This window comes from Aeromicrobium stalagmiti (assembly GCF_013283745.1).
Classification (GTDB): domain Bacteria; phylum Actinomycetota; class Actinomycetes; order Propionibacteriales; family Nocardioidaceae; genus Aeromicrobium; species Aeromicrobium stalagmiti.
Genome location: NZ_JABSTZ010000007.1, coordinates 1 through 41,872 on the forward strand (window position 1 = coordinate 1; position 41,872 = coordinate 41,872).

The window sequence follows — 41,872 nt, forward strand, 5'->3', positions numbered from 1 at the left end:
ACGTCTTCAAGCAATGGCGCGGACTCGCGACCCGCTACGACAAACTCGCCCTGACCTACCGAGGCGGAGCTGTCCTCCGCGCCATCACCATCTGGCTACGCCAATAAGGAGACGTGCCCTAGGCCGGTGCCCCACCCCGAGGTCTCCCCCGACGAGGTCGCCGACCGCATCTCGGCCTACGTCTACGGCAACATCCTGACCCTCGCGGCGCTCGTGGTGCTGCACACCGACGAGGTCGAGAACGGCGCGGGCCTGGCGATCGTCGTCGGCACGGCCCTGTCGACGTTCGTCGCGCACGCGTATGCCGAGAGCCTCGGCGGAGCGGCCCGAGGGCACGCCTCCTCGTTCGGCGTCGTGCTGCGCGACAGCCTGCCGATCATGTCGGCCGCGGCCGTCCCGGCCTTGCTGATGCTCGCCGGCGCGCTCGAGTGGTTCTCGCCGACGGTGTGCCTGCGGATCGCCGAGACGTGGGTCGTCGTGCGACTCGCCCTGACCGGCTTCATCGTCGGCCGGCTGCGCGGCATGCCGGTCACGTTCCACACGTGGGTCGCCTCGATCGGCCTGGCCGCGGTGGCCCTCGCGATCGTGGCCGTCAAGGTCGTCCTCACGCACTGACGGCGGCCGACAGCTCCTCCACGGTCGTGACGGGGCGCTGGCAGACGAACCCGCGGCAGACGTACGCCGCGGCCCGGCCGTCGACCAGTCCCCGCTGCTCGAACAGCGGCACCGCCAGGCCGACGTCACCCGCGACCACGACGGCGCCCGGAGACGCGAGGTGCAGCGCGGCCCGGTGGAGCTCGCCCCGCTCCGCGGCGTCGCCGACAACCGCGATCTCGAGCGGACCGGCGAGGAGCGCCTCGGCGGCGGCGAGCGTCCAGCCCGCGAACCGCGGCACCTGGGCGGCGATCGAGGCGGCCGCGGCGATGCCCGACTCGGCAGCGGCGCGATAACGGTGCTCGCCGGTGATCGCGGCGAAGGCGATCAGCGCGTGCACGGCCGACGACGTCCCCGACGGATAGGCGTTGTCGGACGCGTCCTGGGGGCGGACGACCAGGGCCTCCGCGTCGTCGGCAGTGTCGAAGAAGCCGCCTGCGGGGTCGGCGAAGTGGTCGACGACCCGGTCGAGCAGCAGCCTCGCCCGGTCGAGCCACACGGCGTCACCGGTGACCCCGAGCACCGACAGGAAGCCCTCGGCGACCGAGCCGTGGTCCTCGAGCACGGCCGCGTTGGCACCGGCCACGCCGTCGCGGGAGGTGCGCCGGAACCCGCCGGCCAGGTGCACGTCGCTGAGCAGCTCGGCCGCGGCGACCGCTGCGGCGGTGAAGTCGGGCTCGTCGAGCAGCACCCCGGCCTCGGCGAGCGCCGAGACGGCCAGGCCGTTCCACGACGCCACGACCTTGTCGTCACGCGCCGGACGGGTGCGCTCGGCGCGGGCGGTGACGAGGCGCTCGCGGACGCCCTGCCAGCGAGCGTCGTCGTCGGGGTCCTGCAGCAGCTGCAGCGTCGAGAAGCCTCGCTCGAACGTCCCGGGCCCCGTCACCGAGAGCAGCTGGGCCGCCCAGGCGCCGTCGGACGCGCCGAGCGTCCGCATCAGCTGGTTGGGGTTGAAGACGTAGAACGTGCCCTCGTGCCCGTCGCTGTCGGCGTCGAGGGCCGAGGCGAAACCGCCCTCCGGGGTGCGCAGCTCGTCGAGCAGGAACCGACCGGTCTCGCGGACGACCCGCTCGGCCAGTGGCGACCCGGTCTGGCGCCACCAGTGCAGGTAGACCCGCATCAGCAACGCGTTGTCGTAGAGCATCTTCTCAAAGTGCGGCACCCGCCAGAAGCGGTCGACGCTGTAGCGCGCGAAGCCGCCGGTCAGCTGGTCGTACATGCCGCCGCGCGCCATCGCCTCGCACGTGCCGGCGACCAGGTCGAGCGACTGCTGCGACCCGGTCCGGGCCGCGTGGCGCAGCAGGAACTCCAGCACCATCGACGGCGGGAACTTGGGGCTGGTGCCGAAGCCGCCGGCCTCCTGGTCGTACGACCGCGCGAGCTCGGTGACGGCGGCGTCGAGCTCGTCGGCACCGAGCGCCCCGCCCACCGGGTCGATCGTTGACTGCAGGTGCGCCATGACGTCCTTGCTGACCGTGAGGACCTCGTCGCGACGGTCGGTCCACGCCTCGGCGAGCGCCTGCAGCACCTGCGTGAAGGCCGGGGTGCCCTGGCGCGGCTCCGGCGGGAAGTAGGTGCCGGCGAAGAAGGGCTCACCCTGGGGCGTGAGGATGCAGGTCATCGGCCAGCCGCCGTGGCCGGTCATCGCCTGCGTGGCGCGCATGTAGACCGCGTCGATGTCGGGGCGTTCCTCGCGGTCGACCTTGATGTTGACGAAGTGGTCGTTCATGTACGCCGCGGTCGCCGCGTCCTCGAAGGACTCGTGCGCCATGACGTGGCACCAGTGGCAGGCCGCGTAGCCGACGCTGAGCAGGATCGGCCGGTCCAGCGTCCGGGCGACCTCGAGCGCCTCGGGGCTCCACTCCCACCAGTCGACGGGGTTGTCGGCGTGCTGCTGCAGGTAGGGGGACGTCGCGTCGGCGAGTCGGTTCGGCATGGGGCCAGCCTAGGCGCCCCGCCCCGACCTACCTGCGGTCGTGCGGGGTGGTGCGGCGGACGCCCGGATCGGCGTCCTCGCCCTCCCACGGCTTCTGCGCCTTGCGGGCGTGAGCGAGGAACGAGCGGCACAGGAAGAACGTGGCGATGATCAGCAGGACCACGATGCCCAGGGCGACCCAGCCCGGCTTGACGTCGTTGGGGTCGAGCGGCTTGTCGCGCGTCGTGCTGGCGGCGATATCGGCCAAAAAGGCATACGTGCGCATGCCCCCAGTCTACGCGCCGCCTCGCTGGTACGCGGCTGGAGGCGTCCCGACCACCGCCGTGAAGGCCCGGATCAGGTGCGGCTGGTCGGTGAAGCCCAGCTCGACCGCCAGCGCGGCCCAGTCCGTCCGCTCCCCCGCGTGCGCCGCCGCGGCCGCATCGAGCAGGCGGAACCGTTGGACGACCCACTTGGGGCCGATGCCGAGGTAGGCGGTGAGCTGGCGCTGCAAAGTCCGCAGCCCCACCCCGGCCCGGTCGGCGAGCTCGTCGGCGCGGGTGATGGACCGGTCGACCTCCGCCGCGCGCACCCACGCGTTGATCTCGTCGGCCAGCGGGTCGGGGCTCGCGCCGATCGAGTCGAGGTGCGCCTCGAGGCCCGCCACCATCTCGTCGTCCGTCGCGTCCGCACGCAGCAGGTCGGCGGCGGTCGCCGCGTCGTCAGGACCCACGACGTCGCCGATCGGCACGACCCGTCCGGCCACCAGGCCCAGGTCGGCACCCAGCACGGCCCGGAAGCTGGCTGGCCGGAACGTCGCACCGATCACGTGCCCGGATCCCTCGAGGGTCCGGACGAACGGCTCGCGCGTGATGCCGTTGACCAGCAGGCGAGGCGTCCCCTCCCACCGCTCGGCGGTCACGTGCACGCACGGCTGCGGGATGACCTGCTGGGCGAACGGCTCCGGGCACTCCCACCGGACGATCCAGTAGTACTCCACGAACGGCTGCCACCGGGCCGACGGGGCGACCCGCGTGACCTCGATGTGCTCCGCGGCAGCACCCGGACGCAGGATCGCGGCGTCACCCCGGCCGCGCGGATCGGTCATGGCACCAGTGTCGCGTTTGTCCAAGACCGGGGCCAGCCCCGGCTCGTAGCGTGCGGAGCATGACACGCGCACACACCACCACCGCCAGGTTCACGGTCGCCGGATGGGACGAGAAGGTCGTCGTCGACATCGACGGTGACGGCCGGGAGATCAACGGCGTGACCTACCCGACGCGGGGCTTCTCCCGCGCGGACGTCCGCTACGCCTACTCGGGCGCCATCGAGGGCTCGAGCGTCCTCGCCTACCTCATCTCGTACCGTCCGGGCGTCGCTCCGGTGACCGGCTTCGAGCAGTTCACCGGGTCGATCGACGGGCACGACGGCTCGCTGGTCCTGCAGCACGTCGGCGAGCACGACGCCGAGGCCGTGCGGGCGACGCTCCACGTCGTCGAGGGCCTGGGCACCGGCGGCCTCGAGGGCCTGCGCGGCGAGGCGACGATCAACCTCGCCGGGCACAGCGACGACGGCTACGAGATCACGCTGTCGTACGACCTCTAGTCGAGCTCGGCGTCGGGCGGCGATCCCGGCCGCGACACCGTCAGGACGGCCTCGACGACAGCGTCATCCTCCTCGAGCCGGTGCTCCAGCGCGCGCAGGCGATCGGCGACGCTCGACTCGACCTCGTCGCCCACCAGGTCGATGCTCGCGACGATGTAGACCCGGTGCGGCCCGACGAACTCGACGTGCAGGTAGCCGACGCTCGACACCCCGTCCATCGCCGCGAGCCGATCCATGACGTAGTCGCGGATCGGCTGGGCGACCTCCATGCCGACCAGGAAGCGCCGGTTGCGGTCGATCAGCACGAACGCCACCACCGCCAGCAGCACGCCGACGAGGATCGAGCCGATCGCGTCGTAGACCGGTGAGCCGGTCGCCTGGTGCAGGCCGATGCCGGTGGCCGCGATGAGGATGCCGACCAGCGCCGCGGAGTCCTCGGCGAACACCGCGCGCAGCGTCGGGTCGGAGGTGTCGAGCGCGTGCTGCAGCACCGTGTGGTCGACACGGCGGGCCTGGCCACGCACCTGCCGGAAGGCCTGCAGGAACGAGATGCCCTCGAGCACGAACGCCACGCCCAGCACGACGTAGGCGATCGTGTAGTTCTCGGCCGCCTCCTCGGCGGTGAGCTGCTGCACGCCGTGGGTGATCGAGACGACGGCACCGGCGACGAACAGCCCGACCGCCGCGAACATCGACCACACGTAGGCCTCGCGGCCATAGCCGAGCGGATGGGTCTGGTCGGGACGCCGCTTGGAGCGCCGGTCGGCCACGAGCAGGAACACCTCGTTGCCTGTGTCGGCCCACGAGTGCGCCGCCTCGGCGACCATCGAGGCCGAGCCGGTGAGCACCGCCGCCGCCGACTTGGCCAGCGCCACGAGGGCGTTGGCCACGAAGGCCAGGACGACGGTGACGTTCACGCTCTCAGCGCAGTCCGGCGAACAGATCCGTCTCGGGGAGGGTGCTCTCGACCTTGGAGTCGACGAGCTGGTAGTCCTCCGTGGGCCAGGCCTCGGCCTGCACCTCGTGGGGAATCGCGAAGAACCAGCCATCGGGGTCGATCTGCGTGGCGTGCGCCAGCAGCGCGGCGTCACGGACCGGGAAGTACTCCGCGCACTCGACCTGCGTCGTCAGCCGGGCCTCGTCCTCAGGCTTGCGCTCCCACTTCTCGAACCGCTCGGCGTAGGGGTTCTCCAGACCGTGGCGCTCGCACGCCTCGGCGATCGCCTCCATCCTCTTCCAGCTCCAGCCCAGGTGGTAGTAGAGCTTGGAGACCTGCCAGGGCTCACCGGCGTCGGGGTACTGCGTGGGATCGGCGGCGGCCTCGTAGGCGTGGACGCTGATCAGGTGGCACATGATGTGGTCGGGGTGCGGGTAGCCGCCGTTCTCGTCGTACGTCGTCAGGACGTGCGGCTTGAACGAGCGGATGAGGCGCACGAGCGGCTCGGCGGCCTCCTCGACCGGGACCAGGCCGAAGCATCCCTCGGGCAGCGGCGGCTTGGGGTCGCCCTCGGGCCAGCCGGAGTCGACGAAGCCCAACCAGTCCTGCCGGATGCCGAGGATCTCGCGGGCGCGGTCCATCTCCTCGCGGCGGATCTCGGTGATGAGCTCGGGGTTCTCCTCGATCGCCGGGTGCTTGAACTGCGGGTTGAGGATCGAGCCGCGCTCGCCGCCGGTGCAGGTCGCGACGTGGACGTCGACTCCCTCGGCGACGTACTTGGCGGTCGACGCAGCCCCCTTGCTCGACTCGTCGTCGGGGTGGGCGTGCACGTGCATCAGGCGGAGCTTCTCGGCCACGGTTCTCCTTCGAAGGCGTTCACAAATCCTCGCACCTGCAGCAACACCGTCGGGCCGGTGGGTGTTCCTGGGATTTCGGAGCACCTGAGACAATGGGTGGCGTGACCGACCTCAGCTCCCGTTACGGGACCAGCAAGCGCCCCCGCTGGTTCTGGCCCGCCGTCGCAGCCGTGGGCATCACCCTCGGCGTCGCCTTCGCCGCGTGGGTCGGCTTCCAGAAGGATCCCGTGACGGGTCGCCTCTGGGGCTACGAGGTGCTCGACGACAACCTGGTCGCCGTCAAGCTCGACGTCATCCGTCCCGACCCGCTGGCCGTGCAGTGCACCGTCTACGCACAGTCCGAGGACCACTCGATCGTCGGCGAGAAGACCGTCGACATCCCGGCATCCCCGCGTGAAAAGGTCCGCGTCGAGATCGACATCGAGACCCAGAGCCGGGCCGTCAATGGTGTCCTGAGAACGTGTGTGCCCGCTGATTGAGTGCTAACCTCGACGTTCACCCCGGGCGTTGGCCCGGGGTGCAGCACGTAAAGGAGCACTCGCATGACTCAGCCGACAGAGACCGACACCATCTGGGTGACCCAGGAGGCGTACGACCGTCTGCAGCAGGAGCTCGAGCACCTCAAGGGCGACGTCTGGGCCGACATCACGTCCAAGATCGCCGCCGCGCGCGACGAAGGTGACCTCAAGGAGAACGGCGGCTACCACGCCGCCCGCGAGGAGCAGGGCAAGACCAAGGCCCGCATCGACCAGCTCGAGAGCATGCTGCGCCGTGCCGAGGTCGGTGAGAAGGCAGCCGACGACGGCACCCTCGACGCCGGCATGATCGTCACGATCCGCTTCGCCGGCGACTCCGACACCGAGCAGTTCCTGCTCGGCTCCCGCGAGCTGCTGAGCATGGACTCCAGCGTCGAGCTCGACGTCTACTCCCCCACCTCGCCGCTCGGCGCCGCCCTGCTGGGCAAGAAGGTCGGCGACACGGTCTCCTACGAGACCCCCAACGGCAAGAGCCTGTCGGTCGAGATCGTCGCCGCCAAGCCGTTCTGACCAACCGTTCCGATCCGCCCGTCCTGACCCGTCCGTCCTGACCCGTCAGACCAGCTCGTAGCCGAGCTCGGTCAGGCGGGTGCCGACCTCGGCCCGGTGCTGCGCTCCTCGCGTGGCGACCTGGATGTCGACGTCGACCTGACGGACGCGCAGCGACTCGGACGCGCGGTCGTGGTTGACGTTGAGCACGTTGACCTGCATGTGGGCGAGGTCGCTGAGCAGCCGCATGAGCTCGCCCGGGCGGTCGCCGATGCGCACCCGGAAGTTGAGGAAGCGCCCGGCGGCGGCCAGGCCGTGACGGATCACGTCGAGCAGCACGAGGGCGTCGATGTTGCCGCCCGACAGGACAGCCACGACGGGCCCCTCGAAGTCGTCGGGGCGCTCGAGGACCGCGGCGACCGCAGCAGCCCCGGCGGGCTCGACCAGCAGCTTGGCCCGCTCGAGGAGCGACAGCAGTGCGCGGCTCAGCGACTCCTCGCTGACCGTGCGGACCTCGTCGAGCAGTGACGCGAGGATCTCGAACGGGATGTCGCCGGGCTGGGCGACCGAGATGCCGTCGGCCATCGTGACGCCCATGGCGGTCGCAACCGGGTGGCCGGCGGCGATCGAGGCCGGATAGGCCGCGGCGTCCTCGGCCTGCACGCCGATGATCCGCAGGTCGGGCCGCTCGCTGCGCAGGAGCGCGACGCCGGCCGCGAGACCGCCACCGCCGAGCGGGACGAGGATCGTCCTGACGTCGGGGCACTGCTCCAGCACCTCGAGACCGAGCGTGCCCTGACCGGCGATGATGTCCTCGTGGTCGAAGGGGTGGATCAGCACCGCACCGGTCCGCTCCGCGAACTCCCGCGCGGGCACGAGCGCCTCGGTGACGCCGCTGCCGTGGAACCGGATGTCGGCGCCATAGCTCTCGGTCGCCGCGACCTTGGGCAGCGCGGCTCCCACCGGCATGAAGATCGTCGACCTGATGCCGAGCAGCGACGCCGCCAGGGCGACTCCCTGGGCATGGTTGCCGGCGCTCGCCGCGACCACGCCGCGCGCCCGCTCCTGCGCACTGAGCCGGGCGATGCGGACGTACGCCCCGCGGATCTTGAACGACCCGGTGCGCTGGAGGTTCTCGGCCTTGAGGAAGACGTCCTGGCCGGTGCGGGAGCTCAGCCACCGCGAGTGCGCCATGGGCGTCGTCTCGGTCACGCCCTCGAGCAGCTCGCGGGCCGCCCTCACGTCATTCAGGTCCACGTCCTCAACGTAGTCGCTGACCGGGCCCGAAGGTACTCTCGACCTCTCACCCGACTGCCCGAGAGGCCCTTCATGGTCACCGACGACGACCTGCGCCACCTGCGCCGCTGCCTGGAGCTGGCCGCCGAGGCGATGGAGACCGACGACGAGCCGTTCGGCTCGGTCCTGGTCGGTGGCGACGGCGCGGTGCTGGCCGAGGACCGCAACCGCGAGATCTCGCTCGGCGACAGCACCTGCCACCCCGAGTTCGAGCTCGCCCGGTGGGCAGCGCGCCACCTCGACGCCGATCAGCGCGCGGCCGCGACGGTCTACACCTCGGGTGAGCACTGCTCGATGTGCGCGTCGGCGCACGGCTGGGTGGGTCTCGGCCGGATCGTGTACGCCAGCTCGTCGGCGCAGCTCGGCGGCTGGATGACCGATCTCGGGATCACCGACTTCCCGGTCGCTGCCATCCCCATCCAGCAGGTCGCCCCGCACGTGATCGTCGAGGGACCCGTCGCGGGTCTCGACGAGGAGGTCCATGCCCTCATCCGGCAGCGCCACGCGAGCCGGACGGGCGACGTCACACCCTGACATCTGGTTGCACACCGCAACCTGATATATGCTTGCGTCATGCAACAAAATGCACCGGTCGTCGACGCCGCCACGACGGAGGATGCCGTCGTGCAGCTCGTCATGGCGATCGGCCGCCGCTTCCGCTCGCGCATCGAGGGCGACGTGGTGGAGCCGTCCCAGGCCGCCCTGCTCTACACCCTGAAGTGCCAGGGCGCCATGCGCCTGGGAGACATCGCCGAGGCCATGAAGCTCGACGCGTCCACGGTCAGCCGGCACGTCCACCAGCTGGGTGAGCGGGGCTTCCTCGACCGCGAGCCCGACCCCGACGACGGCCGCGCGCGCATCATCGCGATCTCCGACAGCGGGCGCGCGAGCCTGCGCCACACGTTCGACCAGCGCCGCGCGATCATCACCGCCGCCCTCACCGACTGGGACGACGCCGATCGAGACCGTCTTCGCCACGACCTCGCCCGTCTCACCGCGACGCTCGGAGACCTCGCGTGACGGAGTTCTCCCACCGGCAGATCATGGTGATCCTCGGTGGGCTCATGACCGGCATGTTCCTGGCGTCGCTCGACCAGAGCATCGTGGGCACCGCGCTCCCCCGCATCACCTCCGACCTGCAGGGGCTCGACAAGCTCAGCTGGGTCGTGACGGCCTACCTCGTCAGCTCGACTGCGGCGACCCCGCTGTGGGGAAAGATCTCCGACCTCTACGGGCGGCGCATCATCTTCCAGGCCGCGATCGTGACGTTCCTGATCGGCTCGCTGCTGTGCGGCTTCTCGCGCAACATCGAGGAGCTCATCGCGTTCCGAGCCCTCCAGGGGATCGGCGGAGGCGGCCTCATCGCCCTGGCGCTCGCCACGCTCGGCGACGTCATCCCACCTCGTGAGCGCGGCAAGTACATGGGCTACATGGGCGCGGTCTTCGGGACGTCCAGCGTCCTCGGCCCCGTGCTCGGCGGATGGCTGGCCGACGGCCCCGGCTGGGAGTGGATCTTCTGGCTCAACGTCCCGATCGGCGGCGTCGCGCTCGTCGTCACGTCCTACGCGCTCAAGCTCCCGCACGTCCGTCGCGAGCACACGATCGACTGGTGGGGCGCGGGCGTGCTCGTCGCAGCCGTGTCGTCGTTCCTGCTCTACGTCTCGTGGGCCGGGCCCGACCACGGCTGGCTCTCCGCCGGCCCGCTCGGCCTGCTCGGTGGCGCCGTCGCGACGACCGCCCTGTTCATCGCCATCGAGCTGCGCGCGACCGAGCCGATCATCCCGATGGACCTGTTCCGCAACTCGATCTTCGCCACGACCAATGCTCTCGCCGTCGTCATCGGCGTCGCCCTGTTCGGCGCGATCATCTTCGTGCCGCTCTACCTGCAGATCGTCATGGGCATGTCGCCGACGAAGTCCGGCCTCGGCATGCTGCCGATGGTCGTCGGACTCTTCTCGTCGTCGATCCCGTCGGGCAGCTGGGTCTCGCGCTCGGGCCACTACCGGCCCCTGCCCACCGTCAGCGTGGTCATCGTCTTCGGCGCCCTGCTGCTGCTCTCGACGCTCGACGCCCAGAGCGCCTACTGGCAGGTCGGCGTCTACATGTACGTCTTCGGGTTCGGCCTCGGCCTGACGATGCAGCTGCTGACCGTCATCGTGCAGAACTCGGTCGACGTCCGCCACATGGGCATCGCGACCAGCACGGTGACGTTCTTCCGCTCGCTCGGCGGCGCCTTCGGCGCGTCGGTCTTCGGGGCCGTCCTCAACACGCGGCTCGCGCATCATCTCGGCGAGAACCTCGGCTCCGGAGCCGGAGGGCAGGTCAACACCAACGACACGTCGGCCATCCAGAGCCTGCCGGAGCCGATCCGTTCGACCGTCATCGACGCGTTCAGCAGCTCCCTGCACGACGTCTTCGTGACAGCCCTGCCGGTCGTGGCCATCGCCTTCACGATCTCGCTGTTCATCAAGGAGATCCCGCTACGCGGTCGCAGCACGCCGGTGCCGGCCGAGGCGACCGAGCTCTAGGGCCGGTCCCGCGCGGGCAGCTTGTCGACGATCAGGTCGTACGAGTCCTCGATCAGCTCCTCCAGCAGGCCAGGCGGCAGGCTGTCGTCGAGCTGCACGGTGACCCAGTGTTTCTTGCTCATGTGGAACCCCCGCTCGATCGCGTCATAGGTCTCGACCAGTCCGGTCACGTCGGGCGGCTCGGCCTTGAGGTTGATGCTGGTCGGCTCGTCCGCCCCGGTCAGGGCGAAGATCTTGCCCCCGACCTTGTAGACCGCGGTGTCCTCGCCGAACGGGAAGGTCAGCACGGCCCCCGGCAGTGCTGCGCAGAAGGCGTGGACGTCGGTCACGACGGCTCTGGCTCAGGCTCCAGCTCGAGCGGCACGTCGGGCTCCGGGTCGTCCTGGTAGGCCTGAGCGGTCGACACCAGGTGCCGGACCACGCCGTTGAGGCAGGCCGCAAGGGGCACCGCGATGAGCGCGCCGACGATGCCGGCGACTGTCACGCCCGCCGCGATCGCGAAGATGATCGCCAGCGGGTGGACGCGCACGAGCCGGCCCATGAGGAACGGCTGCAGCACGTGCGACTCGATCTGCTGGATGGCGATCACCACGATCAGCATGAACAGCGCCGTCCACGGCCCCTGGGCCACCAGCGCCACGAGCACGGCGACCATGCCCGACAGCAGTGCACCGATGATGGGGATGAACGCGCCGAGGAAGACCAGCACGCCGATCGCGAACGACAGCGGAACACCCAGCAGCCACGCCCCCAGGGCGATGCCCACCGCGTCGGTGAAGGCCACCAGCACCGTCGCGCGGACGAACGCCGTCAGCGACGCCCACGCGGTGTGGCCCGACGAGTCGACCCGGGAGCGGGCAGCGCGCGGGAACAGCGCGACGACCCACGACCAGATGCGGTCGCCCTCGTAGAGGAAGAAGAACGCCGAGAACAGGGCGATGAAGAATCCGGCGAGCACGTGCGTCAGCGTGGTGCCGACCTCGCTGACCCGGGTGATGATCGAGGTGTCGCTCGAGGAGATCGTCTCCTTGGCGGTGTCGATCCAGTCCTGGATCTGCGCGTCGGTCAGGTTGAGCGGCCCCGTCTTGGCCCAGTCCTGCACCTGCGTGATGCCCTGCACCACGTTGGAGCGCAGGTCGGTGACCTGGGTCGCGAGCTGCTGCCCCACGAGGGCGAGCATCCCGAAGAACGCGACGAGCATGAAGATCACGACGACGAACGTCGAGGCCAGGCGCGGCAGGCCCTTGGACTGCAGCCAGTCGACCGCGTCGATCGTCAGCGCCGTGCCGAGGACGGCGATCGCGACCGGCACGGTGATCTCGGAGAAGTAGCGCAGGAGCCACACCCCGGCGAACCCCGCCGTCGCGATGACGATGATGCGCCACGCCCACTGGGTGGCGATCTCCACCCCCGGCGGGACCTGATATCTCTCGCTCACACGCTCACGCTCCTCCCGCGTCACACTATCCGGCGAGGAACCTGCAGCCCTCCCGAGGAGTTGTAGTCACTGTGAAGTCGATGCGTCTCCTGGTCCCGCTGGCCGCCGTGGCCGTGCTCGCCGCGTGCTCGTCCGGGGATGGTGCCAGCCCAGCCGGATCCACTCCGTCCGCCGCGACGACACCGTCCCCCGTCGCGACAACGCCCACCAACCCGTACGCCGACCTGTCCGCCTCACGGCTGTCGCAGCAGCTGTTGTCGGCCGCGAGCACCGGCAACGCCGACAAGGTCGAGCTGCTGCTCGCTGCCGGGGCCGAGCTCGAGAGCCGCGACTCCCGCGACCGCACTCCCCTGCTGCTCGCCGTCACCCGTGACCGGGTGGAGGCGGCGCGCGTGCTCGTCGACGCCGGTGCCGACCCCGACGCCCTCGACGACCGGCACGACACGCCGTGGCTCGTCACGGGGGTGACCGGCAGCGTTGCCATGGCCAAGGTCGTGCTCGAGGCCGATCCCGATCTCACGATCCGCAACCGGTTCGGCGGCATCTCCCACATCCCGGCGAGCGAGCGCGGGCACGCCGACTACGTCGCGTACGTCCTCGACACCACCGACATCGCGGTCGACCACGTCAACGACCTCGGCTGGACCGCGCTGCTCGAGGCGGTCATCCTCGGGCAGGGAACAGAACCGTGGCAGCAGATTGTTGAGTCCCTTGTCAGGCACGGTGCAGACGTGTCGATCGCCGACCGCAACGGGATCACTCCACTGCAGCATGCACGCCGACTCGGGTTCACCGAGATCGCTCGCATCCTCGAACGTGCCTGAGATACCTACGCTTGCCTTGAGAGGTGGATCCATGATGTTCGGTCGCAACAAGTCAGAGCTCCCCACGCCCGAGACGGCCCTGCCTGGCCGCGAGGGCCGTCAGTTCCAGGTCGGGGGCACGCACCTGGTGCTGGGCACCCCCGTCGAGACCCAGGTCCCCGAGGGCTACGAGGCCGCCGTGTTCGGCCTCGGCTGCTTCTGGGGCGAGGAGAAGACGTTCTGGGAGGTCCCGGGCGTCTGGTCGACCTCGGTCGGCTACGCGGGTGGTCAGACAGCCCATCCGACCTACGAGGAGGTCTGCTCGGGTCGGACGGGTCACGCCGAGGTCGTGCGTGTCATCTGGGACCCGGCCAAGCTCAGCTTCGCCGATCTGCTCAAGACGTTCTGGGAGAACCACGACCCGACGCAGGGCATGCGCCAGGGCAACGACCGCGGCACGCAGTACCGCTCGGTCATCCTCACCACGACGCCCGAGCAGCAGGCCGAGGCCGAGGCCTCGCGGGAGCAGTACCAGAAGCGCATGACGGCCGCCGGCTACGGCGAGATCACCACGTCGATCCTGCCGCTGGAGAGGTACTTCTACGCCGAGGACTACCACCAGCAGTACCTGGTCAAGAACCCCTTCGGCTACTGCCCGCTGCACGCGACGGGCGTCACCTACGCCTGACCTCCTCCCTGGGAGGTGGATCCTCCACCTCTGAGGGCACCTTCAGCGATGTGCCGGTGGATCCTCACCCTCATCTCACCCGATGACGTTGAGGATCCACCTCCCGCATGGTGGTGAGGTTGCGGATCCACCTCCCGAGGGGGTCCGCCTACGCTGGACGCCGTGAGACGCGACGAGCTCGAGACCTTCGCCGGCCGGACGATCCCCGACCTCGTCCCCGACGACCTGCGCCTGCTGTTCGTCGGCATCAACCCGGGTCTGGTCAGCGCCGCCACCGGGATGCACTTTGCTCGCCCGGGCAACCGGTTCTATCCCGCGCTGCGCCTCGCCGGGCTCCTGCCCGCCGACGCCCTGACGCCTGAGCAGGCCGCCCCGGAGCTGCTCGCCCGCGGCGTCGGCATCACCAACATCGTGGCCCGGGCCTCCGCGCGGGCCGACGAGCTCGACGACGCCGAGCTGGTCGAAGGACGCGAGCGCCTCGAGTCGTTCGTGGCCGATCACCGGCCCCGCGTGGTCGCCGTCGCGGGCATCACGTCGTACCGCATCGCCTTCGCCGAGCGGAAGGCGTCGGCGGGGCGGCAGGAGCGGACGATCGCCGGCGCCGAGGTGTGGGTCGTTCCCAACCCCAGCGGCCTGAACGCCCACGAGACCGTCGACACCCTCGCCGCTGCCTACCGCGCAGCTGCCGAGGCGGCAGGCCTGCTCTGACCCGGTCCTACGGGGTCCAGCCCGGATCGCGGCCCGCCAGGCCGACGACCCGGTCAAACAGCGGGGCGTCGGACGGCACCGAGACCTCCGGACCGAACAGCTCAGCCGGAACCGGACCCTTGCGGCTCTCGACCAGGAATGCGTGCGCTGCTGCGAGCGCCTCCTCGCCGGGGTCGAAGTCCTGCCCGGTCGCCTGGGCCAGGTCCCAGCCGTGGACGACGATCTCGTCGGCGGCGACGAGGCCGGCGACCTCACCGGGCAGGTCCACGCCGCCGGCCGCGGTCATGCCGGTCCACGCCACCGGATCGCGCCAGGCCGTCGCCAGCCCGTCGAGGTGCCCGGGTGCCGTCTCCCGCCAGTCGTCAGGGAGCAGCGCCACACCGTCGCTCGGCGGCGTGGACGTGAGCGGACCGAGGTCCTTGGCAGCTGCGGCGGCGAATGCCTGGGTGAGCCCGTGGACGTGGGCGACGAGATCACCGACCGTCAGCGCCGGGCATGGTGTCGGACCGCCGAGCTGGTCGTCACGCACGCCGGCGAGCAGGTCGGCCATCGCGGCGGCGGCACGGGTCAGGTCGGGGTTCGGCATCGTGACTCCTCGGGTTATTCCTACTAGGAAGATAGTCGAGAACCCGTCCGACCGCGAGACCCCGGGGCCCCGCCGGACGTCATGGGGCGCGCAACGGAAGACGGCGGTGCTCCTCCTGGTGACGGCCGGGGACACCTCCGACGGGCGAATGGTCCGAGGCCGGACGCCGTCCGCCGGCCTGCTTCTCGTCAGGCGGTCTCGCGGGCCCGCATGACGTCGGGCATCACGCCGTAGAGCGAGACGATCAACGTTCGCACTCCCTCGGCCACCTGCTGACCGGACGGGGTCAGCGCGTAGTCGACGTGGGGCGGAAGGGTCGACTGCACACGGCGGTCGACCAGGCCGTCGGCCTCGAGGGCCTTGAGGGTCTGGGACAGCATCTTCTCGCTGATGCCGTCGATGCTGCGCCGCAGCTCGCCGAACCGCGCCGGCTCCGTCGAGAGCACCGCGAGCGTCAGCACGCCCCAGCGACTCGTGACGTGCTCGAGCACCTCGCGTGACGGGCACATCGTGCTGAAGACGTCGAACGGGATCGGGTCGTGGGCCACGGCGGAACCTCCTGTCATCTCATGCTATCACTCGGTTAGTGCTAACTCACAGTTTGTACTTTCGATTTGTTAGTGTACGGTCGAGATGTCACCCGGAACGACCGCGGTGCACCACGAAAGGACTCCCCCATGACCATCGCCGTCACCGCCGCCACCGGCCAGCTGGGCTCGCTCGTCATCGACTCGCTCCTGACCAAGGTCCCCGCCGCCGAGGTCGTCGCCGTCGTCCGCGACGCCGCCAAGGCCCAGCCGATCGCCGACCGCGGGGTCGAGGTCCGCGTCGCGAGCTACGACGACCCCATCGCCCTCAAGCAGGCCCTCTCCGGCGTCGACAAGCTGCTGCTGATCTCCGGCAACGAGATGGGCCAGCGCACCCAGCAGCACGCCAACGTCATCGACGCCGCCGTCGACCAGGGCGTCTCGCTCCTCGCCTACACGAGCGCTCCTGCCGCCGACACCTCCACGCTGCCCGTCGCGCCCGAGCACGTCGCGACCGAGGAGTACCTCGCGAAGACCGACCTGGACGTCGTCCTGCTGCGCAACGGCTGGTACCACGAGAACTACGCGCCCTCGATCGATGCGGCCCGCCACACCGGCACGGTGCTCACGACCGCCGGCGACGGCAAGGTCGCCAGCGCGTCCCGCGCCGACTTCGCCGAGGCCGCAGCCGTCGTCCTGACGACCGACCAGCCGCTCAAGCCCGTCTACGAGCTCGGCGGCGACGTCGCCTGGTCGCAGGCCGACCTCGCCGCGACGCTCAGCGACCTGATCGACGCCCCCGTCGCCGTCGCCGACGTGACGCCCGAGGAGCAGGCCACGATCCTCACCGAGGCCGGCGTGCCCGCGATGTGGGTCGACTTCACCGTCGCCACGGACGCCTCGATCAAGAAGGGCGAGCTCGAGGTCACCGGCGGCGACCTGAGCGCGCTGATCGGGCGTCCGACCACCCCGCTCGCCGACACGCTGCGCGCAGCGCTCTGACGGAGCGAGTCCTCGGCGCTGGTGTGCGCGGGCACCGAGCGCGAGCTCGAAGCCCGCGGGCACCAGCGTGAGCCGCTCGGCGATCTCGAGCCCGTAGCGGTGCCCGCCGCAGATCGACCTGCCGCGCGGCCCAGCACCCAGCACGCAGCACCTAGCGCTTGTCGCGCTGTCCCTCGACCATCGACGCGGCGACCTTGTCGGCGCCTCCGGCCTTCTGCAGCACGGCTGACAGGGTCGGGAAGATCCCGCCGATCGCCGTGCCGATGCGCAGCCCCACAGGCGCCACGACGACCTCGGCCCGGTCGCGTCGGATGGCCAAGACCACCTGCCGGGCGACCTGCTCCGGGCTCACGGTCCGTACGCCCGTGGGGAGCGTGCCGCCCGACTCGACGAACATGCCGGCCTCGCGCACGAACCCGGGCTCGACCAACGACAGGCCCACCCCCAACGGCGCGAGGTCCTGGCGGAACGCCAGCGAGAACCCCCGCAGGCCGAACTTGGTGCTGTTGTACATCGCGGCGTTGCCGGAGGCGACCTTGCCCGAGACCGAGCCGATCATGACGATGTGCCCGCGGCCGCGGCGGGCCATCGCAGCGGCGGTGTCTCGCGCCATGAGGATGGGCGCCTCGAGGTTGACGGTGAGATTGCGATGGATCTGCTCGGGCGTGTAGTCCAGCACCGGGCCCGATCCCGGCAGAGCCGCGTTGGCGACCAGCACGTCGAGGTCGCCGGCCTCGGCGACCAGGCGGCGCACGTCGCCGAGGTCGGACAGGTCGGCAGCGATCGCCGTGGCGCCGAGCTCAACGGCCAGCTGCTCGAGCACGTCGACCCGGCGCCCGCTCAGCACGAGCTCGCAGCCCTCGGCGGCGAGCGACCGCGCAATGGCCTGGCCGATGCCGCCGGTCGCGCCGGTGACGAGTGCGCGGGCGCCGGTGAGCTCGAACCCCATGGTGATCCTCTCGTCGATCCTTCGCCGGTCAGCCTAGGACCACACCCCCCGGCCTGCCCGTCCAACGCGGACCGGCTCGGCCGGACGGGCTACGGCGCCGGTGTCCGCGGGGTGAGCGCGAGCTCGAAGCCCACCGGCATCAGCGTGAGCCGCTCCGCGATCGCGAGATCGTACGCCGGATCGTGCTCGAGGTCGTAGCGGTGCAGCATGCGCGCCAGCACCAGGATCGCCTCGTGCAGGGCGAACTGGCGACCGATGCACGATCGCTCGCCCGTCCCGAAGGGCTTGTAGGTGTGGGGCGCGCGTCCACGTGATCGATCCGGCAGGAACCGGTCGGGGTCGAACGTGTCGGCGTCGTCGCCCCACACCGCGGGATCGCGGTGCACCATCGGCAGCACGACGATCGCCCAGTCCTGTGGACGCATTACGTGGCCCGTGCTGAGCGTCGTCGTCTCCCGCGGGCTGCGGGTGAACGCCGGTGCTGTGGGCCACAGCCGCAGGCCCTCGTCGAGCACCCGGCGCAGGTAGCGGAACTTCGCGACCTGCTCGAACGTCGGCTCGGCGTCGCGGTCGGGTCCGAGGATCCGGTCGACCTCCGCCTGGGCCTCGGCCAGCGCCTCCGGGTCACGGGTGAGGTAGTACAGCGCGAACGACAGCGCGCCCGACGTCGTCTCGTGGCCCGCGACGAGGAACGTCAGGATCTGGTGACGGATGTTGAGGTCGTCGAGGCGCTCTCCCGTCTCGGGGTGCGGCGTGTGCAGCATGATGCCGAGCAGGTCCGACTCGACGTCGGGCTGCACGTCTGCGGCGTCGGCGGCCCGCCGCGCGGCGATGATGTCGTCGAGCAGCCCGTCGACGTACGCCTGGTGGTGGGCGTTGCGCTTGTCGATGCGTTTGGCCATCAGCGCCGAGCCGGGCATCGAGTCGAGCGTGCCCTTGCGCTGGCCCGCCTTGAGCGCCGCGATCATCGCCGGGATGAACGGGTGGGGCTCGTCGCGCGTGAACGAGCCGAAGTCCTGGCTGAAGGCCGTCCGGCTGATGGTCTCCATCGTCAGGCGGGTCATGTCGGCCGAGACGTCGACCGGCGTCGTCCGCGCGTCCCAGACGTCGAAGAGCTCCTGCGCTGCCGAGAGCATCACCGGGTGGTAGCGGCGCATCGCGTCCCGGGTGAACGCGGGGCGCAGCAGGTCGTGCGCCAGCGCCCAGTTGGTGTCGTCGTTGTAGGCCGTGAACAGCCCCTCGCCGGCGAACTCGCGCAGCGCGACGAGCGCCGGCGACAACGCCTTCTCGAACCGTGCCTCGTCGGCCAGCTCGGCGGCGAGCTCGGCACCCGACACGAAGACGAACTTCTGGTCGAAGATCTTCAGCTCGAAGATCGGGCCCAGGTCAGCGGCCCGCCGCATCGTGCTCTGCAGCGGGGCGCCCGGGTCGGCGCCGAGCACGTCGCCGACGATCGGCCGGCGACCGGGCGGGTGCGCGAACGTCTGTCCGGACCAGTCGTTGCGCACACTGCCTCCTGGGTCTGACGTTCAGTGGACCACGACCCGTGGGTCAGAGACCGTTGCGCTTGCCGAACGTCCGGATGAGTCCCTGATAGCCCGAGCCCGTGATGCGGACGAACTTGTCGAGCACCCACGCATCGGCACCGATCAGCACCCGCGCCTTGTTCTTCTCGACGCCCTTGAGGATGACGTTCGCGGCCTTGGCCGGTGACGTGCGGGCGAGCTTGTCGAACGACGTCGCCAGGTCGTCGTGGTCGAGCCCCTCGACCTGCTCGCCGTTGCGGGCGATGTTGGTCTTGATGCCGCCGGGGTGCACGCAGGTCACCTTGACCGGACGGTCGCCGTTGATCATCTCCTGGCGCAGCGCCTCGGTGAAGCCGCGGACGGCGAACTTCGCGGCGTTGTAGGCGCTCTGCGACGGCACGGCGAACAGGCCGAACACGCTCGAGATGTTGACGACGTGACCGTCACCGGAGGCCACCAGGTGGGGCAGGAAGGCCTTGGTGCCGTTGACGACGCCCCAAAAATCGACGTCCATGACCCGGTCGATGTCCTTGAAGGTCATCTTCTCGACGCTGCCGGTGAAGGCGATGCCGGCGTTGTTGAAGACCAGGTGCACGGCGCCGAAGTGCTCGGCGACGGTGTCGGCGTAGGCGACGACCAGCTCGCGCTGCGACACGTCGAGGGAGTCCGCGCGGACCTCGGCTCCTGCGGCCTTCACCAGGGCCTCGGTCTCCACGAGGCCGACCTGGTCGACGTCGGAGATCGCGAGGCGGGCGCCACGACGGGCGAGCTCGACGGACAGCGCACGGCCGATGCCCGAGCCTGCGCCGGTGACGACGGCGACCTTGCCGGTGAAGTGGGTCATGGGGATTCCTCTCGATTCCAGATACTCGGAGTATCCGAAAGTGACGCTACCAGATAATCCCGTTAGGTGACAGTGCGTCGACGCGGCGTCAGGCGGACCTCGGGCAGCGGAGGTGCCGGGATGACCTGGGTGCCGTGACCGTCGACGTGTCCGAAGCGCTCTGCGCCGGCCTGCCAGTCGTCGCGGGCCTCGGCGATGTCGTCGTGGGAGCGGCCGATGAAGTTCCACCACATGACGAGCTCCTCCTCGAAGGGCTCCCCACCGATGAGCAGCAGCGTCGTCTCGGCCGCCAGCTGCAGACCGACCTCGGTGCGTCCCGGCGCGAGGTAGCGCAGCTCGCGGTGCGCGACGTCGGCCCCGTCGACCACGGCCGGGCCGTCGACCGCCAGGATCGCGTGCTCGAAGCCTTCCTGCAGGGGGATCGTGGTGAACCCCGGACGCACGCGCAGCTCGGCGCCGACGATCGGGGTGTAGGTCGTGGCGGGCGAGACCGCGCCCGCGACCTCGCCGAGCAGCACCTTGGCCGTCCACCCGTCACCCTCGGCGACCGGCAGGTCGGGGTGGTGCTCGAAGCCGGCGGCACCCCGGCGGGCGTGGTCGGGCAGCGCGACCCACAGCTGGAGACCGTGCATCGGGGCGTCCGGGTCACCGACGGAGAACTCGGAGTGGGAGACGCCGTCACCCGACGTCATCAGGTTGAGCTCGCCGGGCTTGAGGACGACGTCGCTGCCGAGGCTGTCGCGGTGCCGGATCTCGCCGGCCAACGGCCACGTCACGGTCTGCAGACCGGTGTGCGGGTGAGGCAGGACGGCCATGGAGTCGCTGGTCGGCCCGAAGTGGTCGACGAAGCACCAGGCTCCGACCGTGGGGAACCCACGCTGCGGCAGGGTGCGGTGCACGGAGAGCCCGCGGACGCCGCCCAGCGGCACCTCCCGCGCGCCGAGGGTGATGTCGGAGGTCATGTCAGGAGCGTACGACGCAGCTGGTCGAGCTGGTCGCGAGTTCCGCCGATCTCCAGGAACCAGCCCTCGACTCCCTCGGGGTGGTCGTCCCAGACGTCGAGGACGGCGTGGATCGCCTCGGGCGAGACGCCGAAGAACGAGGCCGGGAGCGTGCTGCGGTGCCGGTGGCCGGCGCTCTTGGCGAGGCGCCGCACGATGGCCTGCTCGGCGTCGGCCGTGGCCAGGTAGTCGTCGACGACCGCGTCGCGCGGCACCCCGACGAGCCGCAGCAGCAGGGCGACCGAGACGCCCGTGCGATCCTTGCCGGCGGCGCAGTGGATCAGGGTCGCGCCCGGCGCCAGGCTCACCTCGCGGACGAGCTCGATGAAGTACATCGACGCCTGGTCGAGCATCAGCAGGTAGAGGCCGTGCAGGCTCTCGACCGGCTGGGCGCCGGGACGCAGCGCGCTGAGCAGGGGCAGGTTGACCACCCGCACACCCGTCCGGGCCAGCGGGTGGACGGGCTCGGACTCACCGGCAGACCGCAGGTCGATCACCAGTCGCGGAGGCCAGGTGATGCCCTGGAGACCGACGTCCTTGGCCGAGGGGACGGCGCTGCGCAGGACCCGGTCGGGCGCCACGGTGCGCCCGTCGGCGGCCGGAAGACCTCCCACGTCGCGCAGGTTGGGGGTCGTCTCGGTCACGCCCCAACCCTAGGGGTAGTGAACGCCACACTGCCGCAGGCGGTTCGCGTCAGGGTGACACCGTAAAATCGATCTGTGCCTCGTCCCCGCAGAATCGCCACCACAGCCCTGATCGGCGGCGGAGCGACGATCTCGGGGTTCTACGGCTTCCTGATCGGCGAGGCCCTGCTGGCCCGCAAGGCCATCGGCACCTCCGACGAACGTCCGCCCTCGCCCGACGGCATCTACGGCGACGACCTCCCGGGCACCCCGATCCGCCTGCTCGTGATCGGCGACTCCGCAGCTGTCGGCTACGGCATGACCCGCGCTGACGCGACGCCCTCGGCAATGCTCGGCATCGGGCTCGCCCACGTCATGGACGCCCCCGTCGAGATCAGGTGCATGGCCGTCGTCGGCGCGCAGACGTCCGACCTCATGGGTCAGATCGACGAGGTCGAGGGCTGGGACCCGCACGTGGCCGTCATCGTGGTCGGCACCAACGACGTCACCCACCAGGTGCCGCCGCGTACGTCCGCCCGCCTGCTCGCCGACGTCGTGCGGCGCCTGGTCGCCGCCGACTGCGAGGTCGTCGTCGGCACAACTCCCGACCTGGGCAGCGTCCGCCCCATCATGCAGCCGCTGCGGGCCGTCGCCCGGCAGTGGAGCCGCAACCTCGCCCGCCGCCAGACGATCGCCCTGGTCGAGGCGGGCGGCCGCGCGGTGTCGCTCGGCGGGCTGCTCGGCACCTTGTTCACCGAGAAGCGCGACATCATGTTCGGCGTCGACCGCTTCCACCCGTCCGAGACCGGCTACGCCAACATGGTCTCGGTGCTCATCCCCGCCGTCGCGGCGTCGCTGCGCCAGAAGGCCCGTACCTCGGCCTACGCCGGGTTCACCCCGTCGCAGACCCCGCGCGACCTCATGTCGGTGCGCGAGGCTGCCGCCGAGGCCGCCCAGCACGCCGGCACCCAGGTCGTCCAGGACGAGGGCCACGGCGGCGGCCGATGGGCCACCGTGCTGCGCCGCCGCCGCGCCGGCTGATCCAGCGACTCCCCTGCCCCCGGCGCGGTGGATCCTCCACCGTCTCGAGGCGAGTTCGGCGTCATTCGGTGCAGGATGCACCGCGCCCCGGGTGGGGCGTGGGGCGGGCGTGGTGCTGGAACAGACCGATGGCCGGCCCCCGGAGGGACCGGCCATCGTCAGTGGTGCTGCTGGTGATCAGTCGCCACGCAGGATCGCGAGGATGCGCAGGATCTCGATGTAGAGCCAGATGACCGTGACGGTCAGGCCGAAGGCCGCCCGCCAGGACTCGCGCTCCGGGATGCCGGCAGCGACGCCCTGCTCGACGTAGTCGAAGTCCATGATCAGCATGAAGACGGCCAGGACGACCATCGCGCAGGAGACCACAAGACCCAGCGTGTTGAAGCCGCGCAGGCCGCCGTTGTCGAGGACACCTGTGATGCTCAGCAGGAAGTTGGCCAGCATGACGCCGAAGACGCTGAACATGGCGATCGTGACGATCTTGCGGAACCGGTCGGTCACCTGGATGTTGAAGAACTTGTAGGCCGCCAAGGTGCCGCCGAAGGCGATGAACGTGCCGAGGACCGCCTGGAAGACGATCGTCGCGTCGCCGACGTAGCTGGCGATGACCTTGGAGAACGCACCGACGAAGACGCCCTCGAAGAGCGCGTAGGCCAGCACGAGGGCCGGGCTGACGACCTTCTTGAAGGAGTTGACCAACGACAGGCCCAGGCCGATGATCGCGCCGCCGCCGGCGAGCATCGCCGCAGTGCCGAACGCCGCGTCAGCCTCGCTGGGGACCGGGTTGTCGAGGTCGGGGATCAAGAACCACGTCACGGCAGAGGCCACGACCAGCAGGCCCAGCGTGATGGCGGTCTTCTCGACGACCGAGTCGATCGTCATACGACCCGAGCCGCGCTCGGTGTGCGTGGGCGAGCCGTTGAGGTCGACCTGCCACTGGGACGGGTCGGTGGCTACCGCGCCGCTGCGGCCGTTGAACTCGGCGCTGCGGGCGAAGACAGGGTTGCTGCTCTTCATGGTTTCCCTCCGTGGGATGGCTCCGAAGATGGAGTCGTTGGTTCTACTGTATCCAACGCGCGAGACAAGGTGTTTGCTCCCGTTTCAGTCGTTGGGCTTTGCAACCTTCTCCGTCGTGACCAGCGCGGGAACCCGCTTGTACGGAGACACCCGATCCTGCGGCTCCGCCCCCGGGACCGCCCGCAGCCCACCGTTGACGTCCATCTCGTCCTCGACCATCCGCATCGGGAAGACGTTCCACGCGACAGTGCCGTTGCGGAGCGCCGACGGCACCCAGAGACCTGTCTTCTCGCAGTCCGCGTCGAGGCACCCGTCGGCCCCCGACACGGCCGTCGCGAGCGGGTTGCCGTCCTGGTCGAAGAGCTGGACCTCCCGCAGCGGCTTGCCGTCGGCGTCGAAGCCGAAGATGTTCGTGACGGGCACCCCGTTGAGGTAGACCCCGGTCAGGTCCGGCTCGCCGTACCCACCCTCGACGTAGACGGTGTCGGTCGACCTGGCGTCGACGGCGGAGAGCACCGGCACGAGCGCCGCGACCGCGACGACGTTGCCGACCACGAGGACCGCGCGGAGCCCCGGGAAGCTCCACCGACCACGACCCCACTGAGCGCTGACCACGACGAGCCCCACGAGGACCAACCACCAGACGCCCTCGAACCAGTAGCCGTCCTCCATGCCGAAGAAGGCCGCGAGCAGCCAGGTCGCGAGCCAGGCCCGGACGATCCACCACACCGGCCGTAGCGATCCGGCGAGGTCGACGGCTCCCGCAAGGACCGGCGTGCGGCGCACAGCGATGTCGACCGCCTCACGCGTCTGCTGCCAGGCATCCGGGAGCCCCCTGAGCAAGCCTCGCTTCGTGGAGGGTGCGCGGGCCGGCAGGCCCGCGGCGAGCCGGAGCTCGGCGGCGTACGCGACAGGATCCGGCAACGTACGACGCAGGTCCTCGGCCAGCGACTCGGCGAGGTCTGCCTCGAGCCCCTCGGTGAGGTCGTCGACCTCCTCGGCCGGCAGGTCGGCGAGGGCTGCGCGCACCCCCTCGGCGAATCGAACGATCTGCGGTGCGACGGTGGACGTGGTCATGCTGCCTCCCCTGGCTGCGACGAGCTGCTGAGCAGTGCGTTCATGGTGGCGGAGAACTCCGCCCAGACCTTGCGCTGGAGCTCGAGCGTCGCCCGCCCCTGGGCGTTGATGCCGTAGTACTTGCGATGCGGCCCCTCCTCGGACGGGACGACGTACGACGTCAACGCCCCGGCGGAGTAGAGACGGCGCAGCGTCCCGTAGACCGAGGCATCGCCGACCTCCTCGAGACCGGCGGCGCGCAGCCTGCGCACGACGTCGTAGCCATAACCGTCCTCGTCCTCGACGACCGCGAGCACCGCGACGTCCAGCACGCCCTTGAGCAGCTGAGTGGCATCCATGGATCGGACAGTACCACGCAATGCGCACTACTGTGCAGAGCAACAGGGCGCGTCGGCGTGGCGTGGACTCAGCCCCGGACGTCGTGGAGGTGGTGGACGACGTCGTGCAGGTAGTACTGCGCGAGGGTCTCGACCGTGAAGAACGACCCGTTGCTGCGACGGCCGGTCCGACCGAGCGACTCGGGCGGCACGGCGTCGAGCAGGTCGGCGAAGTCGCGGGCGGCAGCGACCAGCGCAGGTGCGACGTCGGCGGCCGCCTGCGAGGCGTAGTCGTCGGCGATCGCCGTCTCGTCCTGGTCCCAGTTGTCGAACGCAGGGTCGTCCTCGGCGAGCATCAGTCGCATCCGCTCGGCGAAGACGCGGTGGACGTCGCGCACGTGGCAGGCGTACTCGACCGGCGACCACGAGCCGGGCGACGACCGCTCCCCCGCGTCGGGACGCCCGAGCACGGCCTCCCACCGCGGCAGGTCGGCGCGGACCCGCGAGCCGATCTCGGTCACTGCGACGTCGGCGGCCACGAAGCCGCACTCCGGGCACCGCTGCTGCAGCACCCAGGTCCAGTCCTTGGTGTCGGGCTCGATCTCCACGCAACTACGCTATCGCGGGTGGAACCGTCGCCCTTTCGCACCGAGCCCGTCTCGTTCACCCGCCGCGGTGGACGCCTGAGCGAACGCCAGCAGGCCGGGTGGGACGCCATGGCCGATGACTACGTCATCGAGGTGCCGCGCCACGGCCCCAGCACGTCGGTCGACCCGGCGTACGTGCTCGACGCGCCGTCGGTCTTCGGACGCGTCGCGCCCCTCGTCGTCGAGATCGGCAGCGGACGCGGCGAGGCGATCGTGCACGCCGCCCAGCAGCACCCGGAGCTCGACTTCCTCGGCCTCGAGGTCTACGTGCCCGGCGTCGCGCAGACCCTCGTCACGATGCGCCACGAGGGCGTGACCAACGTGCGCCTCGCCGTCGTCAACGCCGCCGAGGCACTGACCACGATGATCCCGGCGGGCTCGGTGCACGAGCTGCGCATCTGGTTCCCCGACCCGTGGCACAAGAAGCGCCACAACAAGCGCCGGCTCGTCACGCCGCAGTTCGCAGCGCTGGCGGCGCGGGTGCTCGAGCCCGGCGGCGTGTGGCGCCTGGCGACGGACTGGCAGGACTACGCCGACCAGATGCTCGAGGTGCTGTCGGGGACGGCCGACTTCGACTTCGCCGGCGACTGGTCCGAGCGCTTCGAGGGACGTCCCCTCACCCGCTTCGAGGGCAAGGGCCTGCGGGTGGAGCGCGAGATTCGCGATCTCCGGGCGGTCCGCCGCACGGCCTAGGATGGCCAGATGACCGAGACGACCAACGCCGAGAAGCTCCGGATCTCCGACGGGTTCGTGGTCTGGATCGTGGGCACGACCGTCGAGGAGACGTCCCTGCTCGACCCCATGCCCGAGGGCGCCGAGATGATCGAGGTGCGCGACGAGGACGAGCCCGAGCAGGTCGACGCGGCGATCCTGTTCGCCGACGACCGCGTCGTCCTGGCCGACAGCTTCGACGAGGTGCTGCCGCAGCTCGGGTCGATCCCCCTGGTCTGGATCTCCTACCCGGTCAGCAGCACCGCCAACATCGGCGAGGACTCGATCCAGGAGCTCGTGGCCGACTACGGCTGGTACGCCGTGGAGTCCGTCGTGCTCGACGAGACGTGGGCGGCCTTGCGGATCGAGCAGTCCTAGGCGCCCGGCTACGCGCCGAGCCGGAACCGGGTGACCCAGATGCCGGGCGGCACCTGCTCGTCGGCCTCCCGCGCGAAGCCGAGCTTGGCGTAGAGCGACACGGCGGGCGCGTTGTCTCTCCCGGTGGCGACGACGACCTGGCGTCCGGCGGACGCCTCGAGCACGCGGCCGAGCAGGGCACTCGCGATGCCGCGCCGCATCGCGGCGGGGCTGACCATGACCTTCGCGACGTCGACGTGGTCGCCGTGGTCGGACCACGCGACGGCTCCCACGAGGTCGACGCCGTCCCACGCGGTGATCCATCGCCCGCGCCAGGCGCTCAGCTCGCCCTGCCCCTCGTGCAGGGGCGGGATCCGGTCGTCGCCGATCAGCTCGGCCTCCAGCGCATACGACGACCGCTGCAGCGTCAGGAGCGTGTCCGCGAAGTACGGGTCGCTCGCCGGGTCGGGCGAGGAGAAGATCATCGTCGCCCCCCTCTGGTCGGTGGCGCCAGCGTAGTGCAGCGGGCGTCCGTCAGGCGGAGATTCCGGCCACGGTGCGCGCGGTCTCCACGAACGACGGGACGACGACGTCGGGGCCGTCGAGGTAGGACCCGACGAGCGCGGCGTCACGCAGCAGCACCAACGAGTGCGCGACGCTCTCGGGGGCGGCGATGCCGGCCGCCTTGACGACCTCGACGAGCGTCGCCTCGAACCAGTCACGGTGGGTGCGAACGGCGACCCGGACCGGGTGGGCGGCGTCGGGGAACTCAGCCGCGGCGTTGATGAACGGGCAGCCGCGGGTGTGGTGCTGCGAGACGTCGGCGGCGATCCCCTGGAGCACGAGCTCGAGCAGCTCGGCCGGATCGTCCACGGCGGCGCCGGCCGACGCGAACAACTCTCGCAGCGCGACGTCCTCACTCTCGAGATAGGCCCGCACGAGCTCGTCCTTGCTCGGGAAGTAGCGGTAGAACGTCGCTCTGGTGACACCTGCCTCGGACACCAGGCGGTCGACGCCGACGGCGTGGATGCCCTCGCGGTAGAAGATGTCGCCGGCCGTCGCGAGCAGTCGCTCGCGGGCGGTGGACTCCTTCGGCATGACACGACTCCTCTCGTATGACCACGGTCACAGAATGATCATTCTACTTTTCCCTTGACGCCTGCGCTCGGCGGGGTCTAGGTTCAGGACCAGAACGATCATTCTACTTCAACCTCACAGGAGCACAGCATGACCGAGAACACCACCCCCTCCACCAGCAAGGGCACCATCGTCCTCGTCCACGGACTGTGGATGACGCCGAAGAGCTGGAACGGCTGGAAGACCCGCTTCGAGCAGGCCGGCTACACCGTCGTCGTCCCCGCCTGGCCGGGCGTCAGCGACGACATCATCGGACTCCGCCGGGACTCCTCGGCCCTCGACGGCCTGAGGATCAGCACCGTCGTCGACCACCTCGCCACCGTCGTCGACGGCATCGTCGCCGAGACCGGCGAGCAGCCCATCATCATGGGGCACTCCTTCGGTGGCCTGATGACCCAGCTGCTGCTCGACCGCGGCTACGGCAGGGCCGGCATCGCGATCGACTCGGCCCAGTCGGCCGGCGTCCCCGTCCTGCCCCCGAGCGTCGTCAAGGCCGGCATGCCCGTCCTCGGCAAGCCGTGGACCGTCAACAAGACGGTGCTGCTGAGCGCCAAGCAGTTCCACTACGCGTTCACCAACAGCCTCTCGATGGAGGAGTCGGAGAAGGTCCGCGAGGAGCTGCAGATCCCCGCACCGGGCAAGCCGCTGTGGCAGGCCGCGCTGCACCTGGCGATGAACACCGGCGACTCGAAGATCGACTACAAGAAGACCGACCGCGCGCCCCTGCTGTTCGTCGCCGGCACCGCCGACCACATCGTCCCGCCGAAGGTCAACCACAAGAATGCCAAGGCGTACAAGGCCGGCGTCGTCGAGGTCAAGGAGTTCGAGGGACGCACGCACTACATCGTCGGTCAGGACGGCTGGGAAGAGGTCGCCGACTACTCGTTGGCCTGGGCCGAGAGCCACTGAACCGGTCAGCGCACGCGCGAGTACTCCACGAGCAGCACCCCGGCGTCGAACGCCCGGGTGCTCTCGTGATGCCAGGCCCGTGGCTGGAACGGACCCTCGAACAGCCGCACGCCCGAGCCCGCCGTGACCGGGTTGATCTTGAGGACGAGCCGGTCGACCTCGTCGGCCAGCGCCGCCGCCAGGGAGCCTCCCCCGCAGAGCCAGATCGCTCCGCCGTCACGGAACTTGAGGTCACGGACGAACGCGGCCGGGTCGGTCGCCACGATCGTGACGCCCCGATGGTCCTGCGGCGCCAACGTCGTGGAGAAGACGTAGGTGTCCAGGTGGGCGTACGGATCGGGGATGCCCGCCTCGATCGCGGGCTCGAAGGTCGTCCGTCCCATGACGGCCGTGTCCCAGCGCGACAGCGACGGCGACGTGCCGAACGCAGCATGGGCGGCAGTCGGCATCCCGTCACCCCAGTCGGCGCACAGCTGCGCCAGGTAGCCCGGGTCCATCGTGAAGAGGTCGACCTCGTGGTCGGGCCCTGCCACGAACCCGTCCAGCGTCGTCGCGATGAAGTAGACCAGATCTCGCACGGCTGCCCCCTGGGTGTCGACTCGTGGACCTGCAGCAAACTACTACACCTGTAGTGAATGGTCTAGCCTTGCTGCATGGTCGCCAATCCCTCGCGCCGCACCCACCTCGCAGACGCCGGGCTGCTGGTGCTCGCCGCTGACGGCGCTCGGGGACTGACCCATCGCCAGGTCGACCGGGTCGCCGACGTGCCGGCGGGCACGACCTCGAACTACTTCCGCACCCGCGACACCTTGCTGGCGGCGCTCGCAGATCGCATCTTCGAGCGGCTTCAGCCGACGGCCGAGCGGCTCGCCGAGCTCGCGACCCTCACCCCTGACGTCGAGGCGTACGCCGACCACATGGACGACGTCGTCGCACGCGTCACCAGCGAGCCGGGCCTGTGGCTGGCGCTGCTCGAGCTGCGCCTCGAGGCGACCCGCCGACCCGACCTGCACGAGAGCCTCGGCCGGACCCTCGCCGCCGGTTACGCCGCCGACCTCACCTATCACCGCGACTCCGGCCTGCCCGGCGGCGACGAGTCGGTCGCACTGCTGCACCACGCGATCGACGGGCTGCTGCTCGACGTCCTCACCCCGTCGATCGCCCCGGGCCGCGACACCGCGTCGACGGTGCGAACCCTCGTCAGACGACTCGTGGGGTGAGGATCAGCGGTTCCTCCACTGCGGGGTGCGCTTCTCGGCGAACGCCATGACGCCCTCGAGCGTGTCCTCGCTGATGAGCAGCTGGTCCATCGCGTCGGTCTCCAGGCGTGCAGCCTCGACCGGGTCGGCAAGACCGCGGGTCTGCTCCATCGCCTCGAGCGACAGACGCACCGACGTCGGCGAGACGGCCACGATCTCGGCGGCGAGCTCTCGCGCGGCCTCCAGCGCCCCGCCCTTCGGGACGACGCGGGACACCAGCCCCAGCCGCAGCGCCTCGTCGGCCGGGATCGACCGACCGGTGAGGATCAGCTCGTGGGCGATCTTCTCGGGAACGGCACGCGGGAGGCGGACCACTCCACCGGCGGCCGCGAAGAGCCCGACCTTGACCTCCGGGAGGGCGAACCTCGCCGACTCGTCAGCCACCGCGAGGTGACAGGCGAGGACGATCTCGAACCCACCGCCCATCGCCACTCCGTTGACGGCCGCGATGACGGGCTTGTGCATCTCGCGACGCGACGTGATGCCACCGAATCCGCTGTCGGGGAACCACGGGAACCCGCCGCCGGTGGTCGAGGTCGCGGTCAGGTCGTTGCCGGCGCAGAAGGCGTCTTCGCCGGCACCGGTGATGATCGCGGCCCAGAGGTCCGGATCGGCGAAGTAGGCGTCCAGGACCTGCTCCAGCTCGACGTGCGACTCCGCGTGCAGGGCGTTGCGGACGGCGGGGCGGTCGAGCGTGATCTCCAGGACGCGACCGTCGCGGCGGACGGAGACGTGCTCGTAGTCGTCGCGCAGGACAGGGGTCGGCCGCGGGAGCAGCTCGTCGGCACGCTCCTGCGTCAGCGTGACCCGGTTGCCGTAGCCGAACGAGCGCACGAACACCCGTGACCCGAGGGGCTCGGCGTCGCCGGTCAACAGCCCCACGACGTCGTCGTCACCCGGCACCGTCGACGCGAGGAACCGCGCGCCGTCAGGCTCCAGCCGTCCGACCACGATGCCCGTCATCCCGTGGCGCTCGTGCTTGACGGTGTAGGTCTCGATCGTCGCCCAGCCGTCGGGGGTCGAGGTCGTGGCAGCGGGCGCGACGGCGTCGAGGCGGGCCTGCAGGGCTGCGGCGTCGGAGGAGGGCCAGGGCCGGGGCGTCGTCGCGTAGACCCCGGCGGAGTACTTCGACAGGATGCCGCCGTTGGCCCCGACCAGGCCGTACGAGCCGGGGGTCGCACGGACACGGTCGACGATCTCGGCGATCGCGTGCATCGAGTAGTTGTTGCCGGCTCCGCCGAAGAAGGGCAGACCACCGGTGACCGTGAGCCCCCGCGGGTCGTCCGCCGCGAGGCCCAGGCCGTCGCAGGCCGCCGAGACCGCGATCGGGTAGCAGCTGTAGAGGTCGAGGTGAGCGAGGTCGTCGCTCGTGATGCCGGCGACCTCGAGTGCGTGCTGCAGCGCGAGGGTCGCTGCGGGGCTCGCACCGAGATCGGGGCGGTCGATGATCGAGCGCTCGGCGGCGTCGGCGCGACCGTGCACGAAGACCCAGCGGTCCTCCGGCACGCCGAGCCGCTGCGCGGCGGCCACCGACATCAGCAGCACCGCGGCGGCCTGGTTGACCTGGTCGCGGGCGATCAGGAACTTCGGGAACGGATCGGCGACCATCCGGTTGCGGTCGGTGACGGTGACCAGCTCGTCGGGCGTCCGCTCGGTCGGCGCGGCCGACAGCGGGTTGGCGGCGGCCACCTGCGTGAACGGGCCGAACAGCTCGCCCATCGAGCGGGCGTACGCCGCGCGGTCGAGCCCGAGCCTGGCACGGCGCGCGTGCTCCAGCAGGGCGTACTGACTCGTCGCGTCGACGAGGCCGTGGCGGACCTGCGGCAGGGTGACGATGCCCCGCAGGCCGTAGCCGCGGTCCTCGACCGTGCCGCCCGGGTCGTCGCTGAAGTCGGGCTTGTCGTCGGCTCCGGCGAAGTGGCGTGCGGTCGAGATCGCCTCCGACCCGACCAGGAGAACGACCTCGGCCTCACCTCGCGCGATCGTGTCGCCCAGCTCGGACACGAGGTGCTGGGGCCCCTGCCCCCCGGTCACGTTGAGGATGGCGCGCGCGGGGTCGGCCCCGATGTCGCGGGCGATCGACCGGGCGACGTTGGTCGACCGGCCGAGCGGCGCGAAGCCGATCGGGGTCGAGATCTCGAACTGCCGGATCGCGGCGATGGTGTCGATCGCGGCGGAGACCCCCGTCCCACCGGAGTCGCCCAGGGCACGCCGGGCGGCCTCGGCCGCCAGTCCGACCGCCGACAGGCCGCGGTAGTCCGGGTCGTCGACCCGTTCGGCGTGCTGGCCGACACCGACCAGGACGGGCGTGCGGGGGTCCACGGAGGTGCTCATGGCTCCACTATACTGACGGTCACCGTTCAGTAATAGGGAGACGAGCATGACGACACGCGCTCCGGGCCGCCCCCGCGACCCCGAGATGGAGCGACGGGTGCGCGTCGCAGCGTGCCGGGTCTATGGCCGGCACGGCTGGTCGGGCTTCAGCATCGACGCGGTCGCCCGGGAGGCCGGGGTCGGCAAGGCATCGATCTACCTGCGGTGGAGCCACCGGACGACCCTGCTCGTCGACTCGCTCGTCAGCACGCTCGTCAACGTCGAGGACGTCGACACCGGCTCGCTGCGCGGCGACCTGCGCGCCCTGGCCGTCCACCACCTCGGCTACTACCTCGGCGACCTCAAGGACGCAGCACTCCGGATGACGACCGAGGCGTCGCTGACACCCGAGCTGCGCGAGACGTGGGAGAGCTGGCGGGAGTCGCAGGTGCTCGCGGCGCGCGCGACGGCACGCCGCGGCATCGAGCGCGGCGAGCTGTCGTCCGACGCGTCGGTGACCCTCCTGCTCGACACCCTGCTCGGCGGGGCGCTGATGCACGCCCTTGTCACCCCGGAGTCGATGGACGCCGGCGCGATCGAGCGGTTCGCCGACGCCCTCGTGGACTTCGTGCTCGCGGCGGCACGCTGACCTACCAGCGCGGGTGCACCGCGTCGCGGAGCAGGCGGTCGTAGATGTCGTGGACCGACGCGTCGAACCCGTCGGGCAGGGCGACCTGCGCGGCCTGGGAGTTGGACCGCGCCTGGGTGACGTTGCGGGCTCCCGGGATCGCGGCCGTGACGCCGTCCTGCGCCAGGATCCAGGCGATCGCAGCCTGCGCCGGGGACGCATCGCCGGGCACGAGCGCCGCGAACTCCTGCGCTGCGAGCACACCGGTCTCGAAGTCGACGCCCGAGAACGTCTCGCCCACGTCGAACGCCTCGCCGGAGCGGTTGTAGGTGCGGTGGTCGTCGGCGGCGAAGGTCGTCTCGGCGGTGTAGCGACCCGAGAGCAGGCCTGACGCCAGCGGGACCCGCGCGATGATGCCGACGCCGGCCTCGCGCGCCGCCGGCAGGACCTCGTCGAGCGGCTTGAGGCGGAAGGCGTTGAGGATGATCTGGACCGATGCGACGCCGGGACGGGCGATCGCGGTGAGGGCCTCGTCGACCGTCTCGACGCTGACGCCGTAGGCCGCCATCACCTTCTCCTCGACCAGCGTGTCGAGGTCGTCGAAGACGCGGTCGTCGGAGAACACCGCGGTCGGCGGGCAGTGCAGCTGGACCAGGTCGAGGGTCTCGACCCCGAGGTTGCCCCGCGAGCGCTCGGTCCACGACCGGAACGCGTCCATCGTGAAGCTCGACGGGTCCTGCTCGGCGCGACGGCCCATCTTGGTCGCGACGAAGATGTCAGCGTCGGGCCGCGCGCGGAGGTACTCGCCGATCAGCTGCTCGCTGCGGCCGTCGCCGTAGACGTCGGCGGTGTCGAAGAACGTCACGCCGTCGGCAACCGCCGCATCGAGCACCGCGAGGGCCTCGTCATGGTCGACGTCGCCCCAGTCGGCGCCCAGCTGCCAGGTGCCGAGCCCGACGACCGAGACGTCCCGTCCCGTGCGGCCGAGTGTGCGTGACTCCATGGCGATGCTCCTTCGAAGACGGTGGGGTGCCCGTCCAGCCTAGGCTGACGCCATGACGTCACGCGCGGCCAGACCCACCTTGGCGGAGATCCGCCGCGCATTGCCGGGCGACGAGCTCGTCCCCGATGCCGACGTCGTGATGGACCGGGCGTTCACGCTCGCCGCGACCCCGGCCGAGGTGTGGCCGTGGTTCGTCCAGCTCGGCAACCAGCGGGCCGGCTGGTACCTCCCCGGATGGGTCGAGCGGCTCGTCCCGCGCGACCGGCGCGCGTACCGCACCATCGAGCCCGGCCTGCAGGAGCTCGCCGTCGGCGACGTCATCCCCGACTGGGGCGGAGCCGACGCAACGTTCCACGTCGCGGCGCTCGATGCACCGTCCGCCCTCGTGCACACCAGCACCCGCGGGCGGATCCGGCTGTCCTGGGCGATCACCCTGACCGGTGGCGCGTCGACACGCGTCCACCTGAGGCTGCGACTGGGTGGCGTCCGTCGCAAGCGACTCGCCTCCGTCGCGGGAGGGTTCTTCGACTGGCTGACGATCGTGGGACTGGCGGCCGGCCTCCGCGAGCGCGTTCGCTAGCCGACGATCAGCGGCTTCAGGGGGTGGATCGCCGGCGGCGCGGCGAGCTCGGTGCCGAGCACCGCGAGGGCCGACTGGATGTGCGGGGTCTGCATGTGGGCGTCGAGGTCGGAGGGGTCGTTCCACTCCTCGACGGTGATGAAGGTGCCCGCCGCGGCGACGGACTCCGACAGGTCGTAGGCGATGCAGCCGCTCTCGGCCCGGGTCGGGGCCACGAGCCCCTGCATGGCCTCGCGCACCGCGTCTTCCGAGCCCGGCTTGGCGGTGATGACGGCGACGACGTGGATGCTCATGATTCCTCCGGACGTAGGGGTGTTCCGCCACGGTAGGACGGGATCGGGCCGTGCGCCCGTTCAGCGTCCCGGCGCGACCGCCAGCCCGGGGCTGACGTGGATCGTCGCGGCGTCGAGCTGGGGCACCGCGGACTGCAGGCGGGCCTCGGCGCGGTGCGCGATCTCGTGGGCGGCCCCCAGGGCCAGCGCCGCGTCGACCTCGACGCTCGTCTCGACGTGCAGACGGTGCCCGATCCACCGGACCTGCAGGAGCTCGACCCCTGTGACGCCGGGCACCGCGAGCAGCTCTGACTCGACCCGGTCGACGAGGCCGGGGTCGACGCCGTCCAGCAGACGCCTGAACACCTCGGTCGCAGCGCCCTTGAGCACCACGAGGATCGCGACCGTGATCGCGATGCCGATGATCGGGTCGGCCAGCGGAACCCCTGCGAGGACCCCGAGGGCGCTGACCGCGACGGCCAGCGACGTGAGCCCGTCCGTCCGGGCGTGCAGGCCGTCGGCGACGAGCGCGGCCGAGCCGATCCGGCGGCCGACCCGGATGCGATAGATCGCGACGAGCTCGTTGCCCGCGAACCCGATGACACCCGCGAGCAGGACGACCCAGGCATGGGTCACCTCGCGGGGATCGATGATGCGGCGGACGGACTCGACTCCCGCGACGACCGCCGAGAGAGCGATCATCAGCACGATGAACAGACCGGCCACGTCCTCGACCCGGCCGAGACCATAGGTGAACCGGCGGCTGGCCGGCCGACGCGCGAGGACGAAGGCGATCCACAGAGGAACGGCCGTCAGGGCGTCCGAGAAGTTGTGGATCGTGTCGGCGAGCAGGGCGACGGACCCGGTCAGCACGACGACGACCGCCTGGGCCACCGCCGTCAGCAGCAGGACGACCAGGCTGATCTTGAGGGCGCGGATGCCCTCACGGCTCGACTCGAGGGCCGAGTCGATCGAGTCGGACGGATCGTGGCTGTGGGGCCTGAAGACCGCCTCCAGCGCACCCTTGAGCCCGGTGGCGTGCTGGCGGTCGTGGTCGTGGCTGTGACCATGCTCGTGCGGGTAGTCGTGGTGGTGGTCGTGATCGGTCATCGTTGGCCGCCCTCGGACGCGTCGAGTCGACGCACCGCGTCGCCGCGGTGGTGAGCGGGCACCCCGGAGCCCTGGTGCTCGGCATGGTGGACCCCGTCGAGCACCAGCTGTCGAGCATGGTCGCTGTCGAGGCGGTAGAAGATCGTGTTGCCGTCGCGCCGGGTCTGCACCAGCCGGGCGAGCCGCAGCTTGGCCAGGTGCTGCGACACCGACGTCGGCGACCGGTCCACCGCATCAGCGAGCTGCCCCACCGACATCTCGGTGTCCAGCAGGCACCACAGCAGTGCCAGCCGCGTGCCGTCGGCCAGCATGCGGAACACCTCGATGGCGAGGTCGATCTCGTCGGCCGAGGGCAGCTCGACCGATCTATCTGCACTCATGCGCAGATACTAACACTCACGCGTCCCGACGCCGGGTGCTCCCGGTGGGGTTCGAACCCTGTTCGATCAGTGGCCCGACCTGCACCGATACCGCAGGAGACGACCTGCAGAGCACGTCCGAATCGGAATACCGGCGTCGTTGTTCCTACTTGGATGCATTGAATCGGAACAGTGTTGCTCTATCTCCGACTTACGGAGGTGCCCGGTGGGCCCGAACAACGATCAGACCACCCCCGATGCTGACTGGCCTGCTCATAGCCGCGAGACTCGGGCCTGGTCGCAAGCTCAGCGTCAGGGCCCACGCGAGGACCGAATGTTCCATTCGGTCGACGTGTGGCTCCCGCCCCAGATCGCAGGCCTTTCTCCCACGTTCCCTTCCACCCTGGTGACAGTCATGGATGACGCCTCACGCGCCATCACGATGCTCGACCACGGCGTGCATGCCAACGCGCTCCACCGGGAACACCCCAACCCGCAACATCACACAGATGCGTCTGAATGGTGCTCAAACCGACCGCGACCACCAAGAAGAGGCCCGGCCCTCCCTGCAGTTGCAGGAAGGACCGGGCTGTGCTCCCGATGGGGGTCGAACCCTAAGCAGTCAACTCTCTGACCTGCGGAGATGCTTTCGAAGGCTGCAATTTCAGCCTGAACCGCGTCACACACACTCCTTGGGATAGCGACCGATCACGAGCAATTGTGCTCATTCTGTGCTCAACGCACTCTCAGTCATTGGCGGGAGAATGTCCCTGCAATCACGATCACCCGCCTGCGCCACAACAAACACAAGCGTGTGGCATCCAACTGTCGATATCATGCCAAAATGCGCCGCACCATAAACAGATGTGACGTAGCGCAAGTCTGCTCTAGCTGGGCAAGGAAGAAGATGTCCTGCTCAGCACTATGGTCAATCGAGAGCACACTCCCTTGAATGGACCATACGAACCCATAGGGCACGCGAGCTCGGTAGCTTCTGCTGACGTCGAGATCAGTTTTGGTGAACTGAGAGATCACGCGCCGGCGACGCCCGTCGTCCCCGTCAAAGGTCAGCCGCTGCTTCCGCTGGCTGGGCTGGAGCCTGAGGTGCTCGAACGCCTTTGCGCGGAGGTGGTCGCATACAATTCGCGCAACCAAGTTCATTTCTATGGCCGCCGCGGACAGAAGCAGTATGGGCTAGACATTGTCGAGCATCTACCTCGGAGCGCCAGCAGGTCAGGAACTCGCAACACCACCGTCTACCAGGTCAAGCGCTTCACGACTCTGACCGAAAAAGAGCTGGACGACGCAGTGCGTACATACGCAGCGTCGCAGCGGTTCACCGCAAACCGTTTTGTGCTCATGACATCCGCCCCGTTCGACCACGACACCAACATGGTCGATGCGCTTGCGGGCCTCGTTCACGAGTTCGATGGCGTGCTCGAGGTAGACGTGTGGGGCATCGAGACCATGTCCCAGAAGCTTCGGACCATGCCCAACACCGTCCACGCGATCTTCGGGTCCGCGATGGCACAAGAGTTCTGTGGCACGGCTGGCACTCCCCCGGCCGTTGAGCTGTACCGCCTGCCCGAACCGAACTCCCACGAGCGCACTCTGATGAATGCGATGCGTCAAGATTACAAGCGCGACGACCTAATCCGATTCGAAGAAGCCGAGCTCGTGGGGCCACGAGTTGACGACATGTTCGTCGATGTACCAATTCTCGCCGGAGCCGACACGTCCGCCGGAACGCGACTTGCGCTCATCAACCCCGATGGTGGCCAGCTGGCTCTCGTAGGCACTCAGTCAGGACTCACCGAACGCGGACACACGCACCGGTCGTTGCCGTCCGGCTTGTCCGACCCCGACGCGCCCCACGCCTCGATGGTTTCGGCCGGAGGAGCTCAAGCCCTTCTTCATCCATCGTGGTCGGTCTCGACCGTATTGATGGCGGGCCCCGGCCAAGGGAAGTCCACGCTCCTCCAGTACGTCTGCCAGTTCAACAGAGCACGACACCTCAACTTCTCAGAGTACGAGGCCGATGCGCACGAACTGACGTCGGTTGCGAGCATGCCAAGAGTTCCGTTCAGCGTCGATTTGCGCCGGTACGCCACATGGCGCCGCAAAATTCTCCTTCGTCACGAACAGCGAGACACCGGCCCCAAAGGAAGCAAGCGAAAGGGCGGCTGGCATCGGCACCAGCAGAAGCCGTCTCGTATCAACGACCCGAAATGGTTGGCGGACCTACCGCCCAAAGTTCGCGCGTCCATCATGGTCGAGGCCTACGTGGCCGAAGATGTCTCAGCGTCCGCAGGCGGAGCGTCGTTCGATGTCACGGATCTCGTTGAGGTCACCAGCAGATGGCCCGTAGTGTTCGCGCTGGACGGCCTCGACGAAGTCTCACCGCTGGATGACCGGACCGCCGTAGCTGACCAAATCCGAAATATGTTCGACCGCCAGGCCAGCCCCGACAGCGGCCTTGACACCATCATCTTGGTTGCGTCCCGACCAGGCGCTGTCGAACGGCCACTGTGGGAGGATCCTCGGTTCGCTGCCGTCGAGCTCGGCAACCTGGTCCCGGCCCTGAAGATGAAGTACCTCCTGCGCTGGTCCGCAGGTCTGAACCTGCCCGAAGAGCGCCGAAAAAACCTGATGAGCGTGTTCGAGGCCGAGCACCACAAACCGCACGTCGCTGAAGTGTCATCAAGTCCGATGCAGTTGGCCATTCTGGCGCACCTCATCGATACCCACTCGGTCATTCCCGCGAAACGAACGAGCCTGTACGACGAGTACATCAAGATCTTCTTCAACCGCGAGTGCGAGAAGAACCAAGCACTTAAGAAGCACCGCCCAACCCTCATGAAGATCCACGCAGTCATCGGCTGGTGGATCCACTCCGAGACCGAACGTGGAACCACAGACGGAACCATTGACCTAGAGACGCTTCGCACACTGCTGTTCGACTACTTGCGCAAGACAGACAAGTCCGCGGACGTCGTTGACGAACTGTTCAACGAGATGAAGACACGAATGATCTGCCTCGTGCAGCGCCGTCAGTCCGAAGGCCGTTACGAGTTCGATGTGCAGTCCATTCGCGAGTACTTCGCCGCTCACTTCCTCATCAAGGAACTGTCCACCGGGGCCGCAGGCACCCGTGACGCCCGCCTGGCCGAGATCATTCGCAGACCGTTCTGGGGCAATGTTGTGCGCTTCAGCGCCGGCATGTTCGACGACGGCGAGCTGCCGTCAATCGCCCATGCCCTGCGTGAGCTGAAGAAGGGCGACCTCGCCAATCACCCCATGGTCGGGGCCACCGCCAAGCAGCTACTCGACGACCAGGTATTCGAGACCGCACGCGCCAGTGTCGTGCACGACATCGTTGAGAAAGTGATACTTCAAGGCTCCGGCGTGCTCCTGGCGCAGGATGGCCTGCTGCGGTCGGGCACGAACCCGTTCGCGTTCCATTCCGGAGCCGGTGACCTGCGAGCCATCGACGTGCTAAAAGAGCGTCTGGTGTCGGAGCCGGATGACATCGCTCGACGTGGCGCCGCGGTCCTGTTGCACCGTCAAGTCACACGACTACCCGAGCCAGAGGTCGAACTAGGAACTGACGCAAGTCCAGCCGAGTCGGGCGCGGTAAACCTAGACACCAACCTGTGGGACTACTGGTGGTCCCACGCAGAAGGAACAAACTCCCTCGCCGACCGCAACCCCGCTGCCTGGCTGGACGTGGCCGCAGCTCTTCACGTGATGGGAGAGCTCACCGATGCCGAGGACGACCGTCTTCATCAACTCCTCCTGCTCACTCCCGACATGAGCCCAGTTTCGACGCTCACCCAAGGTGGCAGATGGGCTCCCGGCGCTGGACTGAGTGACCTGTGCGTCAAAGATGTCGCCAATGGAGCAGCCGACCTGAACCTGCCCCCGTGGCCCACGTCTACCAACGAGCGCACGGCCATCGCATCCGACGACGCAAGATCGGATACCGAGCCGCCCGGCGAGGACCACTCTGAGCCCGACAACGAGTTCGACCGTCGAGGCGCGCTCCTCATCAGCGGCCCACTCGGCCAGTTCATGCGCGCCAGCGACCCGCATCGCTTCTTCGCCGTTCATTCGCTTCGAGATCTCGACCGTGCCGGACGGGCAAGCGCTGACGAGAGCGTGTCGACTGGTCAGGTCACACACCGCCGCCGGATTCGAGGCAAAGGACTGACGCTGAAGCTGACCACTCATGCTCTAGATGCCGCGTTCGATGCCTTTGAGCACGCGCGCACTGCGGAGTCTTGGGGAACGGTCCTGAACGCGCTGAGCCAAGCCTTTGGTGACTCCTGGCTGGTCGAGCAGGCTGTCTTGACAACCCCGGTCAATGTTCTTCAAGACCTGCTTCGTCCCGGTGCCGCAGCGGCGCCAGCTGACGAATTCGGGCAGCGATGGCGAAAATCTGCCCAGTGGAGCGTCGACGCGCACAACAACCGGGACGACGCAGAGTGGTGGCGCGCACAAATAACGGCCGCCACGAACGGTCAGCTTGACGGCCGGACATGCCTGCTCGGGTCCATCTCAGTTGCGCACTCCAACGTCGTCGTGGCCGTCGGCGAAGACCTGAATGGCCTGGCGGAGACCTTGACACTGCGCGAACTAGGGACAACAGTCGCGGCCATCGCACGCAGTTATCTGGCGACCAAGCGCGCGAACCGCCTATCGGCGGCCCTTCGCGGCAAGAAGATGTCACCGTCGCCTCGTTTGGCACTGCTGCTGTGGCCGGGAGCGGACGAAGGCACTCAGGCCGAACTGCCAAAGCTTGTCCTCCCAGGCATGCAAGAACTCTGGGGCTCGTCGCCAGCTGGAGACGACGTCCTAAGCGCAGTTCTAGGACGCGCCTCGCAAAAGATTCAGCTCACTCACCTCAAGGGCGCCCGTCGCCAGCTTGCTCGTGGTCGCGTGACCTGGCTACCGGTCCTGGACAAGCTGTCGCTCGGACAGTGTGCTGACGCCCTTGCACGCCCTCAAGACTGGCCATCGGATGTCGTTCGGGCAGCATCGAACCGACTTGAAGCGCGTATCGGGACGAGTACCCCATTTCTTGCTGACGTCGCTGAACAGAACAATTGGGACGGGTAGGTCGCGTTACCCCTTCGTCATGCGACAAACGTCCAGCGGGGTCACCCGATCCAACGCTTCGACCGGTCAAGATGACGCAGCCCGCGACTACGGTGACTGCATGAACAAGACCCAACGCCTGCGTAACACTGCCGATGGTTTCATGGCCGCACTGGTGGCCAATGGTTTTCGGGGGCCGTGGCGCTGGAGCCATCTGGATTGGGAGCTGCCGTTTTATCAAGCATGGGACACCTGGCCGCCTCAGCGACGCAACCCGAACGACTTCCCGACCATCAAGCTCGGTGGAAGCGGGTCATCGTCCCAAGGGCGCGAGCTGCTGTGGCAGCTGAAGCGGACGTCACCATTCCACGCGTACGCGGATGAACCGCTGACCGAGCACCCTCTAGGTGTGATGTCCAGGGAGGTTGTCCCGTTTTGCGGGGCGAGTCGATCTGACGGGTGAAGGCCTCCTGTTGTGGAGTGGAGCTATCTAGGAACCGCTTCACGACCAGGAGGCCTTCATGTC

The 41,872-nt window shown here is 69.5% G+C and carries 47 protein-coding genes; 20 read left to right on the forward strand and 27 right to left on the reverse strand.

Annotated elements, in window-relative coordinates:
- Positions 1–126: 126 nt before the first annotated feature.
- Entirely contained in the window at positions 127–615 is a 489-nt protein-coding gene (locus HQK15_RS17745) for a hypothetical protein (RefSeq protein WP_173492846.1), read from the forward strand.
- Here HQK15_RS17745 and HQK15_RS17750 read toward each other — a convergent pair.
- The 3 genes from HQK15_RS17750 to HQK15_RS17760 are packed head-to-tail and all read right to left on the reverse strand — an operon-like array spanning position 605 to position 3,677.
- Positions 605–2,590 (reverse strand): thioredoxin domain-containing protein, encoded by a 1,986-nt coding sequence (locus HQK15_RS17750; protein ID WP_173492847.1) that lies wholly within the window; start codon positions 2,588–2,590, stop codon positions 605–607. The two genes, HQK15_RS17745 and HQK15_RS17750, sit on opposite strands and share 11 nt — an antisense overlap.
- A 28-nt stretch (positions 2,591–2,618) precedes the next feature.
- The gene (locus HQK15_RS17755) at positions 2,619–2,855 is read right to left on the reverse strand and encodes a hypothetical protein (RefSeq protein WP_173492848.1); all 237 of its coding nucleotides are present in this window, start codon (positions 2,853–2,855) and stop codon (positions 2,619–2,621) included.
- Positions 2,856–2,864: 9 nt separating this feature from the next.
- Positions 2,865–3,677, reverse strand: coding sequence for a helix-turn-helix domain-containing protein (locus HQK15_RS17760; protein ID WP_173492849.1), 813 nt, complete (start codon positions 3,675–3,677; stop codon positions 2,865–2,867).
- A 59-nt stretch (positions 3,678–3,736) separates the two neighbouring features.
- Between HQK15_RS17760 and HQK15_RS17765 the strand changes: the two genes are divergently transcribed.
- On the forward strand, positions 3,737–4,174 hold the full coding sequence (locus tag HQK15_RS17765) for a DUF3224 domain-containing protein (protein ID WP_173492850.1): 438 nt from the start codon (positions 3,737–3,739) through the stop codon (positions 4,172–4,174).
- Here HQK15_RS17765 and HQK15_RS17770 read toward each other — a convergent pair.
- Together HQK15_RS17770 and mca are read right to left on the reverse strand one after the other, a co-directional pair.
- Positions 4,171–5,091 carry a cation diffusion facilitator family transporter gene (locus HQK15_RS17770; RefSeq protein ID WP_367649241.1) on the reverse strand — a complete coding sequence of 307 codons (921 nt, stop codon included), beginning with the start codon at positions 5,089–5,091 and terminating at the stop codon, positions 4,171–4,173. The two genes, HQK15_RS17765 and HQK15_RS17770, sit on opposite strands and share 4 nt — an antisense overlap.
- A gap of 4 nt (positions 5,092–5,095) precedes the next feature.
- Positions 5,096–5,968 (reverse strand): mycothiol conjugate amidase Mca, encoded by an 873-nt coding sequence (gene mca / locus HQK15_RS18335; RefSeq protein ID WP_367649242.1) that lies wholly within the window; start codon positions 5,966–5,968, stop codon positions 5,096–5,098.
- 101 nt (positions 5,969–6,069) lie between these two features.
- On the opposite strand from mca, the gene HQK15_RS17775 reads away from it, so the two are divergent.
- Together HQK15_RS17775 and greA are read left to right on the forward strand one after the other, a co-directional pair.
- Entirely contained in the window at positions 6,070–6,447 is a 378-nt protein-coding gene (locus HQK15_RS17775; RefSeq protein ID WP_173492852.1) for a DUF4307 domain-containing protein, read from the forward strand.
- Positions 6,448–6,510: 63 nt separating this feature from the next.
- Positions 6,511–7,014, forward strand: a complete 504-nt coding sequence (greA, locus tag HQK15_RS17780; protein ID WP_173492853.1) for a transcription elongation factor GreA — start codon at positions 6,511–6,513, stop codon at positions 7,012–7,014.
- Between the two features lie 45 nt (positions 7,015–7,059).
- Here the strand turns inward: greA and ilvA are convergent, their stop codons facing one another.
- Positions 7,060–8,250, reverse strand: a complete 1,191-nt coding sequence (gene ilvA / locus HQK15_RS17785) for a threonine ammonia-lyase (protein ID WP_367649243.1) — start codon at positions 8,248–8,250, stop codon at positions 7,060–7,062.
- 72 nt (positions 8,251–8,322) lie between these two features.
- On the opposite strand from ilvA, the gene HQK15_RS18340 reads away from it, so the two are divergent.
- From HQK15_RS18340 to HQK15_RS17795, 3 genes are read left to right on the forward strand one after another with little or no spacing between them, the layout of a single operon-like run.
- Entirely contained in the window at positions 8,323–8,823 is a 501-nt protein-coding gene (locus tag HQK15_RS18340) for a nucleoside deaminase (protein ID WP_217361836.1), read from the forward strand.
- Between the two features lie 39 nt (positions 8,824–8,862).
- On the forward strand, positions 8,863–9,309 hold the full coding sequence (locus HQK15_RS17790) for a MarR family winged helix-turn-helix transcriptional regulator (RefSeq protein ID WP_173492855.1): 447 nt from the start codon (positions 8,863–8,865) through the stop codon (positions 9,307–9,309).
- Positions 9,306–10,817, forward strand: coding sequence for an MDR family MFS transporter (locus HQK15_RS17795; protein ID WP_367649244.1), 1,512 nt, complete (start codon positions 9,306–9,308; stop codon positions 10,815–10,817). Before HQK15_RS17790 ends, HQK15_RS17795 begins: the two co-directional genes overlap by 4 nt.
- Here HQK15_RS17795 and HQK15_RS17800 read toward each other — a convergent pair.
- Positions 10,814–11,146, reverse strand: a complete 333-nt coding sequence (locus HQK15_RS17800) for an MmcQ/YjbR family DNA-binding protein (RefSeq protein WP_173492856.1) — start codon at positions 11,144–11,146, stop codon at positions 10,814–10,816. The two genes, HQK15_RS17795 and HQK15_RS17800, sit on opposite strands and share 4 nt — an antisense overlap.
- Positions 11,143–12,255, reverse strand: coding sequence for an AI-2E family transporter (locus tag HQK15_RS17805; protein ID WP_173492857.1), 1,113 nt, complete (start codon positions 12,253–12,255; stop codon positions 11,143–11,145). The genes HQK15_RS17800 and HQK15_RS17805 overlap by 4 nt, the downstream gene beginning before the upstream one ends.
- Before the next feature lie 80 nt (positions 12,256–12,335).
- Between HQK15_RS17805 and HQK15_RS17810 the strand changes: the two genes are divergently transcribed.
- The 3 genes from HQK15_RS17810 to HQK15_RS17820 all read left to right on the forward strand — a co-directional run bounded on the left by HQK15_RS17810 (position 12,336) and on the right by HQK15_RS17820 (position 14,454).
- Entirely contained in the window at positions 12,336–13,079 is a 744-nt protein-coding gene (locus tag HQK15_RS17810; RefSeq protein WP_173492858.1) for an ankyrin repeat domain-containing protein, read from the forward strand.
- A gap of 31 nt (positions 13,080–13,110) precedes the next feature.
- Entirely contained in the window at positions 13,111–13,746 is a 636-nt protein-coding gene (gene msrA, locus HQK15_RS17815) for a peptide-methionine (S)-S-oxide reductase MsrA (RefSeq protein WP_173492859.1), read from the forward strand.
- Positions 13,747–13,908: 162 nt separating this feature from the next.
- Positions 13,909–14,454 (forward strand): mismatch-specific DNA-glycosylase, encoded by a 546-nt coding sequence (locus tag HQK15_RS17820; RefSeq protein ID WP_173492860.1) that lies wholly within the window; start codon positions 13,909–13,911, stop codon positions 14,452–14,454.
- 7 nt (positions 14,455–14,461) lie between these two features.
- Here HQK15_RS17820 and HQK15_RS17825 read toward each other — a convergent pair whose 3' ends face one another.
- A complete protein-coding gene (locus tag HQK15_RS17825) occupies positions 14,462–15,040 on the reverse strand; it encodes a TIGR03086 family metal-binding protein (protein ID WP_173492861.1) in 579 nt (192 codons plus the stop codon).
- Positions 15,041–15,228: 188 nt separating this feature from the next.
- Entirely contained in the window at positions 15,229–15,588 is a 360-nt protein-coding gene (locus HQK15_RS17830) for a winged helix-turn-helix transcriptional regulator (protein WP_367649245.1), read from the reverse strand.
- A 129-nt stretch (positions 15,589–15,717) separates the two neighbouring features.
- Between HQK15_RS17830 and HQK15_RS17835 the strand changes: the two genes are divergently transcribed.
- Positions 15,718–16,569 carry an NAD(P)H-binding protein gene (locus HQK15_RS17835; RefSeq protein WP_173492863.1) on the forward strand — a complete coding sequence of 284 codons (852 nt, stop codon included), beginning with the start codon at positions 15,718–15,720 and terminating at the stop codon, positions 16,567–16,569.
- Between the two features lie 151 nt (positions 16,570–16,720).
- Here the strand turns inward: HQK15_RS17835 and HQK15_RS17840 are convergent, their stop codons facing one another.
- The 5 genes from HQK15_RS17840 to HQK15_RS17860 all read right to left on the reverse strand — a co-directional run bounded on the left by HQK15_RS17840 (position 16,721) and on the right by HQK15_RS17860 (position 21,533).
- The gene (locus tag HQK15_RS17840; RefSeq protein ID WP_173492864.1) at positions 16,721–17,518 is read right to left on the reverse strand and encodes an SDR family NAD(P)-dependent oxidoreductase; all 798 of its coding nucleotides are present in this window, start codon (positions 17,516–17,518) and stop codon (positions 16,721–16,723) included.
- 89 nt (positions 17,519–17,607) lie between these two features.
- Positions 17,608–19,026 (reverse strand): cytochrome P450, encoded by a 1,419-nt coding sequence (locus tag HQK15_RS17845; RefSeq protein WP_173492865.1) that lies wholly within the window; start codon positions 19,024–19,026, stop codon positions 17,608–17,610.
- Positions 19,027–19,069: 43 nt separating this feature from the next.
- Complete coding sequence (locus HQK15_RS17850) at positions 19,070–19,888, reverse strand: SDR family NAD(P)-dependent oxidoreductase (RefSeq protein ID WP_173492866.1); 819 nt, start codon at positions 19,886–19,888, stop codon at positions 19,070–19,072.
- A gap of 62 nt (positions 19,889–19,950) precedes the next feature.
- Positions 19,951–20,850: a pirin family protein gene (locus tag HQK15_RS17855; protein WP_173492867.1), complete on the reverse strand. Its 900-nt coding sequence runs from the start codon at positions 20,848–20,850 to the stop codon at positions 19,951–19,953.
- Entirely contained in the window at positions 20,847–21,533 is a 687-nt protein-coding gene (locus HQK15_RS17860) for a tyrosine-protein phosphatase (protein ID WP_173492868.1), read from the reverse strand. The genes HQK15_RS17855 and HQK15_RS17860 overlap by 4 nt, the downstream gene beginning before the upstream one ends.
- Before the next feature lie 75 nt (positions 21,534–21,608).
- Between HQK15_RS17860 and HQK15_RS17865 the strand changes: the two genes are divergently transcribed.
- Positions 21,609–22,553, forward strand: a complete 945-nt coding sequence (locus HQK15_RS17865; RefSeq protein WP_173492869.1) for an SGNH/GDSL hydrolase family protein — start codon at positions 21,609–21,611, stop codon at positions 22,551–22,553.
- Between the two features lie 177 nt (positions 22,554–22,730).
- On the opposite strand, the gene HQK15_RS17870 is transcribed toward HQK15_RS17865, so the two are convergent.
- From HQK15_RS17870 to HQK15_RS17885, 4 genes are all read right to left on the reverse strand, one after another.
- Positions 22,731–23,570 (reverse strand): Bax inhibitor-1/YccA family protein, encoded by an 840-nt coding sequence (locus HQK15_RS17870; RefSeq protein ID WP_173492870.1) that lies wholly within the window; start codon positions 23,568–23,570, stop codon positions 22,731–22,733.
- Between the two features lie 84 nt (positions 23,571–23,654).
- Positions 23,655–24,647: a hypothetical protein gene (locus HQK15_RS17875; protein ID WP_173492871.1), complete on the reverse strand. Its 993-nt coding sequence runs from the start codon at positions 24,645–24,647 to the stop codon at positions 23,655–23,657.
- Complete coding sequence (locus tag HQK15_RS17880; protein WP_173492872.1) at positions 24,644–24,985, reverse strand: PadR family transcriptional regulator; 342 nt, start codon at positions 24,983–24,985, stop codon at positions 24,644–24,646. Before HQK15_RS17880 ends, HQK15_RS17875 begins: the two co-directional genes overlap by 4 nt.
- Before the next feature lie 68 nt (positions 24,986–25,053).
- A complete protein-coding gene (locus tag HQK15_RS17885; protein ID WP_173492873.1) occupies positions 25,054–25,572 on the reverse strand; it encodes a DinB family protein in 519 nt (172 codons plus the stop codon).
- An 18-nt stretch (positions 25,573–25,590) separates the two neighbouring features.
- Between HQK15_RS17885 and trmB the strand changes: the two genes are divergently transcribed.
- Both trmB and HQK15_RS17895 read left to right on the forward strand, forming a co-directional pair.
- Complete coding sequence (trmB, locus tag HQK15_RS17890; RefSeq protein WP_173492874.1) at positions 25,591–26,304, forward strand: tRNA (guanosine(46)-N7)-methyltransferase TrmB; 714 nt, start codon at positions 25,591–25,593, stop codon at positions 26,302–26,304.
- Positions 26,305–26,313: 9 nt separating this feature from the next.
- Entirely contained in the window at positions 26,314–26,700 is a 387-nt protein-coding gene (locus tag HQK15_RS17895) for a DUF3052 family protein (protein ID WP_173492875.1), read from the forward strand.
- Positions 26,701–26,708: 8 nt separating this feature from the next.
- Here HQK15_RS17895 and HQK15_RS17900 read toward each other — a convergent pair whose 3' ends face one another.
- Together HQK15_RS17900 and HQK15_RS17905 are read right to left on the reverse strand one after the other, a co-directional pair.
- Positions 26,709–27,164, reverse strand: coding sequence for a GNAT family N-acetyltransferase (locus HQK15_RS17900; protein WP_173492876.1), 456 nt, complete (start codon positions 27,162–27,164; stop codon positions 26,709–26,711).
- Between the two features lie 49 nt (positions 27,165–27,213).
- A complete protein-coding gene (locus HQK15_RS17905; RefSeq protein ID WP_173492877.1) occupies positions 27,214–27,777 on the reverse strand; it encodes a TetR/AcrR family transcriptional regulator in 564 nt (187 codons plus the stop codon).
- A 129-nt stretch (positions 27,778–27,906) separates the two neighbouring features.
- Here HQK15_RS17905 and HQK15_RS17910 point away from each other — a divergent pair, with 129 nt between their 5' ends.
- The gene (locus HQK15_RS17910) at positions 27,907–28,725 is read left to right on the forward strand and encodes an alpha/beta hydrolase (RefSeq protein ID WP_173492878.1); all 819 of its coding nucleotides are present in this window, start codon (positions 27,907–27,909) and stop codon (positions 28,723–28,725) included.
- A gap of 5 nt (positions 28,726–28,730) precedes the next feature.
- Here the strand turns inward: HQK15_RS17910 and HQK15_RS17915 are convergent, their stop codons facing one another.
- Positions 28,731–29,303 (reverse strand): dihydrofolate reductase family protein, encoded by a 573-nt coding sequence (locus tag HQK15_RS17915; protein ID WP_173492879.1) that lies wholly within the window; start codon positions 29,301–29,303, stop codon positions 28,731–28,733.
- A 75-nt stretch (positions 29,304–29,378) separates the two neighbouring features.
- Here HQK15_RS17915 and HQK15_RS17920 point away from each other — a divergent pair, with 75 nt between their 5' ends.
- The gene (locus HQK15_RS17920) at positions 29,379–29,945 is read left to right on the forward strand and encodes a TetR/AcrR family transcriptional regulator (RefSeq protein WP_173492880.1); all 567 of its coding nucleotides are present in this window, start codon (positions 29,379–29,381) and stop codon (positions 29,943–29,945) included.
- A gap of 3 nt (positions 29,946–29,948) precedes the next feature.
- On the opposite strand, the gene HQK15_RS17925 is transcribed toward HQK15_RS17920, so the two are convergent.
- Complete coding sequence (locus HQK15_RS17925; RefSeq protein ID WP_173492881.1) at positions 29,949–32,318, reverse strand: acetyl-CoA acetyltransferase; 2,370 nt, start codon at positions 32,316–32,318, stop codon at positions 29,949–29,951.
- Between the two features lie 46 nt (positions 32,319–32,364).
- On the opposite strand from HQK15_RS17925, the gene HQK15_RS17930 reads away from it, so the two are divergent.
- A complete protein-coding gene (locus HQK15_RS17930) occupies positions 32,365–32,946 on the forward strand; it encodes a TetR/AcrR family transcriptional regulator (RefSeq protein WP_173492882.1) in 582 nt (193 codons plus the stop codon).
- Position 32,947: 1 nt separating this feature from the next.
- On the opposite strand, the gene HQK15_RS17935 is transcribed toward HQK15_RS17930, so the two are convergent.
- Entirely contained in the window at positions 32,948–33,928 is a 981-nt protein-coding gene (locus tag HQK15_RS17935) for an aldo/keto reductase (protein WP_173492883.1), read from the reverse strand.
- Positions 33,929–33,980: 52 nt separating this feature from the next.
- Here HQK15_RS17935 and HQK15_RS17940 point away from each other — a divergent pair, with 52 nt between their 5' ends.
- Entirely contained in the window at positions 33,981–34,508 is a 528-nt protein-coding gene (locus HQK15_RS17940) for a hypothetical protein (protein ID WP_173492884.1), read from the forward strand.
- On the opposite strand, the gene HQK15_RS17945 is transcribed toward HQK15_RS17940, so the two are convergent.
- Genes HQK15_RS17945 through HQK15_RS17955 form a run of 3 tightly spaced genes read right to left on the reverse strand, consistent with a single transcriptional unit; the run spans position 34,505 to position 36,270 of the window.
- Positions 34,505–34,801 (reverse strand): putative quinol monooxygenase, encoded by a 297-nt coding sequence (locus tag HQK15_RS17945; RefSeq protein ID WP_217361837.1) that lies wholly within the window; start codon positions 34,799–34,801, stop codon positions 34,505–34,507. The two genes, HQK15_RS17940 and HQK15_RS17945, sit on opposite strands and share 4 nt — an antisense overlap.
- A 60-nt stretch (positions 34,802–34,861) precedes the next feature.
- Positions 34,862–35,890, reverse strand: a complete 1,029-nt coding sequence (locus HQK15_RS17950; RefSeq protein WP_173492885.1) for a cation diffusion facilitator family transporter — start codon at positions 35,888–35,890, stop codon at positions 34,862–34,864.
- Positions 35,887–36,270, reverse strand: a complete 384-nt coding sequence (locus HQK15_RS17955) for an ArsR/SmtB family transcription factor (RefSeq protein ID WP_173492886.1) — start codon at positions 36,268–36,270, stop codon at positions 35,887–35,889. The genes HQK15_RS17950 and HQK15_RS17955 overlap by 4 nt, the downstream gene beginning before the upstream one ends.
- Before the next feature lie 927 nt (positions 36,271–37,197).
- On the opposite strand from HQK15_RS17955, the gene HQK15_RS17960 reads away from it, so the two are divergent.
- Together HQK15_RS17960 and HQK15_RS17965 are read left to right on the forward strand one after the other, a co-directional pair.
- Positions 37,198–41,367: an NACHT domain-containing protein gene (locus tag HQK15_RS17960; RefSeq protein ID WP_217361838.1), complete on the forward strand. Its 4,170-nt coding sequence runs from the start codon at positions 37,198–37,200 to the stop codon at positions 41,365–41,367.
- 100 nt (positions 41,368–41,467) lie between these two features.
- Complete coding sequence (locus HQK15_RS17965) at positions 41,468–41,809, forward strand: hypothetical protein (RefSeq protein ID WP_173492888.1); 342 nt, start codon at positions 41,468–41,470, stop codon at positions 41,807–41,809.
- The last annotated feature ends 63 nt before the right edge of the window (positions 41,810–41,872 follow it).

Bases quoted from the DNA above. Each gene is read 5' to 3' on its own strand.
- HQK15_RS17750 (WP_173492847.1), bottom strand. From the start codon at position 2,590: ATGCCGAACCGACTCGCCGACGCGACGTCCCCCTACCTGCAGCAGCAC.
- HQK15_RS17755 (WP_173492848.1), bottom strand. From the start codon at position 2,855: ATGCGCACGTATGCCTTTTTGGCCGATATCGCCGCCAGCACGACGCGC.
- HQK15_RS17760 (WP_173492849.1), bottom strand. From the start codon at position 3,677: ATGACCGATCCGCGCGGCCGGGGTGACGCCGCGATCCTGCGTCCGGGT.
- HQK15_RS17765 (WP_173492850.1), top strand. From the start codon at position 3,737: ATGACACGCGCACACACCACCACCGCCAGGTTCACGGTCGCCGGATGG.
- greA (WP_173492853.1), top strand. From the start codon at position 6,511: ATGACTCAGCCGACAGAGACCGACACCATCTGGGTGACCCAGGAGGCG.
- HQK15_RS18340 (WP_217361836.1), top strand. From the start codon at position 8,323: ATGGTCACCGACGACGACCTGCGCCACCTGCGCCGCTGCCTGGAGCTG.
- HQK15_RS17790 (WP_173492855.1), top strand. From the start codon at position 8,863: ATGCAACAAAATGCACCGGTCGTCGACGCCGCCACGACGGAGGATGCC.
- HQK15_RS17810 (WP_173492858.1), top strand. From the start codon at position 12,336: ATGCGTCTCCTGGTCCCGCTGGCCGCCGTGGCCGTGCTCGCCGCGTGC.
- msrA (WP_173492859.1), top strand. From the start codon at position 13,111: ATGATGTTCGGTCGCAACAAGTCAGAGCTCCCCACGCCCGAGACGGCC.
- HQK15_RS17825 (WP_173492861.1), bottom strand. From the start codon at position 15,040: ATGCCGAACCCCGACCTGACCCGTGCCGCCGCCGCGATGGCCGACCTG.
- HQK15_RS17835 (WP_173492863.1), top strand. From the start codon at position 15,718: ATGACCATCGCCGTCACCGCCGCCACCGGCCAGCTGGGCTCGCTCGTC.
- HQK15_RS17840 (WP_173492864.1), bottom strand. From the start codon at position 17,518: ATGGGGTTCGAGCTCACCGGCGCCCGCGCACTCGTCACCGGCGCGACC.
- HQK15_RS17850 (WP_173492866.1), bottom strand. From the start codon at position 19,888: ATGACCCACTTCACCGGCAAGGTCGCCGTCGTCACCGGCGCAGGCTCG.
- HQK15_RS17855 (WP_173492867.1), bottom strand. From the start codon at position 20,850: ATGACCTCCGACATCACCCTCGGCGCGCGGGAGGTGCCGCTGGGCGGC.
- HQK15_RS17870 (WP_173492870.1), bottom strand. From the start codon at position 23,570: ATGAAGAGCAGCAACCCTGTCTTCGCCCGCAGCGCCGAGTTCAACGGC.
- HQK15_RS17875 (WP_173492871.1), bottom strand. From the start codon at position 24,647: ATGACCACGTCCACCGTCGCACCGCAGATCGTTCGATTCGCCGAGGGG.
- HQK15_RS17880 (WP_173492872.1), bottom strand. From the start codon at position 24,985: ATGGATGCCACTCAGCTGCTCAAGGGCGTGCTGGACGTCGCGGTGCTC.
- HQK15_RS17895 (WP_173492875.1), top strand. From the start codon at position 26,314: ATGACCGAGACGACCAACGCCGAGAAGCTCCGGATCTCCGACGGGTTC.
- HQK15_RS17900 (WP_173492876.1), bottom strand. From the start codon at position 27,164: ATGATCTTCTCCTCGCCCGACCCGGCGAGCGACCCGTACTTCGCGGAC.
- HQK15_RS17905 (WP_173492877.1), bottom strand. From the start codon at position 27,777: ATGCCGAAGGAGTCCACCGCCCGCGAGCGACTGCTCGCGACGGCCGGC.
- HQK15_RS17910 (WP_173492878.1), top strand. From the start codon at position 27,907: ATGACCGAGAACACCACCCCCTCCACCAGCAAGGGCACCATCGTCCTC.
- HQK15_RS17920 (WP_173492880.1), top strand. From the start codon at position 29,379: ATGGTCGCCAATCCCTCGCGCCGCACCCACCTCGCAGACGCCGGGCTG.
- HQK15_RS17925 (WP_173492881.1), bottom strand. From the start codon at position 32,318: ATGAGCACCTCCGTGGACCCCCGCACGCCCGTCCTGGTCGGTGTCGGC.
- HQK15_RS17930 (WP_173492882.1), top strand. From the start codon at position 32,365: ATGACGACACGCGCTCCGGGCCGCCCCCGCGACCCCGAGATGGAGCGA.
- HQK15_RS17935 (WP_173492883.1), bottom strand. From the start codon at position 33,928: ATGGAGTCACGCACACTCGGCCGCACGGGACGGGACGTCTCGGTCGTC.
- HQK15_RS17940 (WP_173492884.1), top strand. From the start codon at position 33,981: ATGACGTCACGCGCGGCCAGACCCACCTTGGCGGAGATCCGCCGCGCA.
- HQK15_RS17945 (WP_217361837.1), bottom strand. From the start codon at position 34,801: ATGAGCATCCACGTCGTCGCCGTCATCACCGCCAAGCCGGGCTCGGAA.
- HQK15_RS17950 (WP_173492885.1), bottom strand. From the start codon at position 35,890: ATGACCGATCACGACCACCACCACGACTACCCGCACGAGCATGGTCAC.
- HQK15_RS17955 (WP_173492886.1), bottom strand. From the start codon at position 36,270: ATGAGTGCAGATAGATCGGTCGAGCTGCCCTCGGCCGACGAGATCGAC.
- HQK15_RS17965 (WP_173492888.1), top strand. From the start codon at position 41,468: ATGAACAAGACCCAACGCCTGCGTAACACTGCCGATGGTTTCATGGCC.